The following is a 47989-nucleotide window of genomic DNA, read 5'->3' as shown; positions in this document are numbered from 1 at the left end:
GTCAAAACGAATCGTTCCATCCAAAGCTTGAATCACAGCCAAGCACGAATGAGAATCCTGAATCCCAACAGACCCTACAACATGAGCGGAAATGCGGGCGGCGGATTGTAAGCCGTATAACCTCACACGGGTGATGAACATCGTCGGCAAACCGAGCCTGATTGCAGCCATCCGCGCCGCCTGAAGGCCGGAAAGTGTGTCCAAAAGCGCAATACCGCGTCGCGATACCTACTTTGGCCGGGCATTGGACGATCAGACGCGAGAACATCGGCCGCCTGCAATGATTGGCGACCACGGTCGCGTACCGACCCATCTGTTTGCACACAACCAAGACCCTTAGCTGACCTCGATCGCATGACCAAGTTTGGCTTGCCTCGCAATTCGTCCTCAGCAATACGGATTGATCAGCTTCTGCTGCTCGGCGCTATGGTCGACAAGCACGTCGATGAAAGTGCGGACCTTTGCCGACAGATGATGGCGGTGCGGATAGACCCGCCGGGAGAGGGCGGTAGGTTCGGGGTCGCATCCGAGCGTGCTGAAGGAGAGCGCCATGTTCGGCCTGACCGCATTGGAACTGGCGCGGATCCAATTCGGATTCACGATGTCGTCCCAGATCATCTTCCCGGCGATCACCATCGGCCTTGCGAGCAATCTCGTGGCGCTGGAAGGCCTGTGGTTGTGGAAGAAAGATATAGTCTACCGCGACCTTTATCATTTTTGGATCCGCGAGCGCATGACAGCACGAGGGATAAGCGCGGGAGTTTTCGGTTCCTCACCAGGACGGTAAGATTGAGCTAACCATCGGGAAAAAAGCGCACCTTATCAGTTGGCGTGTCCGCTCCCGATTATTCGCGTTGTGAAAGCAGCATTTGGCTGGCGCGCGGATTATCGGCATTGCACGGAAATGGGTTCCAAAAGTCCGGCGGGGTTACGGCCCTGACCGGAATGTCCTAAGCTGCAATGGGGTTTCGTTTGGATAAGGATTGAAGTCGATACGGAAATATTAGAGCGGATGGGAAGCTTTTCGGGCACAGCGATTGCTGCGGGAGGTAACGACGATGGACTTAGATCCGGTTTTTCTGTCGCGATTGCAATTTGCCTGGGTGATTGGCTGGCATATTCTGCTCCCCGCATTCACCGTCGGTGCCTCTACGTTCATTACCGTCCTTGAAGGATTTTATCTCACGACCCGGCGCGACGTTTATCTTCGCGTCTCCATGTTCTGGATCAAGATTTTCTCGATCGCGTTTGGCATGGGTGTTGTGACCGGCGTCGTTATGCCGTTTCAGTTCGGCACCAACTGGAGCCGCTACTCGGACGCTACCGCAAACGTTCTCGCGCCGTTGTTCGCCTATGAAGGTCTGACGGCGTTTTTCCTCGAAGCTGCATTTCTTGGCGTCCTCCTGTTTGGACGAAAGCTGGTGCCGCGCTGGGCGCACTTTTTTGCGGCGCTGACGGTGGCGCTGGGCACGCTGTTCTCGTCTTTCTGGATTCTGTCGGCTAATAGCTGGATGCAGACGCCGGCCGGTTACGAAATCATCGACGGCCGTATCTTTCCGACAAACTGGATGGAAGTCGTCTTCAGTCCTTCATTCCCGTACCGGCTGGCTCATACGGTTGTGGCTTTCTACATCACCACCGGTTTCGTCGTCCTCGGCGTTGGCGCTTATCTGATGAGGCGGGAACAATTTGCAGAGGAAGGCCGCACCATGCTGTCGATGACGCTGTGGCTCCTGACCGCGCTGGTGCCTCTGCAGATCTTTCTCGGCGATCAGCATGGCCTTAATACGCTGGAGCACCAACCTGCAAAACTTGCGGCCATCGAGGCGCACTGGGAGACCGGCCGCCGCATCCCCCTGGCGCTGTTCGCCATTCCCGACGAAAAGACCGAAAGCAACTATGCTGCGATCGAGGTGCCCTTGCTGGGCAGCTTGATCCTCACTCACAGGCTCGACGGCGAAATCAAGGGCCTTAAGGACTTTCCCGCCGATCAACGGCCGCCCGTCGCAATTCCCTTCTTTTCTTTCCGGATCATGGTTGGATGCGGCATGCTGATGCTTGGTATCGTGCTGCTCGGCGGATGGCTGCGCTGGCGCGGGCGGCTCAACGACACTCCGCTTTTTCTGCGGCTGTGCCAACTCGCGATGCCCATCGGGTTCATTGCGGTTATCGCCGGCTGGGTGACCACCGAAGTTGGACGCCAGCCCTGGACCGTCTATGGCCTGTTGCGAACCGCGGAGTCAGTCTCGCCGTCGTTGACGGGCCGTGACGTGCTGATCTCGCTGCTCGCCTATATGGCCGTCTATCTCGTTATGTATCCATCCGGATTGTTTCTCATGATCCGCCTTGTCCGCCTCGGCCCGACGCCCACCGCGGAACGAGACGCGGAAATCGAGGCCGGACGTCCACAGGCGCCGGTATTGGCCGCGCCGGTGATTTCCGAGGAGAACGTACCATGAGTCAGGGCGTGATTCAGGTTATGGATTTCGTGCCGATCTGGACGCTGATCCTCGGCCTCGCCGTGTTCTTCTACGTGCTCCTTGACGGCTTCGATCTCGGCGTCGGCATTCTTTTTGGCTTGGCGCCGGACACAGCCTCTCGCAATACGATCATGAATTCGATTGCGCCGATTTGGGACGGAAATGAAACCTGGCTCGTGCTCGGCGGCCTTGGCTTGCTCGCGGCCTTCCCGCTCGCGTTCGCCATCATCCTTCCCGCGGTTTATTTTCCAATTCTCGTGATGCTGCTGGCATTGATTTTTCGAGGGGTGGCGTTCGAGTTCCGCTTCCGGGACGCCGAGCGCAAGACCTTTTGGGACCACGGGTTCAGCTACGGATCGGGCATTGCAACCTTCGCGCAGGGCGTGGTTCTCGGCAACTTCATCCAGGGATTTCGAGTCAGCGGGCGGGTGTTCTCCGGTAGCTCGTTTGATTTCCTGACACCATTCTCGGTTCTGACCGGAATCGCCCTGTTGTTCGGATATGCGCTTCTTGGGGCGGGCTGGCTGATCCTCAAGACCCGAGGAGAGCTTCAGGACGCCGCCCGTCATCAGGGTCGTGTCTGTCTGATCGGCGTTTTGGCGGGCATCGGCATCGTCAGCATTTGGACACCACTCATGAACCCGGCGATCGCCGCTCGTTGGTTCACGTTTCCGAACATCATTTTTCTGGCGCCGGTTCCGATTGCCACTATCGCCGTCACGCTGCTCACCTGGCACGCGCTCGGCAGCCGTTCCGAAGTGCTGCCATTCGTAGGTGGGATCGGCCTATTCGTCCTTTCATATATCGGGATTGCCATCAGCCTTTACCCGATGATCGTGCCGTATCACTTCACGTTGTGGGAGAGTGCATCTTCCGACCGGACTCAAGTTTTCCTGCTGATCGGAACGCTCGTGCTCCTGCCGGTGATCCTGATGTACACCAGTTGGTCCTATTGGGTATTTCGCGGCAAAGTGCGGGCTGACATCGGATACCACTGACAGTATGCGCCCGCGATGGCCAGCCCCGCAAACAGTCGGGAGCTTTAGTTGGCGCCGCGCACGATGGTCGCGGAGCCCGGTGATGATCCGAACAAGATGCGAGAAGGGCGAGGAGCCATTCTCATGGATCGAACTGGTAGGCCATGACGAGGCCAGAGACGACGCCCATCGCGAAGTTGACGGCAAAGATCTTGGACCAGAAATGGTAGAGGTCGCGATGAACCACCTCTTTTTTCCAAAGCCACAGGCCTTCGAGCACCGCGAGATAGCTGGCGAGCCCGATCGTGATCGCCGGGAAGATGATGTGAAACGAAATCGTGAATCCGAACTGGATACGGGCGAGCTCGAGCGCCGTTAATCCGAACATAGCGCGTCCTCATTCGGCTCCGTCGTGACATTCAGCTCCTGGACGACCGACAAGGGCGGTTGTCCCTTGAACGCGACTGCAGGCTTCGGTCGCGTGTCGACCGAAAGCCTGAATACGTCGGGGCGGGCGTAATGACCCACAACATCCAAATCGTACTTGCCGCGGACGATCACCCGCCGGTCGATCTCGGCAAGCTTGATCGCCTCTCCGGTGAAATCGGGTTCGACGAGGACATTGCCGAGCGGGTCGACGATGCAGGATCCGCCGCGGATAAGCACCGTTTTCGGGTCGTCACCATGAACAGGCGCGTAGTCCCGCGGAGCATCGTTACGCGTGAAATACTGGCAGGCCGAGATCACGAAGCACCGGCCTTCAAGCGCGATGGTGCGCATCGTGGGCAACCAGGTGTCACGATCATCGACCGTTGGCGCGCAGTAAAGCTCGACCCCCTGGGCGTACATCGCGGCACGCAGCAGCGGCATGTAGTTTTCCCAGCAGATGACGCTGCCGATGCGGCCGAGCGGCGTCTCGACCACGCCAATTGTCGAGCCGTCGCCGAAGCCCCAGACCAGCCGTTCCAGCGCCGTCGGCATGAGCTTGCGGTGTTTCGAGAGCAACCGACCGTTGGATCCGTAGGTCAAGGCCGTGCAATAGAGCGTCCCGCCATCCCGCTCGATGACACCGACCACGAGGTACACGCCATTGTCCCGCGCGATTTCGCCGAGCCGAGTGGCATCGGGTCCTGGCAGCTCGATGGCGCTATCGAAGTAGCGGCGGAAATCTTCCCGCCCCTCGGCGCTGCGCATGCCCAGAAGTCGATGCCTTTCGGATAGCCGCCGACGAACGCCTCGGGAAAGACCACGAGATCCGCCCCCAAACCGGCCGCTTCGCGCGTGCAATTGGCGAGCTTGGCAAAGGTCTTCGGCTTGTCGAAGAGGACAGGTGCGGCCTGAACAACGGCGGCTTTGATGGCGTTGGACATCGTAATCAATCCTTATGAACTACACGACGGCTCTGGTAGCGAGCGATGGCTGCGCCATGAGACTGGCGAGCTGGGTGAGGCCATCTTCGAGCGCACCTCGGTCGGGCGCGACGCCCAGCGAGATACGCACGGCCTCAGTGGGATGCGCGGCAACGGCGAAGGCGGAGCTCGGCACGATCGATACACCGACACGATCGGCGTGCTCCGCGAAGTCGCCTGCGCGCCAATGAGTGGGCAACCGTAGCCAAAGGTGATGCCCGTGCGGATCTGCCGCAAAGCTGACGTCACCCAGGATCGAAGCGGCAAGCTTCTGGCGAACCGCGTTCTCGGCGCTGATGGCTTTCGCGATTTCATCGAGCGAGCCGTCGGCGATCCAGCGTGTCGCAAGGGCTGACATGAGTGGCGGTGCCATGAGGATCGTCGCACGCAACACGCCCGCCAGTCGAAGCGCCATCCCAGCATTAGGTGCGACGACATAGGCAACACGCAAAGCGGGGCTCGCACATTTCGAAAGAGTGGCGATATGCCAGGTGAGGTCGCGAGCCAGCTCCGCCATCGTGACAATCCGCTCCGGCCGAAGCGGCGCATAAGGATCGTCCTCAATGATGGCGATGCCATGCTTCCGCGCCAGGGCCGCAATCTTATGGCGCCGATCCTCCGACATTGTCGCCGTCGTTGGATTGTCGATGGTTGGGATCACGTATAGCGCCTTGGGGGATTTCTCGCGGCACGCTTTCTCGAATGCGTCTGGAACGATCCCCTGTTCATCCATTGCGAGGGGTTCGAGGACGAGCCCTTTCTGTGCGGCGACAGCCTTCAGCCCGGGATAGGTCATCGCACCGGCAAGGAGCACGTCGCCGCGAGCGAGCAGAAGTTCGCAGACGGCAAACAATGCGCTTTGAGCGCCGCCCGTAACCATGAGCCGGTCGGGAGCAACGCCTTCGAGCCGGTGCGCAAGCCAGGCTGCGGCTGCATAGCGATCGGGCTCTGCGCCGCTGCTATCCTGGTAGTGCAGGCTGAGCAGGCCGCGCGGACTTCCGAGGATGCCGGCGATCCCCTGCGGAAAGATCTTTCGGAACTCCACCTCCGACGGCTGTGGCGGAATGTTCATGCTGAGATCGATCAAGGGGTGCGCCGCTCCGGCGGGCTCGTTGCCATCAAGTTTCTCTCTGATGAAGGTGCCGCGGCCGGCCTGCGCCTCGATGAGCCCGCGCCGGCGCGCCTCGTTGAAGGCCCGCGTCACAGTAGTCAGATCGACGCCGAGGGCTTCCGCGATGGATCGCTGTGCCGGTAGCCTGTCGCCCCGCGCGACCCGCCCGGACCTGATATCCGCCTCAAGGGCTTCAACAATTCCGAGATATTTCATGCGGGCGCTCTCGATTAGTCGCGGTCGCCACATACTATTCCCTCGCTTGTATGCTAATTAGACATACGCTATAGATAGCATGTATGGGTTCTGATTGGAAGGGCAGATACGTGCAATCGTCGCTGGCCCGCGGTTAGCGCGACAATCTTAGAGAAGCGCGGTGACGCCGATGCATAGTCTTGATATTCAACCGCCAGCCTTGGTTTCTTCTCCGCGCGGTCTCTACGCCTTGGAGGTCACCGCGAAGACCGTCGCGCGGATTGCGGAGTCCAAAGCCGAGATTCCACCAGGAACGCCCATCAATATTGCGTTCCTGGGCAGCGAAAACCACGCGCAGCGTATCCACGCAGCGCGCATAGTGCGGCAATACGGCTTTGAGCCAGTGCCGATCATCTCAGCGCGGCGGCTGCTCTCCGAGAGAGAGCTCGACAACTTCCTTGGATACTTGATCGGTGAGGTAGCCCCGACGCGTTTCATGCTGGTCGGGGGCGACCCGATGACGCCTGCCGGTCCCTATGTAAACTCCTTGGGCCTACTGGAAAGTGGGATCCTCCAGCGCCACGCCATTCGCCATGTAGGGATTGTCGCACACCCGGAAGGGCATCCAAAGATCGATGCCGACACGCTGTGGCGAGCTCTCAGATGGAAGCTCGCTTTCCTGAAGGAGGCCGGCTGCTCCGTCGAAATCACGACTCAGTTCGGACTCGATGCCGATGCGATCGTGCGCTGGATCACGCGCTTACGCGGCGAGGAGATCAGTACGCCCGTTCGAATCGGCATCCCTGGGCCAACGGATGCCGGCAGACTGCTCAGATACGCTGAACAATTTGGTGTCATCAGATCGGACGGGCTCCTGCGAAAGTATGGCCTCTCGCTCACCAATCTCCTTCAGCGCGTCACGTCGGATCGCTTTGTCGAACGGCTTGCCCTCGGATTGAACGGACGGGATTTCGGCACCCTGCTGTATCATCTCTATCCATTCGGCGGCATCGCGGACGGGGTCAGGTGGATGGGTCGCTTCCTCCGCGACCAAAATCTCGTGGCCGTCCCGCATTCATACATAAAGTAACTACCCCTCATTCGACGACTTTTGCCGCCAGTTGCATCCGCTGGGCGAGGCCTGTCTTTCGGGTTCCGCCCGCGGCATCGGGCTGTCTTCGCGATATGGACCGCCACGGTTGCGTCGGAGGCGCCGCGTGCGATTGCAAGCAGGGATTATGGCTCCAGGCGTAGGGGTTAAATCCATACAATTCGACTATTTACGGTTGAGATGTATGCTTATATGACCTACTAAATTGGATGAAGATGTATGGCATGTTTCGCCGAGACTTACCGTCTTTGAGCGACAATCGCGTGCGATGGGGTGATGACCGATGGATTTCGATGCCAAGTTTCGAGAACTAATTTCCGAGATGAAACTGGACGGCCGCTATCGGACGTTCATCGAGCTGGAGCGGATCGCGGGAGAATTCCCTACGGCTCTCTGGCATCGCCCGGATGGTGGGATCCAGCGCGTCACGGTCTGGTGCAGCAATGATTATCTCGGCATGGGGCAGCATCCCCGTGTCCTTGCAGCCATGCACAACGCGATCGATATCTTCGGTGCCGGCACCGGAGGGACGCGCAACATCTCCGGTACTAATCGTCAGCATGTTGCTCTCGAAGCCGAGCTTGCCGATCTTCACGGCAAGGAGGCGGCACTAATCTTCACGTCAGGCTGGATCTCGAACCTCGCGGCGCTCGGCAGCTTAGGCCGGCTCCTGCCAGACTGCGTCATCTTCTCCGATGCGCTCAACCACAACTCGATGATCGAGGGCATTCGCCGATCTGGCGCGGAGAGGCTCATCTTTCGGCATAACGATGTCGCTCATCTCGATGAGCTGATGGGCAGCGTCGATCCAGCGCGCCCTAAGATTGTTGCCTTCGAGAGCGTCTACAGCATGGACGGCGACGTGGCGCCGATTGCCGCCATCTGCGGCATCGCTGAGAAGCATGGCGCTATCACCTATCTTGATGAGGTTCACGCGGTGGGGCTCTATGGCGCGCGCGGCGGCGGAATCGCCGAGCGTGACGGCGTAGCCCATCGTGTGACACTGATCGAAGGTACCCTGGCGAAAGCCTTTGGCGTGATGGGCGGCTATGTCGCCGGTTCGGCGCTCATGATCGACGTGATCCGGAGCCTCGCCGACAGCTTCATCTTCACTACGTCGCTTCCTCCCCACCTTGCTGCGGGAGCCCTGGCCGCCATACAGCATGTGAAAGCGCACCCTGAAGACCGCACGAGGCAGGCTGAGAATGCGGCTCGGCTGAAGGCGATGCTCAAGAGCGGGGGCCTGCCCGTGCTCGACTCGCCCACTCATATCCTGCCGGTGATGGTGGGGGATGCGCATCTGTGCCGGCGTATCAGCGAATTGCTCTTGGCCGGTCGCGGAATCTATGTCCAGCCCATCAATTATCCCACGGTGGCGCGCGGTCTGGAGCGCCTGCGCATCACGCCGACGCCGTTCCACACTGAAGCGCACATGCGTGATCTCGTCGACGCGCTCATCGCCGTGGGCCGTGACCTGGGCTGGGCCGCAGCCCGCCAAGCTGCCTGAGTCTAGCCCACCTGAAGAGATACCACATGCCCAAGAGCATCGTCACTGCAAATCGCTTATCGGATGGCGTCGTTGTCTGGTTGGGCTCAAACGGGGAGTGGACCGATCGACTTGAAGCCGCGGACGCCCTCGATGGTGACGCGCTCCAATCCGCGCTTGAGACGGTCAGAGATCGCGACCGGGATGTTGCCGTCGACATTCGGGATATTCCGGCCGATCTTGTTGAGGGGCGTCCTGTCCCCCAAGCGCGCCGCGAACGATTACGAGGCGCAGGACCAAGCGTTCGGGAGGACTTGGCCAAAACGGCGGTCGGGGAGCGGTGGGCGCGCCCACCATTGCCGGCACCACCATCGGCCACTTCGAGGTCTCCCTACGCGGGCATCTATCGCTATGACGAATATGATCGTCAGTTCCTGCGCGACCGCGCCGAGCAGTTTCGTCGACAGGTCCAGCGCCGTCTTTCGGGTGAGCTGAACGAGGACGAGTTTAAGCCGCTCCGCCTGATGAACGGCCTCTATCTCCAGCTCCACGGCTACATGCTTCGGGTGGCGCTACCCTATGGCGTGCTGGGCGCTTCGCAGATGCGGCAGCTTGCCTATGTCGCTCGCTACTACGACCGCGGTTACGGGCATTTCACGACGCGCCAAAACATTCAGTTCAACTGGCCGCGACTGACAGATGCGGCGGACATTCTCGCTGTGCTGGCGGAAGCGGATCTTCACGCCATTCAAACGAGCGGCAATTGCGTGCGCAACGTTACGACCGACCATTTCGCTGGCGCCGCTGCGGAAGAGGTTGTCGATCCGCGTCTCTACGCGGAGATCCTCCGGCAATGGTCGACTGATCATCCCGAGTTCACCTATCTACCCCGCAAGTTCAAGATCGCGATCACAGGCAGCCCTCAGGACCGCGCGGCGGTCCGCGTCCATGACATCGGCATTCTCGCGAAGCGTAACGCGAAAGGTGAGCCGGGATTTCAGATCTACGCGGGCGGCGGTCTTGGACGCACGCCCATGGTCGGCACCAAGGTCCGGGACTGGCTGCCGGTTCGCAATCTCTTGCGCTATGTCGAGGCAATCCTTCGCGTCTACAACACACTGGGTCGGCGCGACAACATCTACAAAGCGCGGATCAAGATCCTCGTTCGCGACATGAAGCCGGAGCGCTTCATCGAGATGATCGAGCATGAGTTCGCGGCCATGCCCGCTGACTCTTGCGTCCTCGAGGATGACGTGGTCTCGGTGGTTGCCGCGCGCTTCGTGCGGCCGCCCTTTGTTCCCTTGCCCTCGGAAACGCCAGAGTTCGAACGTGCGGTGAAGTCGAACCGTGCGTTCAGAGCCTGGGTTCGAACGAACACGCACCCACATCGCGAACCGGGCTACATTTCCGCGGTGATCTCGCTAAAGCCCATTGGCGGAATCCCCGGCGACGTGAGCGCCGACGAGATGGACCTGATCGCGGATCTAGCTGATCACTTCTCCTTCGGTGAGATCAGGGTATCGCACGAGCAGAACCTTGTTCTGCCGCATGTCCGCAAGGAACAGCTCCCTAACCTATGGCAGGCCCTGGTTGATGGCGGTCTTGCGACGGGGAATGTCGGCCTCGTCACCGATATCATCTCCTGTCCCGGCATGGACTATTGCAGCCTCGCAACGGCCCGTTCAATCCCGATCGCGCAGAAGATCGCGGATCGTTTCGCCGATCCGGCACGGCAAGCCGAGATTGGACCTCTCGACCTCAACATCTCTGGCTGCATCAACGCGTGCGGTCATCATCATGTCGGGCACATCGGGCTGCTCGGCGTCGATAAGAATGGCGAGGAGGTCTATCAGATCACGCTCGGCGGCGCGGCCGACGAGAAAGCGTCCATCGGCACGATTATCGGTCCCTCGGTCGCTGTCGGGGCCGTGCCTGACGCGATCGAGGCAATCGTCGACGCCTATCTAGCGCACCGTACCGACGGGGAGAGCTTCATCGATACCTATCGGCGGCTTGGAGCAGCGCCCTTCAGGGAGGCGGTCTATGGCCCTCATCAATAACAGTGCGCAGATCATCGTGGACGGCTGGAGCTATTCCGACACAGGCGGAGACGGCGCGATCCGGCCGAAGTATGTCATCCCGCTCGAGGTGTTGGCATCGGTGGGATCGGAGATCCCAGTCGACCGCCCGATCGGTGTGTTCGCGGCTGCTGGCGTGACCGCGGACCAAATCCTTCCATTCCTCGACAAGCTTGATCTTATCGTCGTCGAATTCCCGAAGTTTCGGGACGGCCGCGGCTTCACCGTTGCTCGCGCGCTTCGAGACAGACACGGATTCAAGGGCGACATCCGCGCGATCGGACACGTCCTCCCGGATCAGTTCGCCGCACTCGTGCAGTGTGGGTTCTCAACGATCGTAACGCCGCCCGAGCATCCGCCTGTGCAGTGGCAGCAAGGTGCTCTCTCCGCGTCCAGACTTTTGAGCGGAGGGCCGCTGCTGCAGCGCCTGATCGGACGGCGCGCTGCCGCGCCCGCGAATGAAGAGGAGAGATCATGACAAGACTGCCCCTACGAACGATTGAAGATGCTCCTGAAGCTGCTAAGGAGTTGCTCATTACCGCACAGAAGCGCAACAGATTTTTGCCCAACCTCCTGCGGGTGCTCGCCAATGCACCAGTGGCGCTGGAAACCTATCTGACGGTCTCTGGCATCAATGCGCGCTCCTCTCTGTCGGTCGCGGAGCGCGAGACCGTGCAGATCACTGCAGCCGCGACGCATGGCTGCGGCTTTTGCGTCGCCGGTCACACGTCTGCCGCCTACAAGCAGGCAGGACTCGATAAGGAAGCAGTCGAGGCCCTGCGCGATCTCGGTCATGTGCCTGATGCGCGCCTAGACGCCGTCGCGCGCTTCACGAAGGCGGTGATCGCTACACGCGGCCGCGTCGACGATGTCGAGCTTGAGGCTTTCAAGTCGGCCGGATTCGGCGACCAGGCGGCACTTGAGGTGGTGCTCGGAGTGAGCCTCGCCACGCTGTGCAACTTCGCCAACAATCTCGGCGGCTCACCGCTCAACCCTCAGTTCGAGCCCTATCGCTGGGATGGCGTGCGCGCCGCTGCCGCGAAAGGATGATCCGCCGTGTCGGTCGATGCCGAGCTTGCAGCATGGTTGGACAGGAACGCCTTCAGCCTGGACACGGAGAACACCCTGGCCGGCGAACTTCTCCCGCGGCTTGCGGCGGGCGGGTTGCTTGGTGCCGGCCTAGCCGTCGCCGACGGTGGAGCAGGGGGCGACGTCACGGACGGTGTCGAGGCGATCGCGGCTGCTTCTGAACATTCGGTAGCTGCCGGCTTCGTGCTCTGGGCGCATCGTAGCTACATCGAGTATCTCTTACAAAGTCCCAATGCGGGGTTGCGCCAGGCGCTGCTGCCGGACCTCTTGGCTGGACGCGTGGCCGGCGCCACCGGTCTATCTAATGCGATGAAGTTTCTCTCCGGCATCGAGGAGCTGCAGGTGAACGTGCGCGCGCAAGCCGACGTGCTCGATGGGATGTTACCTTGGGTCACAAATCTGCGCTGGCAAGGCTTTCATCTCGCCGTGGCTGTGGCGAGAAAGCACAGGCGAGGCGCCTTCATCGCCTCGGTAGCGCATGACGATGCAGGTCTTAGCCGCTCAGCCGACCTCGACATCATCGCGCTGCGCGCGAGCAACACGGCAGGCGTAACACTTTCAGGCGTGCAGATCGATGCGGGTCGCGTGATCCATCCCGATGCCAATGTCTGGCTGCCGGAGGTGCGCCCGGCCTTCCTCGGCCTGCAGTGCGGCATGTCCATCGGGCTGGCGCGGCGCGCGCTTGCGGAAGCGCGCGGCCGCCTCGCACCCGGGCGTCAGATACTCACTGAGCCGGTGATTGCGCTGACCTCGGCGCTGGTCGAGCAGGAAAGCAATCTGCGGGAGGGGCTCCGCTCCGGCATGTTCCGAGCTAAGCCGGAGGCGCTGTTCAAGATCCGCATCGCTCTCGCCGACATCGTTATGCAGGCTGTTGGGCTCGAGCTCCAGAGCACGGGTGGCCGTGGCTATCTGAGGGCGTCCGGGGCCAGTTTCGGTCGGCGCTGGAGGGAGGCCGCCTTCATTCCGGTGGTCACGCCAAGTCTGGTCCAGCTTAAGACTGCGCTTGCGGCCTACCGCGAAAGCGGAGCAGTTGCGTAGAACGGAAAGGACGCAAAGATGCGCGAAGGGATTTCTCGACCGGCTAGGAAACCTACGAACCCGAACTTCTCGTCCGGCCCCTGCCGGAAACGTCCCGGATGGTCGCTGCAGGCGTTGAACGGCGCGGCGCTAGGCCGATCACATCGCTCCAAGGAAGGCAAGGCGAAGCTTCGGGAGGTTATCGAGCTGACGCGAGAGGTTTTGGAGATTCCGGACGACTACCGAATCGCAATCGTGCCCGGCTCCGACACCGGCGCCGTGGAGATGGCGCTTTGGGGGCTACTCGGGCCACGTGGCGTCGATGTTTTTGCATGGGACAGCTTCGGCGGCGACTGGGTAGTGGACATCACGCGGGAGCTCGGGCTCGGTGATTTGAGGATCTTTATGGCCGCCTATGGCGAACTTCCAGACCTTCGGAAGGCGGACCCGGAACGCGACATTGTCTTTACGTGGAACGGAACGTCTTCCGGCGTCCGGGTCCCCGATGCTGACTGGATCACCGAAGACCGAAGCGGTTTGACGATCTGCGATGCGACGTCGGCTGCGTTCGCCATGGACCTGCCCTGGTCCAAGCTCGATGTGACGACTTGGTCATGGCAGAAGGTGCTCGGCGGCGAGGCTGCCCACGGCATGATGGTCTTGAGCCCACGGGCCGTCGAGCGTCTGACTGATCACGTTCCGCGCTGGCCGATGCCGAAACTGTTCCGCATGGTCAAGAGTGGCGTCGTCATCGAAGGGCTGTTCGTCGGGGAAACGATCAACACGCCATCGCTTCTGGCAGTCGAAGATGCGATCGACGGGCTGCGTTGGGCGCGCGACATTGGCGGTCTTCCTGCCTTGAAGGCGCGGTGCCAGGAAAATTTCGACCGCGCCGCCCAATGGGTCAGCCAGAACAAGTGGTGCGATTTTCTTGCCAGTCGCGCGGAGATCCGGTCACAGACGTCGATCTGCCTCAAGATTGTCGATCCGGAGCTAGGTGGGGACCAAGTCTTGCAGTCTGTGGTGGCAAACGCCGTCGTGGCGCGGTTGGCACAGGAGCGCGTCGCGTTCGATGCCGGCGCTTACCGGACGGCTCCTCCCGGCTTCCGCTTCTGGGGCGGAGCAACCGTCGCGGCATCCGATCTTGCCTTGGCGCTCGAGTGGCTGAGTTGGTGTTACCGGGAAGTCAGGGAGGCGGTCCGAACGTGATCAATAGAGCTGCGGCGACGGCTGTCAACGATGAAGCCGAACATTCGCAAGTTCTCAACCGGTGTAACGGTCATCATATTCTTCGATGGAGGAAACGGCGTGATGCAATTCCTCCCGCACCTGCCGTGCCGCCAGTTTCCCTTTGGTATAGGGGCGTGCTGATCGTAGATGCATCGGTACGGTGCAGTCCGCTTGACGCGACGGCAGCGCATTCCAAGCTCGCTCCGGAGAGCATGAGGCAATGAGCTCTTTCATCCATGACGGCCGAAGGTTGCACTATACGCTTGAGGGGGCGGGACCGGCATTGCTCTTTGTTCACGGCCTTGGCGGCAATGCGGACAACTGGATGTTGCAACGCTTAGCCTTTGCGGCGACTCATCGCGTCGTCGGACTTGACATGCCCGGCCACGGTCGATCAGAGGGGCGCGGCGTACCATTCGATCGCTATTGGGAAGCGATTCTCGCGCTGACCGAGCATCTCAAGATCGAACGGATCGCAATCTGTGGCCTTTCAAAAGGCGCTCGCGTCGCTTTGATGTTCGCGGCACGCCATCCAGAACGGGTTGAGCGCATCGCGGTCGTCAACGCGTTCATCCACTTGACGCCGGCGGACAGGGAGGCGCGCCTCAAGCTCTATGATCTGCTCCTCCAGCCCGACGGGGGGCGAGGATGGGCCGAAGAACTGCTATACGCGATGGGTGTCAGCGAGCATGACGCTATCGTCCGGGGCTTCTTGCGATCGCTCAATTGGATCGATCCCGAACATATCCGGGCGCGTTTCAATGAGCTCATCGCATTCGATCAGCGCGCGGAGCTGGCGGATGTCCGCTGCCCTGTCCTTCTGATCAGAGGAGAACGGGACGCATTCGTCCCAGACTACTGTGTTGAGGAGCTCCACCAGTGGCTCGGAGGGTCCTCGATCGCACGAATGCCGAGTTGTGGGCATCTACCTTACCTCGAAGCTCCTGCGCGATTCAACGCGCTGCTCACTGAATTTCTTGGAAGCTCGAGACCGGATGGTTGACCAAGGGGTAGAGCCCAATAGCCTTCGAGAGGTGCTCAAAATCGCCACCACTACGCCCAGTTGAACGATGTGCTTCCGCGGCCGGCAGTTCGGAACGAGGCAAAGGGGGGACGCCTCGGGCAGCTCTTGCCGAGGCGTCTTGATCACTCGATAGCGGCCGCGAGAATCGGCATCGCTGTAGGCTCGGGAGAGGCGCCGGCAGGGCCACGGGCGGCCGCTGCAAGGCGAGTTCGCGCGAGGTGACGGTTGGCGCCACCGCTTGGTTGGTCATAAGAAGCCGGAGGAGCTCTGGGCGCGAAAAGTGGCCCACAGAATCCATTAGTCGCTTGCGGACTAGGTTCAGCTTGAGATCAAGATCGGCAACCAGAATCCCCTCTCCGGAAGTCAGCGGTGGGACTACATCCTCTGGATCGATGATCGCAGTCATGCAGCCGCCGCGGATTGCTGCGGCCGCGCCATTCTCGCCAGCGATCTTCATGACTTGCTCCTCGGTGAGCCAAGCCGTCGCATTGACCACAAAGCAGCCGCTCTCGAGGGCATGGTTGCGAAGCTGGACCTCCGTCTGGTCGCTAAAGGTGGGGCCGAAGAGCGCACCGGGATATTGCGCCACGTGGATATCCTCATGCTGGGCCATGATCGCATAGCGGGCGAGCGGATTGTAATGCTCCCAGCAGATCAAGCCGCCGATTCTGCCGACCGCCGTTTCGACCACTTGCAGGGTCGATCCGTCGCCGACGCCCCAGATCATTCGTTCGTGATAGGCTGGCGAGATCTTGCGATGTTTCAGGCGTAGCGAGCCATCGGCATCGAAGATCAGCAGGGCGTTGTAGAGCGAACCATGGTCGCGCTCGTTGATCCCAACCGTGATCACGATGTTATGCTTGCGAGCGGCCGCCGAAATAGCGTGGGTCACCGGTCCGGGCACGGCGACGGCGTTCTCATAGAGACGGATGTGCTCGTCGCGAATGGCGCTCGGCCCCTGAGCTATTGAGAAGTAGGGGTACCAGGGCAGGAACGTCTCGGGGAAGACAATTAGTTCGGCACCTTTTGACGCCGCTTCGGCGATGGCAGCGAGCACACGGTCGAGCGTCCCTTCGAGAGAAGCGAGGTCGGGGGAGATCTGCACAGCGGCGGCACGAATTGTTCGATAGTCTGTCATGAATGCTCCCTTGCATCTGGACTTGGACGTGGGTTGAGGATGCCGACTGGACCGTCCGCATCGTTGCGGCGCAGCAGCGCTAATACCATACATTGTTGCCGACAACAGTAGGCGATTGAAGCATACACTTCAATGCCATTGTTGGCCTGAAATGGGCGGGACTAGTCGTGTCGCGCTACTATCATAAACGCTCAGCTGCCTGTCGCCCGCATTCATCGCGCCCGGACATATTGATCCAGCGCCATTTTCCCTCGATCTTCGCCTCGAATTGCCGAGCGCTCTCATCTCTATAGCGTACACTGAGCGGTTCGGTAACGAAAATGTATGCTTGACGAACATACAATGTGGTGTGATTTGTCGGCTATATCGAAGGCAGAAGCCATACAAGTGGAAATCGAATCTGCGGCGCCGGATGAGCCGCTGATCCTAGAGGATGGGTAAGTTGTTCCAGCACGGATCATGGTTGCCTCACACCGAGGCGAGCACAAAGGCACTCAAGCAAGGCCACGGAGGGCTCTTCAGCCATGCTTCGCTTCATCGTGGCCGACGGGTAGAGCCTGCGACACGCGAAGAGGGCGCTGCGCTCGCTAAGCTCCCGACAGTCGCGGGCCGAGTGGCCGTTGCGATCCTGCTCTTGACCCTCGGCGGCTGCGATCATCTGGAACTGATGAACCCCAAGGGGTCCATCGGCGCGCAGGAGAAGGATCTGATCCTGATCGCGCTCGGCCTCATGCTGCTTGTCGTCATTCCCGTGATTGTGCTGACACTCGTTTTCGCCTGGCGCTATCGGGAGTCTAACTCCAAGGCGACCTACATGCCCAAATGGGCGCACTCGACGCCGATCGAGATCGTTATCTGGTCGATCCCCTGCATCATCGTAGCATTCCTCGCCGTCCTCATTTGGGAGACAACCCACTCGCTCGATCCCTACCGGACGCTTGAATCGGACGTCGCGCCGGTGAACGTCGAAGTTGTCGCGCTGGATTGGAAGTGGCTGTTCATCTATCCGGACTACGGTGTCGCCGCCGTAAACCACCTCGCGATTCCCGTCGGCACGCCGATCAACTTCCGCCTGACGTCTGCGTCGATGATGAACTCCTTTTTCATCCCGCAGCTTGGCAGCCAAATCTACGCAATGGCTGGGATGCAGACCCAACTACATCTCGTCGCCGATGAGGCTGGCATCTATGCCGGTCGATCCTCGGCCTTCAGCGGGCCGGGTTTTTCGGACATGCATTTCGACACGGTCGCAGTGCCCAGAAAACAGTTCGATGCCTGGATCATGCAGGCAACGAACGCCCCGGTTGCGCTGGACGAAGCGAGCTACAGGGGGCTCGAGCAGCCGAGCATCAAGACGCCGGCTACCACATACGCGAGAGTCACGCCCGGACTCTTCGACAGCATCGTCGATCGCTTCATGGCGGGACGGATGCCGGCGGTGGCGCTCAACGACGCGATCTGCACGCCCCAGGGACTGGTCTCGCGGAGGAATTATTGATGCTTGGAAAACTCTCTCTCAGCGCCGTTCCGCTCAATGAACCGATCATCACAGGGACTGGCATCGTCGTCGCCGTTCTCGGCTTCACCGTTCTTGCCCTGCTCACCTACTATCGGAAGTGGGGTTATCTCTGGTCCGAATGGATCACCTCCGTCGATCATAAGAAGATTGGCGTAATGTATTTCGGTCTCGGGCTCCTCATGCTGCTGCGCGGATTCGCGGATGCGATCATGATGCGCACTCAGCAGGCTATGGCCGCCAATGATGCCGCCGGCTACCTGCCGCCGCATCACTACGACCAGATCTTCACCGCCCATGGCGTGATTATGATCTTCTTCGTGGCCACGCCCTTTATCATCGGGCTGATGAACGTCGTGGTGCCGCTCCAGATCGGCGCTCGCGACGTCGCCTATCCCTTCGTTAATTCGCTGGGTTTCTGGCTGTCCGCCGTCGGCGCAGCTCTTGTCATGGTCTCCATGTGGGTCGGCGACTTCGCCGCGACCGGCTGGGTCGCCTATCCGCCGCTGTCCGAGCTCGAATACAGTCCGACAGTCGGCGTCGATTATTTCATATGGTCGCTACAGGTCTCAGGGCTTGGCACGACACTCACCGGAATCAACTTCGTCGTCACGATCCTGAGCATGCGCGCGCCCGGCATGGGCTTCATGAAGATGCCGGTCTTCGTCTGGACCGCGCTGATCACCAACATCCTGATCGTTGCCATTTTCCCGGTATTGACCGCTACCTTGGCGCTGCTCGCCGCCGATCGGTACTTCGACATGCATTTCTTCACTAACGAACTTGGTGGTAATGCGATGATGTACATCAACCTCATCTGGATTTGGGGCCATCCTGAGGTCTACGTGCTGATCCTGCCGTGCTTCGGCGTCTTCTCCGAGGTGATCGCGACTTTCTCTGGCAAGCCGCTCTTCGGCTACAAGTCGATGGTCTACGCCACCTCGTCGATCGGCGTGCTCTCGTTCTTCGTCTGGCTGCATCACTTCTTCACGATGGGCTCCGGCGCTAACGTCAATGCCTTCTTCGGCATCATGACGACGATCATCTCGATTCCGACCGGTGTGAAGCTGTTCAACTGGCTGTTCACGATGTACCGGGGCCGGATCCGCTTCCACTCGGCGACGCTGTGGACCATCGGTTTCATGGTCACCTTCGCTGTCGGCGGCATGACCGGCGTGCTGCTGGCGGTTCCCGGTGCGGACTTCGTCCTGCACAACAGCCTGTTCCTGGTCGCCCACTTCCACAACGTCATCATCGGTGGCGTGGTCTATGGCTGCCTTGCCGGCATGAGTTTCTGGTTCCCAAAGGTGTTTGGGTTCAAGCTGAACGAATTCTGGGGCAAGGTCTCCTTCTGGTGCTGGCTGGTCGGCTACTGGCTCGCCTTTACGCCACTCTACATCCTCGGCTTCAAGGGGATGACGCGCCGCATGAACCACTATGACGTGCCCGACTGGCACCCCTACCTGATCGTCGCTCTGGTCGGCGCGGTGATTATCGGCATAGGCATCATCGCCATCCTCATCCAGTTCTGGGTCAGCATCAGGGATCGGGAGAAGAACCGCGATGTGACGGGCGATCCGTGGAATGCCCGCAGCCTGGAGTGGTCCACGGCCTCGCCGGCGCCCTTCTACAACTTCGCCCATATTCCCCGTATCACCTCGCTCGAGCAGCATTGGGAAGACAAGGAGCTTGGACGAGCCTGGCGCTCCGCGTCGTACTACGAGGACATCCACATGCCGAAGAATACGGCGGCCGGCTTCGTGATGGGCGTCTTCAGCTTCGTCCTGTGCTTCGCGCTCGTCTGGCACATGTGGGCAATCGCCGCGGTTGGCCTCTTTGGGATGGTCGGCACGTTCGTCGCGCGCAGCTACGACCGGGACACCGACTACTATGTTCCGGCACCCGAGGTCGCGCGCATCGAGAGACAGCGCCACGCGCAAATATCGAAGGCAGTGTAACCATGAACATCTCTGTTCTCCCCAGATCGGTAGCGACGTTCGAAGCTTCAGCCGCACATCACCACGAGCATGATGACGGGTCGATGACCGTTCTCGGTTTCTGGATCTACCTGATGAGCGATTGCCTGATATTCGCGTGCTTGTTCGCCACCTTCGGCGTGCTTGCCGCAAATGTTGCGGGCGGTCCGGGCGGGCGGGAGCTTTTCGATCTGTCGTATGTTGCGGTTGAAACGGTTCTGCTGCTGGCGAGCAGCTTCACCTTTGGTGTCGCCGTACTCAACTTGCAGACCAACCGCAGGGGAAATGTCATCGCGTGGCTCGCCATCACTTTCGTGTTGGGCGCGGCATTCATCAACATGGAAGTTCGAGAATTCGTCCATCTCATCGAAGAGGGAGCGGGCCCGAACCGAAGCGCCTTCCTCTCGGCCTATTTCACGCTCGTCGGCACGCACGGATTGCACGTGACGGCGGGGCTGATCTGGCTTGCGGTGATGATCCACCAAACCTCACACTTTGAGCTGGATGGGGTCATTCGTCGGCGTCTCGCATGTCTCAGCCTCTTCTGGCACTTCCTCGATCTGGTGTGGATCTGCGTCTTCACCTTCGTTTACCTGCGCGGGGTGCTGTGATGTCGAGAGCGAGTATTCCAAACCACATTGCAGATGATGCCCCCCACGCTACACTTAAGTCCTACGTAGCAGGCTTTTTTCTGTCGCTCGGATTGACCGCACTCTCGTTTGGAGCAGTCATGAGCGGTGCCGTTGCTAGGGACATGATCCTGCCGGCGATAACGCTCCTTGCCGTCGCTCAGTTGCTGGTGCAGCTCGCATTCTTTCTCCATCTCGGAACCGCGCCAGAGCAGCGGAACAACACGTTGATTTTTCTCCTCACTGGCCTGCTGATCGCGACTGTTGTCGTCGGCTCCCTGTGGGTCATCCACAACGCGAACGTCAACATGATGCCGACCCAAATGTCGATCGATCGCGCTCGGGCGAAGGACTGACTTGAGCGACGCGCCCGGCGATCGGCGGAGATCTTCGTCCAGTCGCGTCCCTATTGGAAGGCGCCGTATATGTGCCTGCATCGCTCTTCGTTGCAGCCGATCTTGGTCGCGGAGCGATCCGCCGGTCATGCACCTGACCGGCCCAGGCGGAGACGCTGATGTACGAACGAATGCATATTTGCCAAATTGAGGGTTACGTACCGGGGCTCCAGCCCGATAGCGGCGCGATCAAGCTCAACACGAATGAGAATCCTTTTCCGCCCAGCCCGAGGGTCATGGCGCATCTCAGCAATATTCTTCCCCTCACACTCCAGCGTTATCCGGATCCGTCGGCCATGGCGTTTCGTCTCGTTGCCGCGCGCGCCCACGGCGTTGCGCCTGATCAGGTTATTGCCACCAATGGTGGCGACGAGCTGCTGCGACTGGCGCTCGCGACCTTTGTCGATCCCGGCCGCGCGGTCGGCATCGTTTCGCCCGGTTATGGCTTCTATTCCTTGCTCGCAGGTCTCCATCGGGCGCCCGTCTGCGACGTTCCCTTGACCGAAGCTTGGCAATTGCCCGAGGAAACTGCGAGCCGCTGGAATGCGGCCGGCGCGCAGCTCGCGTTCCTCACGAACCCCCACGCGCCATGCGGAACGCTTTTTCCAATCGCCACGATCGAACGGCTCGCCGCGTCCTTTAAGGGGGTACTCGTTGTTGACGAAGCCTATGTAGATTTCGTTGATCCGGCGCTGGGCTATGATGCGACAACGCTGATATCGCGGCATCAAAATGTCCTTCTGCTCCGCACCCTGAGCAAAGGATATTCGCTTGCCGGTCTCCGCTTGGGTTATGGCCTCGCGGATGTCAGGCTGATCCAGCCAATCCTTCACAAAACGAAGGACACCTACAACGTCGATGCAATCGCCCAGATACTCGGTGCGGCGGGGCTCGACGACCGCACGCATGCGAGCGGCACTTGGGAGGCAGTTCGGAAGGAACGAGAGACACTTTCGCGCAATCTGCAAGACTTGAACCTCGCTGTCGGCCCATCTCAAGCCAACTTCGTTCTCGTTTCGCTCGCATCGTTTGATGGCAGCTGCAGCGCACGCCAAGTCGTCACGAAGCTTATGGAGGGGAACATCTATGTCCGCTGGTTCGATACCGATCGGCTGCGCGACAAGCTGCGAGTCACGATCGGCACTCCGCAGGAAAATGCGGCGCTCATCAGTGCGTTGCGCACGATTCTCGGCCGACCGGATGGTAAAATTGGATATGGCCGAGCCTTGAATGTTCATACTTGCAACTCGCACCTGTCAGTATAGGAGAAACTGAAATGACCATCATTGCACCACCATTCACGCTCGAGAGCGCAACACAAAAGGTTCGCCTGGCAGAAGACGGATGGAACAGCCGCGATCCCGAGAAGGTGTCGCTGGCCTATACGCCGGACAGCCGTTGGCGGAATCGCTCTGAATTTGCCAACGGACGGACCGAGATCGTGGCGTTCCTCACCCGAAAGTGGGCAAAGGAGCTCGACTATCGGCTGATCAAGGAGCTCTGGGCCTTCGCCGATAATCGGATCGCCGTCCGCTACGCCTATGAGTGGCATGATGACAGCGGCAATTGGTTCCGTTCGTATGGTAACGAAAACTGGGAATATGATGCCGCAGGGTTGATGCAACGCCGGTTTGCCTGCATCAATGACCTTCCCATCAAGGAAGCCGACCGGAAGTTTCACTGGCCTCTGGGACGGCGTCCGGACGATCACCCTGGGCTTTCGGAGTTGGGGCTTTGAACCGCGCTCGACGAGCGCTCTGACGTCATATCCCTCCTCGCCAGAGTCTTCCCCGAGTTTGGCACGGAGGGAGCCTCGCTCAGCCGGGGCGAGAAGGACAGCCTCCATCAGTTCTTTCTGGGCGGCAGCGTGGGGCTACGTATCGAACACCAGCAGCGCTGGGATAGGTCATCCGAGGCGTGCCGTAACCGGCATCGAGCTCCTTGAACACAGCCTACCAGTTTGCCGCCGAGGCCGCCTTAGTCCGGAGGTATGATGATGCCGGCTTCATCTTTACGCTGATCCGCTTCCGCCGCCACCGTATTCCGTCTTAACTCCTGCTCAAAGACATCTACAATGGCGGCCATCTCTTGGCTTGTGAGCAGGCCAGACATGTAGGGCGGCTCCGAGCCTGAAAAATGAAGGCGAGAGCGGAGTAGTCTGCTCATTAGGATGGTCGCCGCATCGCGCGGGCTTCTGGCGCGAGCCGCTCCGGCCACACAGCCACAACTGATCTTCCGCTTGATCCAGGCGCGATCGCCGCGCTCGCGTGCGGTCAGACTCTCTCGCGTGCACGTGTCAGCGGATGTAGTCAGCGACCACAGCCGGTCCTCTTGGTCGTCACGCGCAAGAAAAAGCGCTTCATGAAGAGTGTCGATTCCGACGTTTAGGTGCCATGCCCCAGCGAACACCGCGTGATCTGGAATATCTCCCCAATTCTGGGGCTGATGACTCCAGGGATCGACAAATGCGCTCTGATGCTCATCGAGGGGATCAGCGAATACGTCATTCAAAAAAATACCTCCATTGCTTGCATAGGCGAGGAGGCTGACGGCCGCGCGACCCGTACGTTGCCGAATTGGCCGCATCTCCTTGCAGAAACCACCTTGCCCGGGATGGCAGGTTGGCGAGGGCGTCAGCCTCTTCTTGATGCACCATCAATATAGCGGGTTCGGATAGTTTCTTCCAGAGCTGTTGAGCCCCCGCAGTTTTCGGGTGGATAAGAGAGCCGCTCCTCTGCGGATCGGGACCGCGGACCGGACGGGCGACTGCGGAGCCGGGCCGCTCTCGGAAGCTTGCCAAAGACGGATTAGGGTGCCGGACGTGTTTGCGGCTTTGCCCTGCCATTTTAGACGGTCATTGGCTGCCCTACTGACACAACGAATCTTTCGGCGACCGATTGCCTCGATGCGTTGTGGCTTAATCGGGACGTCGAGGATAGTGGTGCGCGGTTGCCGTAGTCTGCCGGATGCATCGGAGCGGGGCGATGGTGTCTCAGTTGATGATGTTGATCTTGCGCGACGTCGTTCAACGCGAATTCGCATACGAGCAAGCACAAGGGCTTCTCGTAAAGTTGGCGTGTCAAACGCTTTTACGAGGAAGCAAAAAATGGACCGCAACGTAGCATGAAGAACAATTGGAGTTTCACCTATCGATCTTGATCGGAAGTGGCGCGCGCATAATCAAGTTGGAGCGATCGCCCTGAACGGTCACGCTGATGCAGATGTACTTTCAGCTTAACCCGGTCGTAAATCTCTCTTGCTTGAGCAACACTCTACCGCTTAGACGATTCGATTTCATGGGTGTGCATTGCAATACGCGATCAGTTCACGCTCAAGCTCTTTCAGGCAAGCCCGGCGCATCGTACCCCAAAGAGCCACGCCGAACCCCGCCTTGCCGCGGCCTGAATTGCCGAACTGGACGCACTCGACTTGAGAACCGTTTAGACTGTGCTATCTTGGTGTTTTAATGCGCCACCTTGGAATTCCGACTTCACGATCCAGGGGAGCACTATGGTCGCGAAAGAGATTTCGCTGAGCGCCAACGGTATCCGGAAGACGGCCCCCGGTGCTGATAGTGCCGGGGAGGGAATACCCGGCTCGTCGCGCTCCAATCACGGCGTGCGCCGCCGCGAATTACTCATAACCACCGCCATGGCTTTGGTGTTTTCGGTGACCTCCGCTCGCGCGCTGGTCGTCAAGGGCAGTTTGCCGTGGGGACCAAGTGCCGGCACTCCACCAACAGCGGTGCGGCCTGGGCCATGGGCGTATTTCACTCCGGAAGAAGGAGCGGCCGTCGAAGCGCTCGTCGACCGGCTGATCCCGCCGGACCCGCAGACGCCGGGGGGCAAGGATGCCGGCTGTGCGGTCTTTATCGACCGGCAACTTTTGGGATCGTATGGCAGCGCCCAGGGGCTCTACATGCACGGGCCGTTCGCCGACGGAACGCCGGAGCAGGGAGATCAGTCGCCGTTGACCCCGGCAGCGCGGTATCGCCAGGCGCTGGCCGCATTGGACAAATATTGTCGCGCCACCTACGCAGGAAAGCCCTTCGCCCAGATTCCCGACGATGAGAAGGACAAGGTTCTCTCCGGGCTGGAGAAAGGCGAGGTGCAACTGGAAGGAACTAGCGGTCGCGCATTCTTCGAGTATCTGCTGCAGAACACGCGGGAGGGTTTCTTCGCTGACCCAGTTTACGGCGGCAACCGCGACATGGTCGGCTGGAAGATGATCGGATTTCCCGGCGCGCGCTATGATTACCGCGACTGGGTTGAGCGGCACAACGAGCGCTATCCGCTGCCACCGATTGGCATTGCTGGCCTACCCGAATAGGCGCGAAAGGCGCAAATAAGTCTCGTCCGGAGTATCGGGAATATGACGCGCAAATTGCCAGCAACTGATGTGGTGATTATTGAGCTGGGCTGGACTGGCTCCATCGTGGCGCATGAGCTGACTGGTGCCGGATTGAACGTGGTGGCGATCGAACGCGGCCCGTGGCGCGACACGGCGACCGATTTCCCGCCGGCCTATGCGCAAGATGAGCTGCGCTACCGCATCCGCCACGATCTATTCCTCCGGCCGGAACAGCTGACGATGACCTTCCGTAACAACGCCAGTCAGACGGCCCTGCCCATCCGCAGCTGGGGATCCTTCATGCCGCCCAACGGCGTTGGCGGCGGCGGCGTGCATTGGAATGCCGAGACGTGGCGCTTCCTGCCCAGCGACTTCGAGCTGAGAACGCATCTGGTGGGGCGCTATGGCGAAAAATTCCTGCCCGAGGACATGACGATCCAGGACTGGGGGATTACCTATGATGACCTCGAGCCCCATTACGACAAGTTCGAGTATCTGTGCGGCACGTCCGGCAAAGCCGGCAACATAAAAGGGCGGATACAGCCGGGCGGCAATCCCTTCGAGGGAGCGCGGTCCCGCGAGTATCCGACGCCGCCGCAGAGGCAGCCCTACGGCCCGACGCTGTTCGCACAGGCGGCTCAGGAGATGGGCTACAAGCCCTTTCCGCAACCCTCCGGGAATCTCGCACAGGCATATACGAACCCGCTCGGCGTCACGATAGGCCCTTGTACCTATTGCGGCTTCTGCGAATGGTTCGGCTGCGGCAACTACTCGAAGGCTAGTCCGCAGACCACGATTTTGCCGGCACTCCTCCGCCGTCCTAATTTCGAGGCGCGCACGCAGTGCGAGGTATCGAAGATCAACCTGGATAGATCGGGAAAACACGCCACCGGCGTCACCTATGTCGACACCACTGGCAACGAATGGGAGCAGCCGGCCGACTTCGTGCTGCTCTGCGCATTCCAGTTGTTCAACGTGCACCTGCTGCTGCACTCGGGCATCGGCAGGCCCTACGATCCGCGCACCGGCGAGGGCGTGATCGGGCGAAATTATTCCTACCAAGTCACATCTAGCGTAGGCGCGTTCTTCGACGACAAGATCTTCAATCCCTTCATCGCGTCGGGCTCGATCGGAATGTGCATCGACGAGTTCAACGGCGACAATTTCGATCACGGACCGCATGGCTTCGTCGGCGGCGGCTATATGGGCGCGGTGCAGACCAATGGCCGACCGATTCAGACTGGGAGGACACCACAGGGGACGCCGAGGTGGGGCGCCGAGTGGAAGAAGGCGGTGGCGAAGAGTTACTTGAGCAGCTATGAGACCGTCACGCACGGCAGCTGCTATAGTTATCGCGACGTGTATCTCGACCTCGATCCGACCTACACGGACCGCTTCGGCCGCAAGTTGATGCGCCTGACGTTCGATTTCCACGACAACGAGCTCAAGATGTCGACATACCTGACGGATCGGCTGGCTGAGGTCGCGCAGAAGATGGGACCGCGGCAGCTTGAGAAGCACCCACGTCGCGGTCCTTACGACGTCACCGTGTACCAGACAACGCACACCTGCGGCGGTGCCATTATGGGCGTCGAGCCCAAGACCAGCGCCCTCAATCGCTATTTGCAGAGCTGGGACGTGCCCAACCTGTTCGTCATGGGTGCCACGGCCTTCCCGCAGAACCCCGGATATAATCCCACGGATACGGTGGGCGCACTCGCCTATTGGGCGGCAGACGCGATCGTAAACCGCTACCTGAAGAGTCCTGGCCCGCTCGTGCAGATTTGACAGCTAGCACTCCAAGGCATGGCATGAGAATGCGCAATCTGATGGCTCTTGTGCTCGCCGCCTGCGCGATCGGCCTGACTGCCGCGCGCGCGGCGGAAGACAACCAGGCGTTCGAGAAGATCGAGCGCGGCCGGTACCTCGCCGTGCTCGGCGATTGCGCCGGTTGCCACACTGCGCCGGGCGGTAAGCCTTTTGCAGGCGGAGCTGCGCTGGAGACGCCATTCGGAAAATTGCTCGGTCCAAATATTACGCCGGATGTTGCGACGGGAATCGGTGCCTGGACCGAATCGGATTTGTGGCGGGCGATGCATGAGGGGATTGGTAGGGATGGGGTTCGCCTCTATCCGGCAATGCCGTATCCCGCCTACACCAAGGTTACCCGCGAGGACGTATCGGCGATCTGGGCTTATCTGCGCACATTGGAGCCGGTGCACAACGATGTTCAGCCGAATCAGCTCAGGTTTCCGTTCAATGTCCGCCGACCGGCAACATCCACCTGGGACTTGATCAATTTCAAGCCCGGGGTGTTTCAATCCGATCCGGCAAAGTCGGATGTGTGGAACCGTGGGGCTTATCTGGTTGAAGGCCTCGGCCATTGCGGAACCTGTCATACACCGAAGAACATCACGGGCGGCGATCGGGGTGGAGAAGCCTTGCGGGGCGCATTGTTGCAGGATTGGTATGCGCCTGATCTGACCGCGGATCCCCGTATGGGCATCGGTCATTGGTCCACGGAAGACATCATCCGCTATCTTAAGACCGGTGCCAACTCTTTCGACATTGCGTCCGGGCCGATGGCCGAGGCCGTTGAGAACTCCACCTCTCATATGACAGATGCCGATCTTCTAGCGATCGCCACCTATCTGAAGGATCGCGCTCCTCGCAGCGCGAGCCCGGCCGTTGCGCTGGCGCACGATGACACACGCATGGTGGCGGGCAAGGCAGTCTATGAGAACCGTTGTGCGGCATGCCACATGTCTAGCGGCGCCGGCGTTCCAACGCTATTCCCGCGCCTCGCACAAGCGCCACTCGTCCAGTCCGCTGATCCGACATCCTTGATTCGCGTCGTTCTGATCGGCAGTCGCGCTGTCGCCACTGCAGCTGCCCCGACCGCACCCGCCATGCCGTCCTTCGGTTGGAATCTCAGTGACACAGAGATTGCGGACGTTCTGACCTATGTGCGCAATACCTGGGGAAATGCCGCGCCAGTAGTCCAGCCTCCTGATGTCACCACACTCCGTGGCCGTGTGTCTCGATAAGATCGACCACGCTGCGTCCCAACTTTGGGGGCACCGATCGAAGGCGCTCGTTGCCGCCCGTCGCAAATACAATGAGACGATCGCCGCCAAGCCGACTGCGGCGTTCGACTAAGTGGGGTCAATTCGTCATACCCCCCGATTTCTTCACGCGTCTCATCTACCACGGCGTGTGACATCCGTTGCCGCTTTTCTGACACCGCACTGCAGGACTACGCCGCGAGCAAGAATGCATATCGGATCTCATTTCCGGTCTGCAGAAGTGCGGCGTGAATGCCAAGTTATCGCAGCAGGCATCTCAGAAAGGCAGGCGAAACCGTAACACCGGCTTACAGACGTAATCCCGCTGAAATGATTAGGTATTGAAATCTGCATAAATCGAGCCGCTCCATGTCAAGACAAGGAAAGCGGCCGATGAAACCGTCAATACCAACCGAAGCCTTGATGCAGCAGGCACAGTCTCGCCCCGAAAGCACAGCTTTCATCTTTCACGAAGACGTGTGGACCTATCGGAGGCTGGCTGACGAATCCGAGCGCATCGCGCGAGGGCTTGCGGCGAGTGGCGTGAAGGCGGGGGATCGTGTCGTGCTGCATATGATGAACCGGCCGGAAATGCTGGTCGCCTATTATGCGTGTTTCAGGCTGGGCGCGATCGCGGCGCCGCTTCGCACCGCGTTCGAGTTTGCCGAACTCGCGCCCATGCTGCAGCGGATCCAGCCGGCGCTCTATATCGGCCAAGCCTCTCTCTACCCTAATGTTCGCGAGGTCGACGCCGCGATCCTTCCTCTCGAAGAACGCGTCATCCTCGATGACGCTGATGGAGCGCATGGTGTGCAGCCGTGGGAGGTTCTGAAACATTCCTTAAATGCGGATTTGCCGACCCCGGCCTCAAACGAGCCCGCCGTGCTGATCAACACCTCTGGGACCACCGGCCAGCCCAAATTCGTCGTTCATACGCAGGACACGCTTGCGGCAGCAGCGCATCTCACGTGCAAGCATTTCAACTTCTCGACGGATGACGTCATGATCTCGTCATCGCAATTGGCGCATGCCAGCGGCCTCTGCGGCGCGCTGAGCTATATCCAAGTTGGAGCGCCCTTCATCATGCTCCAGAGCCCGGACCCGGACATCATCCTTGACAGAATTGAACGCCATCGCGCTACTCGGATGTTCGGTTTTCCTTACCAGTACGCGGGACTGCTTAAGGCGCAGCAGGCAAGGCCGCGCGACTTGTCGTCACTCCAGATTTGTCTGACCGGAGGTGACGTTTGTCCGCTCGATTTGCAGAAGCAGTTCACGGCAGCCGTGGGGGCCCCCCTTTATAACATTTGGGGGGCTACTGAGGTCCCAAGTCACCTGAGCTTCGGAACGCGACCCGGACCCGTCCTTCGCATCCCCGAGGAGGCCCAAATTCGGCTTGTGGACGAGAATGGTGCCGATGTTGCACGTGGTGAGATCGGCGAACTCCTGGTCCGCGGCAGCAATGTTTTCGTCGGCTACTGGAACGATCCAGCGGCAACTGCGCAGAGCCTTAAGGACGGCTGGCATCATACCGGTGACATGATGCGACGCGGGGAGGGGGACGAACTCTGGTTCGTGTCGCGCAAGAAGGACATCATTATCCGTGGCGGGACCAACATCTCACCCGTCGAAGTGGAGGAAGCCTTGCTTGCCTGCCATCCGGCAGTGCAGGAGGCGGCTGCCGTCGGCAAGCCCGATCCGGTGCTTGGTCAGCGCGTGGTCGGGTTCGTCAAGCTCGCGGCTGTTGCGAAGGAAAGCGTGGTCGCCGAGATTGTTCGGGACGTTGCGACCCGCCTTGCTCCATATAAGGTTCCTGAAGACCTTCGGGTGATCGATGCGTTGCCGCGCAATACGTTGGGCAAAGTCGACCGCAGGACATTGGAAAGAATGGCGAGCGGCGGCTCTCGAGCATCGGGCGACGAGCGGCCGGCCGCGTAGACAGCTCCACAGCAGAGACCAACTGACACGACCATGGCAGAGCCGCCTGCCATTGTCGTGCGCTCATCATTACTGATGGCCGTCAAAAGCACGCGAGGAAACCTCTGAGCGCCAGCCACCTGAACAATCTCCTATGAATCTGAGACAACTCACCTGGTTTCGAGCGGTCATCGCTTAGGGCTCCGACTCTTATCATGTCGCATCGAAACGACTCTTGCCGCGCCAGGCCGCCGGCCGACGCTGAGATGTTGAAGAGGGCCTGACAAAGACCAGCAAGACCGAAGTTGCGTTGCTTGACGGCGGCGATCCGCCCGAGTCACCGTCCTGCGAGACGAAGACGGCGCATGGCTACTTCGGCATCGAAGCCAAGGCTGCCGACACCATCGCCGATTTCATCAATCGCAGTAGCAACTGACCACGCTTACTGTGGAACCGCCACCATATTCTGATCGTTGCGCCACGCATGACCGCTGATGGCCCAAAGCCGAATAACACCAATGCCCATTGCGACGTCAGCGGTCAGCTGTAGCCGGACGTTGGTGAGCTCGCCTCCACCGCTGATTTGGACCCGCAGCGGATCAAGGCTCGTCGACTGCTGCCCGCCGTTGAACCGGGACTTACGTCAAGTGTGAAGGAAGTACAGCTTAGATTCACCGGCGTCCGGTAAACCTCGTTAATGGCGCCATGCGCGGCAAGAAAGCAACGGCAGGAGATCATCTCAACCTTCGTGCAGGATTGACCGCAAGCGCGCCGCCAAATCTGACATGCGGAACGGTTTGTCGATAATCGGAAATTCCCCCACCGCATGATGTCGTTCCAGCACGTCTCCCGCATAGCCCGAGGCAAGCAGGACCTTGATGCGCTTGTTCAATCGCCTCGCTTCGCGTGCAACTTCTATGCCGTTGATCCCGTTTGGCATCACGATGTCACTTAACACCAGATCAAATTCCTCGCTCTGGAGCATCCGAAGGGCTTCAGTGCCATTCCGAGCGCAACGAACCTGATAGCCCGACCTGGTCAGCATCTCCGACGTGAGGTCCAGAAGATCGTCGTTGTCTTCGACAACCAGGATTCGCTCCGAGCCGGCCGGAAATGCTTGGGATTGGACCTCTTCCATTTCGACCTCAGGCTTTTGCGTGGCTTTGGGCAAGTAGAGAGCGACAGTGGTCCCCTTTCCCAATGCGCTTTCGATCGCAATGTGCCCGCCGGACTGACGGACAAAGCCGTAGACCATGCTAAGGCCGAGCCCGGTACCTTTGCCCACTTCCTTCGTTGTGAAGAAGGGCTCAAACGCGCGGTCCCGCACCTCGGGGGGCATTCCAAAACCAGTGTCTCTGACAGACAGCTTGACGTAGGATCCGGGCAAGCACCCCGCCACGGCTCCTTCGTTCACGACGATGTTCCTCATCTCGATATCGAGCACGCCGCCATCGGGCATGGCGTCGCGCGCGTTCAGGGCCAGATTGAGCAGAGCGGTCTCCAGCCGCGCCGGGTCGACATGGCACAGCCACAATCCTTCACTGGTCCACACCTTGACCCGGCACGCTTCCCCGACGGCTTTGCGGATGAGTCCCTGGAACTCGGAAACAAGCTGGTTTGCGTTGACCGGTTTTGGATTCAATACCTGCCGGCGCGAGAAGGCCAGAAGCTGCGCCGTCAGTTTCGCCCCCCGATCGACAGCACGCCGTGCAGCCGCGGCGAACTGCCGGGCTTTGTCAATATCGTCGCCCGCCTCGATAAGTTCGAGGTTCGCTGAAACCACCGTGATCAGGTTGTTGAAATCGTGCGCGACGCCACCGGTGAGCTGGCCGACGCTCTCCATCTTCTGGCTCTGGTGGAACTGCTCCCTCGCTTCGGACAATTCGTGCTCACGGTGCTTGAGCGCATCGGCCATGGCGTTGAACGCCGTGGCGACCCGTGCGATTTCCGAGTTGCCCGGGATGTCCACACGCCGGCCGAATTCGCCGAACCGCCATCGGTTCGCAGCGTCAACCAATTCCGCAAACGGGCGCTGGATGAACCGCTGGGCGCCCCACGCCGTCAGGATCAAAACAAGCAGGGCGCTCATGACAATGAACAACACGTCGCGTCGCGTGCGATGTTCGATCTTGGTGAAAGTCTGCGCCCTGCCGAGGCCGAAGCCGACAAGAAGATCTTCCCCCACAGCGGCGAAGCCGACAATTCTTCGCACGCCGTCAATGTTGACCATATCCGCTACGGTCCCGTTGTCGAGCATCGGGTCTTCACCAACGGGCAACTTCTTGCCGACAAACACGTCATTGTCAGGATAGCGAGCGAGAACGATGCCGTTGCGGTCCGTGATGGCGAGCGCAGCTCCCGCCGGAACGCCCTTTTTCGCGATGTAGTCGGCGAGCCAGTCGAGGCTGAGGGCCGCTATAACGACGCCGCCCATGCGATCCTCGTCGTCGTAGAATGGCAGCGCGAACTGAACGACATTGCGACCGGTCGTTCGGCCGATTGCGAACTCTCCGACCGTGAATTTTCCGGTTTTCACGACGCTGGCAAAGTAGGGACGTCCAGCTGCGGTAGCCGGCTTATGCTCTCTGGCTGAGTCGCAGAAGGCGTCGCCATTCATGTCGACCACGATAAAGACGATGAACTCCGGGTATCGTTGCTTGATCCTGGAAAGGTAAGCGTCGCATCCCTGGACGTCCTTCGCCTTTATCGCCGGAAGCTCCGAAAGCGCTATCAGAGCCTGACGAACGCCCTGGACGATCTGTTGCTGCTCGGCGGCGGCGAGCTTGGCGAGCCCGAGTACTTCGTCCTGTACTTCAACTTGGCGCGTGCGACGCAGGTCGATTTCGTTGTACGCCTGTATCGCGATTGCCGGCAGCATGGCCGCAGCCACCAGCGCGAACAGGCGTGATAACAGGCTGCCCATTACTAGCATTTCCCACTCACGATCAGCCGCACGAGACCGACCGCGCCAGTCCACCGACAAGCCCCATTGTGTGAAGCGTTCTCCGAACTGCAATCGGAAATGACGCCAAGCGGTGGCGCTCCGAGGCTTGATAAAGGCGATGCCGAATGTGGGCGATATCGAACCTGGAAGCACTGGTCTTCGTCGCATTGATGCCGAATTTCGTCGATCAATTGCCGGATCTCGTTGCCGACAAAAGCCGTGATGCCGCGCTTGGACGCTTCGTAAGCGCGTCCAGCTCTTCGAATGCCATGAAGGTCATTGGCGTGGCTGCGCATTGTTGTATTCGAGGTCGCTGATAACGTCCGTGACCTTGCCGGAAATTACCGCTTTTGAGATCCGTGTGTGGCAATCGTTGAATGATGGCGGGGAGCCGTTCGGCAACTTCGCGGTTTCGACCATCTGCAAGGCGGTGTCGTCGTGAAGCGCCATCAGTACAGTCACCATCAAACGCCGCGCCTGCTTGTCGTTTTCCAACGACTCGGTGACCAAGCTGATCACTCGGAACGCGTGGTCCGCGGCGAGCACACACAGCTTGTCATACTCTCTTGGTGGAAGCATGGTTATTCCCCTTTCGTTTCTTTTTCGTGGGTCGGCTTGCTTGTCTTTCCCGACTTGTGCGCTGCACTGCCGCTGCACCAGTTTGAGGTCGCGGGATCGTGTTCGCGGCCGAGACAGTGTAGGGAGCCGATCCATGCAATGCGGCTCATATTCACGTCTCCACGATCTTCTCGTCGTCCATCGCCGCTCGATCTGCTCTATCTCAACGGCCGCGATCTGCGAAAGCTGCCGCTGGCGCAAGGCGTACCTGAAGAAGATCATCGGCGATACATTATCCAGTTCAGTGAGAGCTTCGAGGTCGATGGCAAGAAGATGTACGCCCCCGCCCGCAAGGTCAGGCTCGAAGGCCTCATCTCAAAAGTGCGCGACAGCGCCTACACCTCTGGCCGGGGCAACAACTGGGTGAAGAAAACCTCCGTGCAGCGGGAGACGCTGGTGATCGCAGGCTTCGCGCTCGACGGCAACAAATGGGACGGCATCTATGTCGGCCGCCGAAAGGGCGAGGACCTGATCTATGCGGGTAAGGTCGATCACGGTTCGACAAGGCATCCGCTGCCGATCTGCAGAAGCGCCTGACGCCGCTGATCCGGGAAAACGCAACCTTACACGAAGCGCATCGCGCACAAGGGCATCTGGGTCGAGCCCGAGCTTTACCGGGCGAAGTCCGCGCAAGGAGGCATCCACACGAACCCGGCGATCCGTTTGTCTGAGGAATCGTCACCAGCCTGCATTGCAGGATCGCCTGCGGTGCGCAATCGCCCCGATGCTCAACGGCAGCTTCTGCTCCATCGCCTGCTACACAAGCGCCGCTTCGCCAAATTCGACCGCGAGCAGGTCGACCATCACCTCGGCTTCCTGCTGCTGGCGCGCTTCATACGCCAGTGCGTCGTCGCTCTCGCTATCTATCTCTGCATCAAATTCCGGCAACCCGCCGCACTGATCAGTTCGTCGCGGAGAGCCGGCGTGGAGATAGCACCCATGGCCGACCGTCATTGACTGGTGTCGTGCTACCAGTCTTTTGCTATCAAACTGAACCGGCGGCATTACAGGGCTGTTTCAGTCCGTCGGCAAACGATTGCGATTGTAGTCGAGCGGCCAAAGTTATGGCGGTCGGAAAGAAGACCGGTCTAGGCTGGCCCGACCGGACCTCTGGTGAGGTCTGTTATTGCGCCGCTATCAGGGCGCAGCGCACAGCGACCTCACCCGCATCGTGATCTGCGGTGCCGGTTATAAGTACCTCGCTCGACTAGGACATGCTACTCATAAAGGCGCAGATGTCTGGTTCTGACGTCCAAGCGGAGTCTTCCGATCAGTCGGAGCATTGCCGCTCGTGACCCAACTTCGCCATCACTCCTCCGGTACCCCAGCCAAGCGCATGCCCTCGTAGATGCGCTCGCGTTGGGCGAGGTAGGTCGGGTTGTCTGTGTAAGCGCCGTCCCGGTAGATACGGATAGTGAAGCTCGGAACAAGCCTTAGTCCAGCCTTTGCGGCGGCTCTCGCGTGATCCAGCGAGCCCAGCAGCGCTAGTGCAGCACCGAGTAAGAAATGCACGAGGGGATAAGTTCGGTTGGCTTCGATGCTGCGGCAGAACCAGCCGAGCGCTTCCGAATCGGCCGAAATCTGCAGCTTGGATGCGCCGATTATTGCGAAGGGCGCTGTGGTCATTGTCAATGGCGCGATGGAGCGGCTCGGCTGGGTAGCTGCGGGATTCGCTCTGGCAGCTCTGTTGTCGGTGCTGCTCAGCGGCAGCAGAACGTCAGGCCGAAGGTGATGGCGGCGGCGATGGCTTCCCGTCGGAAGCTTCACCATGACCATCAGCTCGGCCCTGCGTCCTGGTTTCAAGAAGTTGCGTGAGCTCGTTAGAAGAGGAGATGCGATGATGTCGATCAGTGGATTTGCCTATCGGATTGGTACTGTACCAAACCCTCGAGGTATCATGGCGAACACAGCGAGAAGAGCACTGCGAACGGCCGCCGTCCCGCTGATAGCAGCTGCGATCGCCCTGGGAGCCTCCCCGGCGATCGCGCAGGTCCGAGAGCAGGTGAAAGTCGCCTTCGCGCACGCACTGCCGAATATCGAAGGAAAGAAGCTGGTTGCTGTAACGGTGACTTATCCTCCCGGAGCCAAATCGCTCGCTCATCACCACGCAGCGTCAGCTTTTATCTACGCCTATGTGCTGTCCGGGGCCATCCGCAGTCAAGTCGGCGACGAACCCGCGAAGATCTATCACGCAGGCGAAAGCTTTTACGAAATGCCCGGTTCACATCACAGGGTCAGTGAGAACGCGAGTGATAACGAGCCCGGCAGCTTACTGGCCGTCTTCGTTGTGGATTCCAAGGACGAGCCCCTGACGACGCCAGACAAGGCGCCGGGATCACAATAACGGCGCGACAAATTCGCCTGTTGCCGTGACGATCTTTTTTGGACCTGCATGGGGCCGCCTGGTTGGCCGCCGGGAGAGCAATATCGATCAATAGACGTCCAGAGCCCCAGTTTGATCCCGGATGTACGGATGTTCGTTCTGTTGCCTCCTGGATCCCGCCAGGCCTTTTACAGAGTCCGGACTACCTGCATAATGAGGCTCCAGGGTGGAGGGGCTGTAGCAGGTGCCGGTACAAGCTGTCGCGATCGTCGTCTGTGAGGGGGTCCAGGCCCTGGACGTGGCGGGCCCGATGGACGTGTTCAGCGAGGCGAACACGTTTCTCGGCAGCGCGGATCGCTACGAAACCGCTTTGGTTGCTGCTCATCGCAATCCGCTGCGCGCATCGAACGGCATCCGCATGGTCGCCGACCTGACCTTCGAAGAGGCGGCGGGCGGCTTCGACGTCGTTCTGGTGGCCGGCACTCCGACGCCACCGGAAGCGGAGCCCGAACCGTGCCTGCTTCAGTGGGTCAAGGAGCTGCCGTGGCGCTCGAGCCTTTATGGATCGATCTGCACAGGAGCTTTTGTGCTTGGTTATGCCGGCCTCCTGGACGATCGGCGTGTAACAACCCATTGGCAGGATGCACGGGCCCTGGCGGCCAGGTTTCCGAGAGCAAAAGTCGAGCCGGACTTGATCTATGTCCGCGATGGACGGTTGATCACCGCGGCGGGTGTGACTGCCGGGATAGATTTGGGCCTGGCGCTCGTCGGGCAGCGGCACGGTGCCGAAACGGCGCTCAAGGTCGCCAAGCGGCTGGTCGTGGTTGCCCAGCGCCAGGGCGGACAGTCGCAGTTCAGTCCGTATCTCACAGCCCCTGCCGATCCCGAATCGCCGATCGCGCGCATCCAAGACCATGTCATGGCCAATATCGGGGATCGGCACACGCTGGAGTCGCTGGCCGCTGTCGCCGGCATGAGCCCGCGGAATCTGGCCCGACATTTCGGGCAGGTGACCGGGACCACACCGCACGAATTCATCGAGCGCGCACGCGTTGATGCGGCGCGCATGATGCTGGAAGCAAGCGACCGGCCGCTGAAGGCCATTGCCTTCGATTGCGGCTTCGGATCGGCGGATCGGATGAGGATTGTCTTCAGCACCCGTCTTGGCGTGACCCCTGTCCAATATCGCGCCAGCTTCCGTCGGGCGGAATCGGAAGAGATCGCGGGCTAACCGACGATAGAGCGGCTGTCTCCAGCTGCTACGAATGCTCCGACAGGCCTGTTGTCAGGAAACGACGGACGGCTGTCCTGATCCATAGCATCCCGCTCGTTGTCCGGTGCCGGGCTCTGTTGCCTAATACCGGCAAGCAAGCAGCAGCCCACTATTCAACCGAGGAGATTGCTCCATGTCCGAGATCATCGCCGGCGTCCGGGTGCCTGACAGTGCTATCGCTCGCGCCGCCACGCAGCTGGTGCGCGATACCGAAGATGACCTGCTCTACAACCACAGTCGCCGCGTCTTTCTTTGGGGCGCGCTGACCGGCGAGCGCCGCACGCTGAGATACGACCCGGAGCTGCTTTACCTCGGCGCCATGTTCCACGACATGGGTCTCACCGAGAAATATTCGAGCCCCGATCTGCGCTTCGAGGTCGATGGCGCCAATGCCGCCCACAAATTCATGAAAAGCTACGGCGTGCCCGAGCGTGACATCGAGGACGTCTGGACTGCCATCGCGCTCCACACGACGCCCGGAATCCCCGAGCACATGCGCCCGACGATCGCGCTGGTGACCGCCGGCGTGGAGATGGACGTGCTCGGCATCGCCTATCACGACTTCACGCATGAACAGCGCGACCATGTCTGCGTCCATCATCCGCGCGAGAAAAACTTCAAAGAGAATATCATCGATCACTTCGCCAATGGCATCATCAAGAAGCCGCTGACGACGTTCGGGAATGTGAAGGCCGACGTCCTCGCGCTGAAGGACATGAACTATGTCCGTCAGAACTTCTGCTCGATCATCCTTGGCTCCGCCTGGCCGCACTGATCGCTCGTTGCCATAAAAGGAAGTCGATATGGGCATCAACCATGCGGCGATATCCGGTCCTAAAGAAACCGTGATCGGCAGGCGTGAGAATGGTGCCCTTGCGCAGAGCCCGATCGACAGATCTTGGTTGGGCGGTTTGCGTGCCGCGAGTTTTGCGACGTTCCGGTCCCTCGACGGACGATCGAGCAGATCCTCCGTGTCGTGCGGTTCGCGCCCAGCGGTGCGAACATCCAGCCTTGGCACGTCAACGTGCTGGCTGGCGCGGCCAAGGACAGAGTCTCGACGGCGCTGCTGGATGCACACCAAAACTCACGTCTCGGAATACAAGTACTACGCCAGCGACTTACCCGATCCATACCTCAAGCGGCGACAGGAATTCGGACGACTGTTCTATGGTTCGCTCGGAATTGCTCAAATCGATCTCGAGGCGAGGAGCAGACAAACCGCCAAGAACTACACATTCTTCGGCGCGCCAGTGGGATTGATCGTGACCATCGACCGTCGCCTGGAAGTCGGAAGCTGGCTCGACCTCGGAATGTTCGTGCAGAACGTGATGCTCGCGGCGGCGGGACGCGGGCTTCAATCGTGCCCGCAGGAAACGTTCGCAAAATACCATCGAATTTTGCGCCCGCTGCTGTCAATTCCGGCGGAGCAGATGGTGGTGTGCGGTATCTCGGTCGGGAAAGCCAAGGTTGAGCGGCCGGATAGATTGATGCCGCGGGCGGACATTGATGAGTTCGCCACGTTCGTAGGATTCGAAACGTAATAGTCGAAGAGGAGAGATCACCATGGGAAGCCGAGAAGAACTGATTCAGCGCAGCATTCCGTTTCTCCGGGAAGTCAAGGACATGACGCCTGGCGCCGAGATGGAACGTTGGCTTAACGAGACATACGGCGAAAACAGCGCGCTCTACCAGGATCTGGCTCGCCTGATCAAAATCGGGGTCGAGGAGGGATGGGCGGCAAACCAGGAGGTGGACGGCCCGAATTACCGGCGCAGCCGCATCCTAGAGCCCACTCCCGAAACGTTCCAGTTCAGCATCACCGCCGTGTACATGAACAGCGCCGATCCGCGCCGCTTCAAGGACGAGGACGACCACGACGTGCTGCGCGGCCAGTACCACGGCCATCCCTATGGCGAACTCAACCTCGTGGTGCCCCTGAACGAGGGCGCAGAGTTGAAGGGATTGCAGGGATGGCAGGGACCGGGCTGGACGGCGCCGGACCCCGGCAGCAGGCACTATCCCGAGGTCAGGGGCGGCGCGGTCATTGCGCTGTTCTATCTGCCGGCCGGACGCATCTCCTACGATTTCAAGGCTCCGTCTGATCGGTAACCGAACTCCGAGGTGGCTCGATACGATGGCTCCTCCGCTTTGGAGCAAAGGAAATGGCGCCAGTTTATCCGTAGACGGTCAAGGCCGATAACCCGGTGCCGACCCAGTTGTCCGTCGGAGCCGGCCGGTCCGTTGAACTATGGCTCGAGAAGGGTGGTCAATTCAGCTCCCTCATCAGCGACAAAGACGGCTATCAGTTCGGCCGGTTCGGTGTTGCTCGCGTTGGCGGAAACGAGATGCGTCGCGCCGGGCGGTTCGAAGAACGATTGCCCTACCTCGAACGTCTCCAGCGGGCCACCGCTCAGCTGTGAGCGGACCTGACCTTTGGTGATGTAGGCGGTCACCGAGCCGCCGTGGCGGTGCGGCGGCGTGAAGGCGCCTGGCCCGTAGCTGACGCGCACCACCGTGACGCGCTTGCCCGGCACATTCGGCAGCGCGTGCGAGGAAATCACCTCGACCTTGTTGGGCGACGAAGACATCTCGGCGCACAGCGACGCCGGGAGTGCTGTTGTCGCGCTCATAGCCAGCGCAATGGTCTTGGCGATCCCAACCGCGCAGGCGAAGCCGGTGACGACGGCCAGTGACAGCGGGTGCCAGTCGCGCTCCGCGAACGGCGCCAGGGTTGCGATTGCAATCCGCATGGGTTTCTCCTCTCTCAGGTCGCGACGTTTGGCTTGAACACGGACAGCGGCGCGGGATCGCGGCTCGGCGGCGGCGGGACCTTGCCGTCGACATCGGTGAAGCCGTATTCGGCCGCCAACTCCGAGGCGAGCAGGATCTGGCCGCTTTTGGCCATCACGCCGGGATCGGCGGCGAGCGCGGCGACCGCGCGCCCGGCGAACACCGGCGTCTCGCCGCGCTCGGCAATCAGTTTGGCGAGCGCCGGCGGCACGCGGTCGGGCTGCGCCGCAAGCTTCTCGCTCTTGATGTAGCCGGGCCAGATCGAGACCGCGGCAATGCCGAACGACTTCAGCTCATGCGCCATGTCGCGCGCCATCCGGTCGACGCCCGACTTCTGCACGCCGAACGGAACGTTGAACGTGTAGCGGACGCCGCCGCCGGAGGACGTATTGACGATCAGGCCGCGCTGCTGCGGCAGCATCAGCGGCACGGCGAACTGGCTGGCGACGAAATGCGAGCGCAGGCCGACGCGGTGCATGGTGTCCCACAGCGATGCCGGGACCTGCCAGAACGGCACATTCACAGGCATCACGCTCGGCGCTGCGAACACGTTGTTGACGAGCACGTCGAGCCGGCCGTGGTCGCGCCGGACAAGGTCGAAGACCTCCTCCACCGAGCTGTCATCAGCATGATCGCACAGCACGCCGATGCCTCGGCCGCCGGCCTCATTGATCGCGGCGATGGTCTCGTCGAGCGAGCCCGGCCATTCCGATCCGCCGCTATTCCGCGTGCGCGCCGTGACGATCACGGTCGCGCCGGCTTCGGCGAGGCCGATGGCCACACCCTTGCCGACCCCGCGGCTTCCTCCTGTCACAAGCGCGATGCAGTTCCCAAGCCGTCCCTTGGTCATGCGATTCCCCGATATGCCTTTCCTGGAAGATAACTTGACAACAAGCTTCCTAGGAAGATAGTAGGCCGAGAACGCCGGAGGCGTCAACCAGGGAGGTTCGCGATGGTCACGAGGGAAGAGAACGAATTGCTGTGCCGCGTCACGGGCGACGCGCCGATGGGACGGATGCTGCGCCAGCATTACTGGCTGCCGGCAGTGCTCTCGGTGCGAGTGCGCAAGGGCGAGGTGCCGGTGCGGGTCAAGCTGTTCGGCTGCAACTTCGTGGCGTTCCGAGGCAAGGACGGCACGGTCGGATTTCTCGACGAGGCCTGTCCGCATCGTGGCGCCTCGCTCGCGCTCGCGCGCATCGATGACTGCTCGCTCACCTGCCTGTTTCACGGCTGGAAGATCCGCGCCGATGGCGCGGTGCTGGACGTTCCTAACGAGCCGAACAATCCGAAGGAATTCGCCAAGACGGTCAAAGCGAAGGCCTATCCGACGCGCGAGGGCGCCGGCTTGATCTGGGTCTGGCTCGGCGAAGGCAATGCGCCGCCCCCGCCGGACTTCGAATGGATGGATCTGCCGCCGGACCGGGTCTACGCCGCCGGCATCGAGCTGAAGGCGAACTGGCTGCAGGGCGTCGAGGCCACCATCGATTCCTCGCATGTCGCGCTGCTGCACCAGAGCTGGACTGCGACCTCGTCGACCGATTTCGGCGCAACGCGGGTCAACACCGAAGTCGGCTATGAATTCGAGAAGAAGCCCTATGGCTTCCGCGCCGCGGCATTGCGCACCGCGCCCGACGGATCGTGCCTCGCCCGCGTCACCGAGTTCGTGATGCCGTATTACGGCCTGATCGCGCCGATCTTCTCGGGGCCCCAGCAGGATCGCACCGCGATCATCGCGGTGCCGATCGACGACGAGAACCTGATCCAGTGGTACATTTTCTACAATCCGGAGAAGCCGGTGGATTCCTGGCGCAAGGTGCAGCGTGCCAACCAGTGGCCGATGGCCGGCGGCCTGCCGGGTGATCAATCGAACAATTGGGGCCAGAACCGGCAGATCATGGATGCCGGCAACAGCACCGGCTTCCATGAGATCGTCATCGAGGATTTCGTTGTCATGGTCAGCATGGGCCCGATAGTCGACCGTTCGCAGGAATATCTGTGCTCGGCGGACCAGGCGATCGTCAGGGTGCGTCGCCAGCTGCTCGATGAGGTGCGCGGCTTCATGGCGGGAAAGCCGCCGAAGAGCGGCCAGAGCGAGACCATGTCCTACAAGGACATCCGCGCCGTCGGCGGCCGGCTCGCCTCCGCCTCCGCGGATTGGCGGCAGATTCCCCGTTGACCGGATCGGAAGCAAAGGGCGCGGACTGCATGTCCGTGTCGATGTCCCAGCTCTGATCGAGGAGATGTCCCATGATCTGGCACCGCCTGTGCGCCGTCGCGAAACTGTCGGAGGGAGAGCCGTTGGGCTTCAAGGTGAGCGACCGGCGCATCGCACTCTACAAGGTCGGCGATGATGTCTTCGCAACGGATGACGTCTGCTCGCACGCATTTGCACTGCTGTCGACGGGGTTTCTCGAAGGCCATGTGATCGAATGCCCGCTACACGGGGCGATGTTCGATGTCCGTGACGGAAAATGCCAGTCCAGCGCCTACAAGGATATCAAGGCGTTCAAGGTCGAGATCCGTGACGGCGACGTTTATGTCGAGCTCGACGGCAACGCTGCCCTGCAAGCCGCCGGTGACGGCGGCGTGGACGTCAAGCCATGAGCGGCCTTGTCGTCATCGGTGCATCCTACGCCGGCATCGAGGCCGCGCTCACCGCGCGCGAGGCCGGCTATGCCGAACCGGTGATCGTGGTCGCCGACGAGACGTTGCTGCCCTATCAACGGCCGCCGCTTTCGAAGGAATTCTTGCTTGATCAGGTCAACGCCGAGAGCCTCATTCTGCGCGACGAGGCTGTTTTCGCGAGCAAGCGGATTGAACTGCTGCTGGGGCACCGTGTCGTCGCGATCGACCGCCATGCAGAAAGAGTAGTGCTAGCCGACGGCGCCGTACTGGGCTTCGACAGACTGGTCATCGCTACCGGCTCGCGCGCGCGGCGGATAGCGGTCCGCGGGGCCGAACTCGACGGGGTCTGCTATCTCCGATCGGCCGCAGATGCCGCCGATCTCAAGGCGCGGCTCGGCCGGACGAGCGAGATCGTGATCGTCGGCGGCGGCTTCATCGGGCTCGAGGTGGCTTCGTCGGCGGCCAGGCTCGGCAAGCGGGTGACGATGATCGAGGCCGCCTCCCGGCTGCTTGAGCGGGCGGTGTCTCCGGTGGTGTCGCGCTTCCTCCTCGACATCCATACCCGGGCGGGCGTCGCGGTGAAGCTCGGCACGTCTGTTTCGGCAATGGTCGGTGGTAGGGGACGAGTGCTGGCGGTCGAACTGGACGGCGGCGTCCGCCTCGGCGCGGACCTGGTCGTCGTCGGCATCGGCGGCATCCCGAACCACGATCTCGCCGCCGCTGCCGGGCTCGGATGCGCCAATGGCATTGTGGTGGATCAACACGGTCGAACCGCACGCGAGAGCATCTACGCCGCTGGCGACTGCACCACGCACTTCAGCCGGTTTGCCGAGAACTGGATCAGGCTGGAGTCGGTTCAGCACGCGCAGGACCAGGGACGGACCGTCGGGCTTGCGATCGCGGAAAGCCATGAGCCATACAACAGCGTGCCGCGGTTCTGGTCGGATCAGCACGATCTCAAGCTTCAGATCGTCGGCCATGGCGTGCGCAGCGACCGGATCGTGATCCGCGGCTCGATCGAAGCTGGCCGGTTCTCCGTGTTCAATTACCAGCAGGGCGGGCTGGTCGGCGTCGACAGCATCAACAATCCCGGGGATCAGATGGTGGCGCGGCGCCTGATAGCAGCGGGCATTTCGCCGACGCCGAGCCAGGCCGAGGACAGTTCATGCGATCTCAGATCGCTGCTGAAGGAGGGTGACAAGGCCGTCGCGTAGCAGGTGCCGCAGCTAGTCCGCCGCCGTAAGCCGGCCGGACTTCTTCGGCGTATTCACCGTCCGCACCGCCAGCAACTTGCGGAGGCAGCGGTCGAGCATCGCGATCTCCGCCTTAGTCAACCCGCTTGCTTCGATCGTGCACGCGACGACCCTTGCCACCTCGGCGATGCCGCGGTCGGCGGTCGCGAGACCCTTGGCGGTCAGGCGGACCAGCTCGGAGCGGCCGTCGTCGCTGGCGGAGACGCGCAGCACGAAGCCGCCTTCCTGCAGCCGTGCCACGCGCTTGGTCATCGCGCCCGATGTGACGAGCAGGGCCCGGAACAGGTCGGTCGGACGCAGCTCGTACGGTTTGCCCGAGCGCCGCAGCGCCAGCAGCACATAGAGCTCGCCGGTCTGCAGCCCGACCGCCTTCGATATTTCCTGCAGGCGCATTTCGTGGAGCTGGTTGACGCGCTCCAGCCGCAACAAGGTGCAGGCGGCGGCGAGGTCGAGGTCGGGCCGTTGCTCCAGCCAGGCGGCCTCGATATCGTCGTAAAGGGTGCTGTCAGGCGGTGGCGGCTGCTTGATCGCGGGTTCGGCGCGGCGTGACACGCTGCTCTTCTTCATTCCCTTCCAGTCCCCTTCGCCGAGCGCCAATTGGGCCGGCATCCTGCGTCCCAGCAATCTAGCACCGCCAAATTCAGGTGTCGCCTCGCAACTTTCCGGTATCGCTCCAGCCCTGTGCATGGCCGCAGCGCAGCGGCCAATTGGCGCCTTGCATCGCTGTTGACAAATATCTTCCTAGAAAGAATATTCCAGGTAAGAAAAACCAGGGAGGAGCGCATGCGCGGATTTCGCGCGATATTGGTGCTGGCGGCTGCACTGGCTGCTTGCGGATCGGCCAGGGCGGCCGACAATGAACTGGTCCTCGGACAGACCATGCCCTATAGCGGGCCGGCGTCGGCCCTGAGCGCCGTCGGCAAGGTGCAGACTCGCTATTTCCAGATGATCAACGATCGCGGCGGCATCAATGGCCACAAGGTCAAGCTGATCTCGCTTGACGATGGCTATAGCCCGCCGAAGGCGGTGGAGCAGACGCGCCGGCTGATCGAAAATGACGAGGCGGTCGCTATCTTCGGCAGCATGGGAACCGCGCAGAACGCCGCGGTCCAGAAATATCTCAACGCCAAGAAGATTCCGCAGCTATTCGTGTTCGCCGCCAGCGAGCGCTTTGCCGATCCGAAGACCAGTCCCTATACGATCTCGGGGATGACGCTCTTCAGCACTGAGGCCGCGATCTATGCGCGGTTGGTGGCCGGGCACACGCCCGGTGCGCGCGTCGCCGTGTTGTACCAGAACGACGACTACGGTCGCGAATATCTACGCAGCTTCAAGGCCGAACTGGCCCGGCTCGATCCCAAGGCTGAGATTGTCGCGACGTCGCCTTACGAAGTCACGTCGCCCTCGGTCGATTCGCAGGTCGTGGCGCTGGCGAGCACCAACGCCAACGTCTTCCTCAATGCGTCGACCGGCAAATTTACCTCGCAGGCGATCCGCAAAGCGGCCGAGCTCGGCTGGCGCGCGCAGCAGTTCCTGCCGATCGGCAGCAACTTCGTGCCGACGATCCTCAAGCCGGCCGGGCTCGACAACGCTAAGGGAGCGATCTCTGCGACGCCGACCAAGTCGGTCGGCGATCCCGAATGGGCCAACGATCCTGCCTATCTGGAGTGGCTGGCTTTCATGAGGAAGTATTATCCCGAGGGCGATATCGAGGATCAGCTTAACTTCACCGGATGGAACGTCGCTGTTCTCATGACCAAGGTCATCGAGGCCTGCGGTAACGATCTGTCCCGGCAGAACATCATGAAGCAGGCCACTGCACTGAAGAACGTGGCGCTGCCAGGCCTGATTCCGGGCATCACCGTCAACACCAGCCCGGATGATTATCGCCTGATCACGTCGCTGCGCCCGCAGCGTTTCGACGGTGAGCGCTGGGTTCCGATGTCCGGTACCATGGCCGCGCAATGAGGGCCGCCGATAGTGTGGCCAAGCGGGGCCGGCCGCTAGCGGCCGTGCCTGAGCTCTCCGGTGGCGCGCCGGAGCACCTCGTGAAGCCATTCGTGCCAAGGCTTGTCCTCGACGCGTTCGTGCCAAAGCAGCCGAACCTTGGGCGAGTCATTGGACATCGCGAACGCGGTCCTTTTTCTCGCCTGCAATCCATTCTCGACCGGTTCGATCGTCGTCGTTGATGGGGGCGCAACGATCGCGGCGTGAACGACCCTGAATCGGTGGACCGCTTCAACAGGCGGGGTATCATCGAGAAAATGGAAGATGTTCGTCTATTGAACACAACGATCGGGAGGTTGGAATGGTCTGCAGGTCGGCGGCGCTCGCGATGCTCGGTGCAGGAATTCTATTCGCGGGCGCAGCTCCCGCTGCTGCCCAGCAAGGAGATGTCAACTCGCCCGATCTCGTCCTCGTCAACGGAAAAGTTCTGACCCTCGACGAACGATCCAGCGTGACCGAGGCGATCGCCGTTCGGGACGGAAAAATTCTCGCGACCGGTAGCAGCGCATCCATCCGGGCGCTCGCCGGAGCGCGCACGCAAGTGCTCGACGTGTCCGGCAAGACCGTGATTCCTGGCCTCATCGATACTCACGCTCACTTCAAGGCGGCCGGTCTCGCCGACTATGTCGTCAACATGAGCCGCGCGAAGACGGTCGCCGAAGCGCTCGAGGCGATCAAGACGTTCGTGGCCAAGAAGAAGCCGGGTGACTGGATTGTGGGCGGCGCGTGGCACCCGCCGTCGCAACTCGCCGAGAAACGGTATCTAACGAGGCAGGAGATCGACCGCGTCGCCCCCGACAATCCGGTCTATCTGCGGACCGTCGGTCATTTCTCCATGGCGAACACGATGGCCCTGCAGAAGGCAGGGGTCGACAAGAGCACCGCGAACCCGAGCGGCGGTTCCTTCGAGCGCGACGCCGCCGGTGAACTGACCGGCGTCCTCGTCGAGACGGCGATCGACCAGGTCGAGAAGGTTGTTCCGCCGTGGACCGAAGACGACGAAATCAGGCAGTTCGCGCTCGCGGAGGGGGCACTGAACAGTTTCGGGATCACGAGCGCGGTCGAAGGCGCCACGGAAGCGCGCGACGTCCGCACACTGCAGAAGATCGCCGCGTCCGGACAAGCGACGTTGCGGACGGGATTGATGTTCAGACCCGAGCCGCCCGCCGCGCTGACCGCTTGGGAGGCGATCATGTCGGGCAACGGAGCTTCGTCAGGCTTCGGCGACGACTGGGTCAAGTTCGCCGGCATCAAGATCTTTTACGATGGCGGCATGACCCTGAAGACGGCGCTAATGCGCGATGTCTATCCGGACTCGCACGATAACTACCATGGCATCACCCAGCAAACGCCCGAACGGCTCATGCAACTCGTCTCGATCTGCAATCGCTACGGTTGGCGTGTAGGCGTGCACGTCGTCGGCGATCTCGGTATCGACCAGGTGCTCGATGCTTTCGAAGCTGCCGACAAGGAAAGGTCCATCCGGGACCGTCGCTTCGTTCTCATTCACGGGGAGTGTCAGAAGTTTTGTGTAAGAGCGCCTCTGTGAGAGGTTTGCGGGGTCAGCGGACTGACCCCATGGGGTCAGTCCGCTGAGCCTGCAAAGCGCTCGCCGAACTGGATGGCAAACTGGCCCATCGCGGCCGTCCATGCAACCGGTCGTCGCCAGTGTATTCCGGCATTCCTGATGGCGAGGTAAAGCAGCTTCATCGCCGCCTCGTCGTTGGGGAAGCTGCCGCGCGTCTTGATGATCTTACGCAGCGAACGGTTCAACGCCTCGACCGCGTTGGTGGTGTAGATCATTTTGCGGATCTCCGGCGCGAAGGCGAAGAACGGGATGACGTGCTCCCACGCCCGCCGCCAGGCCGCCCCGATCGCGGGATAGCGCTTGCCCCACTCGGCTTCGAACTCCTCGAGCCTGAGCAGGGCGGCGTCGGCATTCTCGGCATGATAGATCGCCTTG

General features: G+C 60.9%; 45 protein-coding genes, 7 pseudogenes and 1 riboswitch. Of the genes and pseudogenes, 38 read left to right on the top strand and 14 right to left on the bottom strand.

What is annotated here, in order from left to right; all coding sequences use genetic code 11:
• Positions 1 to 387: 387 nt before the first annotated feature.
• Positions 388 to 492, bottom strand: a pseudogene (locus tag AAFX91_RS09400) (LysR family transcriptional regulator); the annotation flags it as partial.
• A gap of 58 nt (positions 493 to 550) precedes the next feature.
• On the opposite strand from AAFX91_RS09400, the gene AAFX91_RS09395 reads away from it, so the two are divergent.
• The 3 genes from AAFX91_RS09395 to cydB all read left to right on the top strand — a co-directional run bounded on the left by AAFX91_RS09395 (position 551) and on the right by cydB (position 3478).
• A complete protein-coding gene (locus tag AAFX91_RS09395; protein ID WP_394566273.1) occupies positions 551 to 787 on the top strand; it encodes a cytochrome ubiquinol oxidase subunit I in 237 nt (78 codons plus the stop codon).
• A gap of 271 nt (positions 788 to 1058) precedes the next feature.
• The gene (locus AAFX91_RS09390; RefSeq protein WP_394566272.1) at positions 1059 to 2459 is read left to right on the top strand and encodes a cytochrome ubiquinol oxidase subunit I; all 1401 of its coding nucleotides are present in this window, start codon (positions 1059 to 1061) and stop codon (positions 2457 to 2459) included.
• Positions 2456 to 3478: a cytochrome d ubiquinol oxidase subunit II gene (gene cydB / locus AAFX91_RS09385; protein WP_394566271.1), complete on the top strand. Its 1023-nt coding sequence runs from the start codon at positions 2456 to 2458 to the stop codon at positions 3476 to 3478. Before AAFX91_RS09390 ends, cydB begins: the two co-directional genes overlap by 4 nt.
• Positions 3479 to 3608: 130 nt before the next feature.
• Here cydB and AAFX91_RS09380 read toward each other — a convergent pair.
• The 4 genes and pseudogenes from AAFX91_RS09380 to AAFX91_RS09365 form a co-directional block, all read right to left on the bottom strand.
• Positions 3609 to 3845 (bottom strand): annotated as a pseudogene (locus tag AAFX91_RS09380) (cytochrome ubiquinol oxidase subunit I); the annotation flags it as partial.
• Positions 3833 to 4651 carry a carbon-nitrogen hydrolase family protein gene (locus tag AAFX91_RS09375; protein ID WP_394566270.1) on the bottom strand — a complete coding sequence of 273 codons (819 nt, stop codon included), beginning with the start codon at positions 4649 to 4651 and terminating at the stop codon, positions 3833 to 3835. The pseudogene AAFX91_RS09380 and the gene AAFX91_RS09375, both read right to left, overlap by 13 nt.
• A gap of 68 nt (positions 4652 to 4719) precedes the next feature.
• Positions 4720 to 4827 (bottom strand): annotated as a pseudogene (locus AAFX91_RS09370) (hypothetical protein); the annotation flags it as partial.
• Between the two features lie 19 nt (positions 4828 to 4846).
• Complete coding sequence (locus tag AAFX91_RS09365; RefSeq protein WP_394566269.1) at positions 4847 to 6193, bottom strand: PLP-dependent aminotransferase family protein; 1347 nt, start codon at positions 6191 to 6193, stop codon at positions 4847 to 4849.
• Between the two features lie 160 nt (positions 6194 to 6353).
• On the opposite strand from AAFX91_RS09365, the gene AAFX91_RS09360 reads away from it, so the two are divergent.
• From AAFX91_RS09360 to AAFX91_RS09320, 9 genes and pseudogenes are all read left to right on the top strand, one after another.
• Complete coding sequence (locus tag AAFX91_RS09360; RefSeq protein ID WP_394566268.1) at positions 6354 to 7262, top strand: hypothetical protein; 909 nt, start codon at positions 6354 to 6356, stop codon at positions 7260 to 7262.
• A 304-nt stretch (positions 7263 to 7566) separates the two neighbouring features.
• On the top strand, positions 7567 to 8790 hold the full coding sequence (gene hemA, locus AAFX91_RS09355) for a 5-aminolevulinate synthase (RefSeq protein ID WP_394566267.1): 1224 nt from the start codon (positions 7567 to 7569) through the stop codon (positions 8788 to 8790).
• 26 nt (positions 8791 to 8816) lie between these two features.
• Positions 8817 to 9020, top strand: a pseudogene (locus tag AAFX91_RS09350) (DUF2849 domain-containing protein); the annotation flags it as partial.
• A gap of 150 nt (positions 9021 to 9170) precedes the next feature.
• Positions 9171 to 10829 carry a nitrite/sulfite reductase gene (locus AAFX91_RS09345; RefSeq protein ID WP_394566277.1) on the top strand — a complete coding sequence of 553 codons (1659 nt, stop codon included), beginning with the start codon at positions 9171 to 9173 and terminating at the stop codon, positions 10827 to 10829.
• Entirely contained in the window at positions 10813 to 11325 is a 513-nt protein-coding gene (locus AAFX91_RS09340; RefSeq protein WP_394566266.1) for a DUF934 domain-containing protein, read from the top strand. Before AAFX91_RS09345 ends, AAFX91_RS09340 begins: the two co-directional genes overlap by 17 nt.
• A complete protein-coding gene (locus AAFX91_RS09335; RefSeq protein WP_394566265.1) occupies positions 11322 to 11897 on the top strand; it encodes a carboxymuconolactone decarboxylase family protein in 576 nt (191 codons plus the stop codon). Before AAFX91_RS09340 ends, AAFX91_RS09335 begins: the two co-directional genes overlap by 4 nt.
• A gap of 6 nt (positions 11898 to 11903) precedes the next feature.
• The gene (locus tag AAFX91_RS09330; protein ID WP_394566264.1) at positions 11904 to 12974 is read left to right on the top strand and encodes an acyl-CoA dehydrogenase family protein; all 1071 of its coding nucleotides are present in this window, start codon (positions 11904 to 11906) and stop codon (positions 12972 to 12974) included.
• 18 nt (positions 12975 to 12992) lie between these two features.
• Positions 12993 to 14162: a phosphoserine transaminase gene (locus AAFX91_RS09325; RefSeq protein ID WP_394566263.1), complete on the top strand. Its 1170-nt coding sequence runs from the start codon at positions 12993 to 12995 to the stop codon at positions 14160 to 14162.
• Between the two features lie 241 nt (positions 14163 to 14403).
• A complete protein-coding gene (locus tag AAFX91_RS09320) occupies positions 14404 to 15186 on the top strand; it encodes an alpha/beta fold hydrolase (protein ID WP_394566262.1) in 783 nt (260 codons plus the stop codon).
• On the opposite strand, the gene AAFX91_RS09315 is transcribed toward AAFX91_RS09320, so the two are convergent.
• The gene (locus AAFX91_RS09315) at positions 15149 to 16345 is read right to left on the bottom strand and encodes a nitrilase-related carbon-nitrogen hydrolase (RefSeq protein ID WP_394566261.1); all 1197 of its coding nucleotides are present in this window, start codon (positions 16343 to 16345) and stop codon (positions 15149 to 15151) included. The genes AAFX91_RS09320 and AAFX91_RS09315 overlap by 38 nt on opposite strands.
• Before the next feature lie 613 nt (positions 16346 to 16958).
• Here AAFX91_RS09315 and cyoA point away from each other — a divergent pair.
• The 6 genes from cyoA (at position 16959) to AAFX91_RS09285 (ending at position 22599) form a co-directional block, all read left to right on the top strand.
• On the top strand, positions 16959 to 17843 hold the full coding sequence (cyoA, locus tag AAFX91_RS09310; protein ID WP_394566260.1) for a ubiquinol oxidase subunit II: 885 nt from the start codon (positions 16959 to 16961) through the stop codon (positions 17841 to 17843).
• Positions 17843 to 19819 (top strand): cytochrome o ubiquinol oxidase subunit I, encoded by a 1977-nt coding sequence (cyoB, locus tag AAFX91_RS09305; protein ID WP_394566259.1) that lies wholly within the window; start codon positions 17843 to 17845, stop codon positions 19817 to 19819. The genes cyoA and cyoB overlap by 1 nt, the downstream gene beginning before the upstream one ends.
• 8 nt (positions 19820 to 19827) lie before the next feature.
• The gene (gene cyoC / locus AAFX91_RS09300; protein WP_394566276.1) at positions 19828 to 20448 is read left to right on the top strand and encodes a cytochrome o ubiquinol oxidase subunit III; all 621 of its coding nucleotides are present in this window, start codon (positions 19828 to 19830) and stop codon (positions 20446 to 20448) included.
• Complete coding sequence (gene cyoD, locus AAFX91_RS09295) at positions 20367 to 20822, top strand: cytochrome o ubiquinol oxidase subunit IV (RefSeq protein ID WP_394566258.1); 456 nt, start codon at positions 20367 to 20369, stop codon at positions 20820 to 20822. The genes cyoC and cyoD overlap by 82 nt, the downstream gene beginning before the upstream one ends.
• A gap of 158 nt (positions 20823 to 20980) precedes the next feature.
• Positions 20981 to 22126: a histidinol-phosphate transaminase gene (hisC, locus tag AAFX91_RS09290; protein WP_394566257.1), complete on the top strand. Its 1146-nt coding sequence runs from the start codon at positions 20981 to 20983 to the stop codon at positions 22124 to 22126.
• 11 nt (positions 22127 to 22137) lie between these two features.
• Positions 22138 to 22599: a DUF1348 family protein gene (locus AAFX91_RS09285; RefSeq protein ID WP_394566256.1), complete on the top strand. Its 462-nt coding sequence runs from the start codon at positions 22138 to 22140 to the stop codon at positions 22597 to 22599.
• Between the two features lie 239 nt (positions 22600 to 22838).
• Here the strand turns inward: AAFX91_RS09285 and AAFX91_RS09280 are convergent, their stop codons facing one another.
• Complete coding sequence (locus AAFX91_RS09280; RefSeq protein ID WP_394566255.1) at positions 22839 to 23372, bottom strand: hypothetical protein; 534 nt, start codon at positions 23370 to 23372, stop codon at positions 22839 to 22841.
• Positions 23373 to 23415: 43 nt separating this feature from the next.
• A riboswitch (SAM-I-IV-variant riboswitch) is annotated at positions 23416 to 23517 on the bottom strand.
• An 854-nt stretch (positions 23518 to 24371) separates the two neighbouring features.
• On the opposite strand from AAFX91_RS09280, the gene AAFX91_RS09275 reads away from it, so the two are divergent.
• The 6 genes and pseudogenes from AAFX91_RS09275 (at position 24372) to AAFX91_RS09250 (ending at position 30629) form a co-directional block, all read left to right on the top strand.
• Positions 24372 to 25190, top strand: a complete 819-nt coding sequence (locus tag AAFX91_RS09275; RefSeq protein WP_394566254.1) for a gluconate 2-dehydrogenase subunit 3 family protein — start codon at positions 24372 to 24374, stop codon at positions 25188 to 25190.
• A gap of 42 nt (positions 25191 to 25232) precedes the next feature.
• Positions 25233 to 26999 carry a GMC family oxidoreductase gene (locus AAFX91_RS09270; protein ID WP_394566253.1) on the top strand — a complete coding sequence of 589 codons (1767 nt, stop codon included), beginning with the start codon at positions 25233 to 25235 and terminating at the stop codon, positions 26997 to 26999.
• Positions 27000 to 27028: 29 nt separating this feature from the next.
• On the top strand, positions 27029 to 28258 hold the full coding sequence (locus AAFX91_RS09265; RefSeq protein WP_394566252.1) for a c-type cytochrome: 1230 nt from the start codon (positions 27029 to 27031) through the stop codon (positions 28256 to 28258).
• A gap of 79 nt (positions 28259 to 28337) precedes the next feature.
• Positions 28338 to 28431, top strand: a pseudogene (locus AAFX91_RS09260) (MBL fold metallo-hydrolase); the annotation flags it as partial.
• Between the two features lie 214 nt (positions 28432 to 28645).
• Complete coding sequence (locus AAFX91_RS09255; RefSeq protein WP_394566251.1) at positions 28646 to 30214, top strand: class I adenylate-forming enzyme family protein; 1569 nt, start codon at positions 28646 to 28648, stop codon at positions 30212 to 30214.
• A 289-nt stretch (positions 30215 to 30503) separates the two neighbouring features.
• Complete coding sequence (locus tag AAFX91_RS09250; protein ID WP_394566250.1) at positions 30504 to 30629, top strand: hypothetical protein; 126 nt, start codon at positions 30504 to 30506, stop codon at positions 30627 to 30629.
• A 303-nt stretch (positions 30630 to 30932) separates the two neighbouring features.
• Here the strand turns inward: AAFX91_RS09250 and AAFX91_RS09245 are convergent, their stop codons facing one another.
• Positions 30933 to 33116, bottom strand: coding sequence for an ATP-binding protein (locus AAFX91_RS09245; protein WP_394566249.1), 2184 nt, complete (start codon positions 33114 to 33116; stop codon positions 30933 to 30935).
• A 146-nt stretch (positions 33117 to 33262) separates the two neighbouring features.
• Here AAFX91_RS09245 and AAFX91_RS09240 point away from each other — a divergent pair, with 146 nt between their 5' ends.
• Positions 33263 to 33454 (top strand): hypothetical protein, encoded by a 192-nt coding sequence (locus AAFX91_RS09240; protein WP_394566248.1) that lies wholly within the window; start codon positions 33263 to 33265, stop codon positions 33452 to 33454.
• Here AAFX91_RS09240 and AAFX91_RS09235 read toward each other — a convergent pair.
• Entirely contained in the window at positions 33414 to 33716 is a 303-nt protein-coding gene (locus AAFX91_RS09235; protein WP_394566279.1) for a hypothetical protein, read from the bottom strand. The genes AAFX91_RS09240 and AAFX91_RS09235 overlap by 41 nt on opposite strands.
• Before the next feature lie 189 nt (positions 33717 to 33905).
• Here AAFX91_RS09235 and AAFX91_RS09230 point away from each other — a divergent pair.
• Together AAFX91_RS09230 and AAFX91_RS09225 are read left to right on the top strand one after the other, a co-directional pair.
• A pseudogene (locus AAFX91_RS09230) lies at positions 33906 to 34418 on the top strand (DNA ligase); the annotation flags it as partial.
• A 45-nt stretch (positions 34419 to 34463) separates the two neighbouring features.
• Entirely contained in the window at positions 34464 to 34712 is a 249-nt protein-coding gene (locus AAFX91_RS09225) for a hypothetical protein (RefSeq protein WP_394566278.1), read from the top strand.
• Between the two features lie 351 nt (positions 34713 to 35063).
• Here AAFX91_RS09225 and AAFX91_RS09220 read toward each other — a convergent pair whose 3' ends face one another.
• A complete protein-coding gene (locus tag AAFX91_RS09220) occupies positions 35064 to 35525 on the bottom strand; it encodes a hypothetical protein (RefSeq protein WP_394566247.1) in 462 nt (153 codons plus the stop codon).
• Between the two features lie 151 nt (positions 35526 to 35676).
• Between AAFX91_RS09220 and AAFX91_RS09215 the strand changes: the two genes are divergently transcribed.
• The 6 genes and pseudogenes from AAFX91_RS09215 to AAFX91_RS09190 all read left to right on the top strand — a co-directional run bounded on the left by AAFX91_RS09215 (position 35677) and on the right by AAFX91_RS09190 (position 39460).
• Positions 35677 to 36099: a cupin domain-containing protein gene (locus tag AAFX91_RS09215; protein ID WP_394566275.1), complete on the top strand. Its 423-nt coding sequence runs from the start codon at positions 35677 to 35679 to the stop codon at positions 36097 to 36099.
• A gap of 223 nt (positions 36100 to 36322) precedes the next feature.
• Entirely contained in the window at positions 36323 to 37309 is a 987-nt protein-coding gene (locus AAFX91_RS09210) for a GlxA family transcriptional regulator (protein WP_394566246.1), read from the top strand.
• A 175-nt stretch (positions 37310 to 37484) separates the two neighbouring features.
• A complete protein-coding gene (locus AAFX91_RS09205; protein ID WP_394566245.1) occupies positions 37485 to 38126 on the top strand; it encodes an HD domain-containing protein in 642 nt (213 codons plus the stop codon).
• Positions 38127 to 38249: 123 nt separating this feature from the next.
• Positions 38250 to 38501 (top strand): annotated as a pseudogene (locus tag AAFX91_RS09200) (nitroreductase family protein); the annotation flags it as partial.
• Positions 38422 to 38892, top strand: coding sequence for a nitroreductase family protein (locus AAFX91_RS09195; RefSeq protein ID WP_394566274.1), 471 nt, complete (start codon positions 38422 to 38424; stop codon positions 38890 to 38892). The pseudogene AAFX91_RS09200 and the gene AAFX91_RS09195, both read left to right, overlap by 80 nt.
• A 22-nt stretch (positions 38893 to 38914) precedes the next feature.
• The gene (locus AAFX91_RS09190; RefSeq protein ID WP_394566244.1) at positions 38915 to 39460 is read left to right on the top strand and encodes a DUF4863 family protein; all 546 of its coding nucleotides are present in this window, start codon (positions 38915 to 38917) and stop codon (positions 39458 to 39460) included.
• A 137-nt stretch (positions 39461 to 39597) separates the two neighbouring features.
• Here AAFX91_RS09190 and AAFX91_RS09185 read toward each other — a convergent pair whose 3' ends face one another.
• Positions 39598 to 40101 carry a cupin domain-containing protein gene (locus tag AAFX91_RS09185; RefSeq protein WP_394566243.1) on the bottom strand — a complete coding sequence of 168 codons (504 nt, stop codon included), beginning with the start codon at positions 40099 to 40101 and terminating at the stop codon, positions 39598 to 39600.
• A 14-nt stretch (positions 40102 to 40115) separates the two neighbouring features.
• Positions 40116 to 40991, bottom strand: a complete 876-nt coding sequence (locus tag AAFX91_RS09180; RefSeq protein ID WP_394566242.1) for an SDR family NAD(P)-dependent oxidoreductase — start codon at positions 40989 to 40991, stop codon at positions 40116 to 40118.
• 102 nt (positions 40992 to 41093) lie between these two features.
• On the opposite strand from AAFX91_RS09180, the gene AAFX91_RS09175 reads away from it, so the two are divergent.
• From AAFX91_RS09175 to AAFX91_RS09165, 3 genes are all read left to right on the top strand, one after another.
• Entirely contained in the window at positions 41094 to 42317 is a 1224-nt protein-coding gene (locus AAFX91_RS09175) for a Rieske 2Fe-2S domain-containing protein (RefSeq protein ID WP_394566241.1), read from the top strand.
• A 71-nt stretch (positions 42318 to 42388) separates the two neighbouring features.
• The gene (locus tag AAFX91_RS09170) at positions 42389 to 42745 is read left to right on the top strand and encodes a non-heme iron oxygenase ferredoxin subunit (RefSeq protein WP_394566240.1); all 357 of its coding nucleotides are present in this window, start codon (positions 42389 to 42391) and stop codon (positions 42743 to 42745) included.
• Positions 42742 to 43980 (top strand): NAD(P)/FAD-dependent oxidoreductase, encoded by a 1239-nt coding sequence (locus tag AAFX91_RS09165; RefSeq protein ID WP_394566239.1) that lies wholly within the window; start codon positions 42742 to 42744, stop codon positions 43978 to 43980. The genes AAFX91_RS09170 and AAFX91_RS09165 overlap by 4 nt, the downstream gene beginning before the upstream one ends.
• Before the next feature lie 12 nt (positions 43981 to 43992).
• Here AAFX91_RS09165 and AAFX91_RS09160 read toward each other — a convergent pair whose 3' ends face one another.
• Positions 43993 to 44628 (bottom strand): MarR family winged helix-turn-helix transcriptional regulator, encoded by a 636-nt coding sequence (locus AAFX91_RS09160; RefSeq protein WP_394566238.1) that lies wholly within the window; start codon positions 44626 to 44628, stop codon positions 43993 to 43995.
• Positions 44629 to 44802: 174 nt separating this feature from the next.
• Between AAFX91_RS09160 and AAFX91_RS09155 the strand changes: the two genes are divergently transcribed.
• Together AAFX91_RS09155 and AAFX91_RS09150 are read left to right on the top strand one after the other, a co-directional pair.
• Positions 44803 to 45987, top strand: a complete 1185-nt coding sequence (locus tag AAFX91_RS09155; protein ID WP_394566237.1) for an ABC transporter substrate-binding protein — start codon at positions 44803 to 44805, stop codon at positions 45985 to 45987.
• Positions 45988 to 46327: 340 nt separating this feature from the next.
• Positions 46328 to 47575, top strand: coding sequence for an amidohydrolase (locus tag AAFX91_RS09150; RefSeq protein WP_394566236.1), 1248 nt, complete (start codon positions 46328 to 46330; stop codon positions 47573 to 47575).
• Between the two features lie 35 nt (positions 47576 to 47610).
• Here AAFX91_RS09150 and AAFX91_RS09145 read toward each other — a convergent pair.
• A partial coding sequence (locus AAFX91_RS09145) for a transposase (RefSeq protein ID WP_394566235.1) occupies positions 47611 to 47989 on the bottom strand: 379 nt, incomplete at its 5' end.

Source organism: Bradyrhizobium sp. 31Argb, from assembly GCF_043638955.1.
Lineage (GTDB): Bacteria > Pseudomonadota > Alphaproteobacteria > Rhizobiales > Xanthobacteraceae > Bradyrhizobium.
The sequence above is the reverse complement of the archived record's forward strand: the minus strand, read 5'-3'. Positions and strand labels throughout refer to the sequence as shown.

What these genes read in the sequence shown, in the direction of transcription:
- cyoD (WP_394566258.1), top strand. Translation starts at nt 20,367, where the DNA reads ATGTCTCAGCCTCTTCTGGCACTTCCTCGATCTGGTGTGGATCTGCGT.
- AAFX91_RS09190 (WP_394566244.1), top strand. Translation starts at nt 38,915, where the DNA reads ATGGGAAGCCGAGAAGAACTGATTCAGCGCAGCATTCCGTTTCTCCGG.
- AAFX91_RS09195 (WP_394566274.1), top strand. Translation starts at nt 38,422, where the DNA reads ATGCACACCAAAACTCACGTCTCGGAATACAAGTACTACGCCAGCGAC.
- AAFX91_RS09245 (WP_394566249.1), bottom strand. Translation starts at nt 33,116, where the DNA reads ATGGGCAGCCTGTTATCACGCCTGTTCGCGCTGGTGGCTGCGGCCATG.
- hemA (WP_394566267.1), top strand. Translation starts at nt 7,567, where the DNA reads ATGGATTTCGATGCCAAGTTTCGAGAACTAATTTCCGAGATGAAACTG.
- cydB (WP_394566271.1), top strand. Translation starts at nt 2,456, where the DNA reads ATGAGTCAGGGCGTGATTCAGGTTATGGATTTCGTGCCGATCTGGACG.
- AAFX91_RS09165 (WP_394566239.1), top strand. Translation starts at nt 42,742, where the DNA reads ATGAGCGGCCTTGTCGTCATCGGTGCATCCTACGCCGGCATCGAGGCC.
- AAFX91_RS09150 (WP_394566236.1), top strand. Translation starts at nt 46,328, where the DNA reads ATGGTCTGCAGGTCGGCGGCGCTCGCGATGCTCGGTGCAGGAATTCTA.
- AAFX91_RS09285 (WP_394566256.1), top strand. Translation starts at nt 22,138, where the DNA reads ATGACCATCATTGCACCACCATTCACGCTCGAGAGCGCAACACAAAAG.
- AAFX91_RS09375 (WP_394566270.1), bottom strand. Translation starts at nt 4,651, where the DNA reads ATGCGCAGCGCCGAGGGGCGGGAAGATTTCCGCCGCTACTTCGATAGC.
- AAFX91_RS09335 (WP_394566265.1), top strand. Translation starts at nt 11,322, where the DNA reads ATGACAAGACTGCCCCTACGAACGATTGAAGATGCTCCTGAAGCTGCT.
- cyoB (WP_394566259.1), top strand. Translation starts at nt 17,843, where the DNA reads ATGCTTGGAAAACTCTCTCTCAGCGCCGTTCCGCTCAATGAACCGATC.
- AAFX91_RS09390 (WP_394566272.1), top strand. Translation starts at nt 1,059, where the DNA reads ATGGACTTAGATCCGGTTTTTCTGTCGCGATTGCAATTTGCCTGGGTG.
- AAFX91_RS09205 (WP_394566245.1), top strand. Translation starts at nt 37,485, where the DNA reads ATGTCCGAGATCATCGCCGGCGTCCGGGTGCCTGACAGTGCTATCGCT.
- AAFX91_RS09185 (WP_394566243.1), bottom strand. Translation starts at nt 40,101, where the DNA reads ATGCGGATTGCAATCGCAACCCTGGCGCCGTTCGCGGAGCGCGACTGG.
- AAFX91_RS09395 (WP_394566273.1), top strand. Translation starts at nt 551, where the DNA reads ATGTTCGGCCTGACCGCATTGGAACTGGCGCGGATCCAATTCGGATTC.
- hisC (WP_394566257.1), top strand. Translation starts at nt 20,981, where the DNA reads ATGTACGAACGAATGCATATTTGCCAAATTGAGGGTTACGTACCGGGG.
- AAFX91_RS09325 (WP_394566263.1), top strand. Translation starts at nt 12,993, where the DNA reads ATGCGCGAAGGGATTTCTCGACCGGCTAGGAAACCTACGAACCCGAAC.
- AAFX91_RS09340 (WP_394566266.1), top strand. Translation starts at nt 10,813, where the DNA reads ATGGCCCTCATCAATAACAGTGCGCAGATCATCGTGGACGGCTGGAGC.
- AAFX91_RS09180 (WP_394566242.1), bottom strand. Translation starts at nt 40,991, where the DNA reads ATGACCAAGGGACGGCTTGGGAACTGCATCGCGCTTGTGACAGGAGGA.
- AAFX91_RS09365 (WP_394566269.1), bottom strand. Translation starts at nt 6,193, where the DNA reads ATGAAATATCTCGGAATTGTTGAAGCCCTTGAGGCGGATATCAGGTCC.
- AAFX91_RS09175 (WP_394566241.1), top strand. Translation starts at nt 41,094, where the DNA reads ATGGTCACGAGGGAAGAGAACGAATTGCTGTGCCGCGTCACGGGCGAC.
- AAFX91_RS09160 (WP_394566238.1), bottom strand. Translation starts at nt 44,628, where the DNA reads ATGCCGGCCCAATTGGCGCTCGGCGAAGGGGACTGGAAGGGAATGAAG.
- AAFX91_RS09320 (WP_394566262.1), top strand. Translation starts at nt 14,404, where the DNA reads ATGAGCTCTTTCATCCATGACGGCCGAAGGTTGCACTATACGCTTGAG.
- AAFX91_RS09155 (WP_394566237.1), top strand. Translation starts at nt 44,803, where the DNA reads ATGCGCGGATTTCGCGCGATATTGGTGCTGGCGGCTGCACTGGCTGCT.
- AAFX91_RS09270 (WP_394566253.1), top strand. Translation starts at nt 25,233, where the DNA reads ATGACGCGCAAATTGCCAGCAACTGATGTGGTGATTATTGAGCTGGGC.
- AAFX91_RS09170 (WP_394566240.1), top strand. Translation starts at nt 42,389, where the DNA reads ATGATCTGGCACCGCCTGTGCGCCGTCGCGAAACTGTCGGAGGGAGAG.
- AAFX91_RS09235 (WP_394566279.1), bottom strand. Translation starts at nt 33,716, where the DNA reads ATGCTTCCACCAAGAGAGTATGACAAGCTGTGTGTGCTCGCCGCGGAC.
- AAFX91_RS09240 (WP_394566248.1), top strand. Translation starts at nt 33,263, where the DNA reads ATGTGGGCGATATCGAACCTGGAAGCACTGGTCTTCGTCGCATTGATG.
- AAFX91_RS09265 (WP_394566252.1), top strand. Translation starts at nt 27,029, where the DNA reads ATGCGCAATCTGATGGCTCTTGTGCTCGCCGCCTGCGCGATCGGCCTG.
- AAFX91_RS09255 (WP_394566251.1), top strand. Translation starts at nt 28,646, where the DNA reads ATGTCAAGACAAGGAAAGCGGCCGATGAAACCGTCAATACCAACCGAA.
- AAFX91_RS09220 (WP_394566247.1), bottom strand. Translation starts at nt 35,525, where the DNA reads ATGGTGAAGCTTCCGACGGGAAGCCATCGCCGCCGCCATCACCTTCGG.
- AAFX91_RS09315 (WP_394566261.1), bottom strand. Translation starts at nt 16,345, where the DNA reads ATGACAGACTATCGAACAATTCGTGCCGCCGCTGTGCAGATCTCCCCC.
- AAFX91_RS09275 (WP_394566254.1), top strand. Translation starts at nt 24,372, where the DNA reads ATGGTCGCGAAAGAGATTTCGCTGAGCGCCAACGGTATCCGGAAGACG.